The 55,989-nt window shown below is 64.6% G+C and carries 54 protein-coding genes (1 of these 54 only partly in view); 19 read left to right on the top strand and 35 right to left on the bottom strand.

The window, feature by feature from the left end; all coding sequences use genetic code 11:
* The 16 genes from dnaE to rpsB form a co-directional block, all read right to left on the bottom strand.
* Positions 1–484, bottom strand: partial view of a DNA polymerase III subunit alpha gene (gene dnaE / locus ACLEJP_RS08045; RefSeq protein WP_440805368.1) — the 5' end (the start) only. The gene continues 3,041 nt to the left of window position 1, outside the view; only the first 484 of its 3,525 coding nucleotides appear in the window; the start codon lies at positions 482–484; the stop codon falls past the left edge of the window.
* Positions 485–683: 199 nt separating this feature from the next.
* Complete coding sequence (rnhB, locus tag ACLEJP_RS08040; RefSeq protein WP_440805366.1) at positions 684–1,307, bottom strand: ribonuclease HII; 624 nt, start codon at positions 1,305–1,307, stop codon at positions 684–686.
* A 1-nt stretch (position 1,308) separates the two neighbouring features.
* Positions 1,309–2,436: a lipid-A-disaccharide synthase gene (lpxB, locus tag ACLEJP_RS08035; protein ID WP_440805364.1), complete on the bottom strand. Its 1,128-nt coding sequence runs from the start codon at positions 2,434–2,436 to the stop codon at positions 1,309–1,311.
* Position 2,437: 1 nt separating this feature from the next.
* Positions 2,438–3,214 (bottom strand): acyl-ACP--UDP-N-acetylglucosamine O-acyltransferase, encoded by a 777-nt coding sequence (lpxA, locus tag ACLEJP_RS08030; RefSeq protein WP_186679198.1) that lies wholly within the window; start codon positions 3,212–3,214, stop codon positions 2,438–2,440.
* A complete protein-coding gene (gene fabZ / locus ACLEJP_RS08025; RefSeq protein WP_051097422.1) occupies positions 3,211–3,651 on the bottom strand; it encodes a 3-hydroxyacyl-ACP dehydratase FabZ in 441 nt (146 codons plus the stop codon). The genes lpxA and fabZ overlap by 4 nt, the downstream gene beginning before the upstream one ends.
* Positions 3,652–3,765: 114 nt before the next feature.
* A complete protein-coding gene (gene lpxD, locus ACLEJP_RS08020) occupies positions 3,766–4,821 on the bottom strand; it encodes a UDP-3-O-(3-hydroxymyristoyl)glucosamine N-acyltransferase (protein ID WP_289134597.1) in 1,056 nt (351 codons plus the stop codon).
* A gap of 1 nt (position 4,822) precedes the next feature.
* A complete protein-coding gene (locus ACLEJP_RS08015; RefSeq protein ID WP_015269197.1) occupies positions 4,823–5,326 on the bottom strand; it encodes an OmpH family outer membrane protein in 504 nt (167 codons plus the stop codon).
* 44 nt (positions 5,327–5,370) lie between these two features.
* Positions 5,371–7,731: an outer membrane protein assembly factor BamA gene (gene bamA, locus ACLEJP_RS08010; protein ID WP_225776618.1), complete on the bottom strand. Its 2,361-nt coding sequence runs from the start codon at positions 7,729–7,731 to the stop codon at positions 5,371–5,373.
* A gap of 73 nt (positions 7,732–7,804) precedes the next feature.
* Entirely contained in the window at positions 7,805–9,157 is a 1,353-nt protein-coding gene (gene rseP / locus ACLEJP_RS08005) for an RIP metalloprotease RseP (protein ID WP_440805360.1), read from the bottom strand.
* Positions 9,158–9,228: 71 nt separating this feature from the next.
* The gene (gene ispC, locus ACLEJP_RS08000; RefSeq protein ID WP_440805357.1) at positions 9,229–10,419 is read right to left on the bottom strand and encodes a 1-deoxy-D-xylulose-5-phosphate reductoisomerase; all 1,191 of its coding nucleotides are present in this window, start codon (positions 10,417–10,419) and stop codon (positions 9,229–9,231) included.
* Positions 10,416–11,231: a phosphatidate cytidylyltransferase gene (locus ACLEJP_RS07995; protein WP_440805355.1), complete on the bottom strand. Its 816-nt coding sequence runs from the start codon at positions 11,229–11,231 to the stop codon at positions 10,416–10,418. Before ACLEJP_RS07995 ends, ispC begins: the two co-directional genes overlap by 4 nt.
* Positions 11,231–11,986 (bottom strand): polyprenyl diphosphate synthase, encoded by a 756-nt coding sequence (gene uppS / locus ACLEJP_RS07990; protein WP_225776614.1) that lies wholly within the window; start codon positions 11,984–11,986, stop codon positions 11,231–11,233. Before uppS ends, ACLEJP_RS07995 begins: the two co-directional genes overlap by 1 nt.
* A gap of 15 nt (positions 11,987–12,001) precedes the next feature.
* Entirely contained in the window at positions 12,002–12,559 is a 558-nt protein-coding gene (gene frr / locus ACLEJP_RS07985; protein ID WP_186679220.1) for a ribosome recycling factor, read from the bottom strand.
* Positions 12,556–13,299: a UMP kinase gene (gene pyrH, locus ACLEJP_RS07980; RefSeq protein WP_003252294.1), complete on the bottom strand. Its 744-nt coding sequence runs from the start codon at positions 13,297–13,299 to the stop codon at positions 12,556–12,558. The genes frr and pyrH overlap by 4 nt, the downstream gene beginning before the upstream one ends.
* A 181-nt stretch (positions 13,300–13,480) precedes the next feature.
* Entirely contained in the window at positions 13,481–14,344 is an 864-nt protein-coding gene (gene tsf / locus ACLEJP_RS07975) for a translation elongation factor Ts (protein WP_225776613.1), read from the bottom strand.
* Between the two features lie 187 nt (positions 14,345–14,531).
* The gene (rpsB, locus tag ACLEJP_RS07970) at positions 14,532–15,269 is read right to left on the bottom strand and encodes a 30S ribosomal protein S2 (RefSeq protein WP_046616139.1); all 738 of its coding nucleotides are present in this window, start codon (positions 15,267–15,269) and stop codon (positions 14,532–14,534) included.
* Between the two features lie 346 nt (positions 15,270–15,615).
* Between rpsB and map the strand changes: the two genes are divergently transcribed.
* From map to dapC, 3 genes are read left to right on the top strand one after another with little or no spacing between them, the layout of a single operon-like run.
* Positions 15,616–16,398 (top strand): type I methionyl aminopeptidase, encoded by a 783-nt coding sequence (gene map, locus ACLEJP_RS07965; protein ID WP_087501394.1) that lies wholly within the window; start codon positions 15,616–15,618, stop codon positions 16,396–16,398.
* Positions 16,399–16,438: 40 nt separating this feature from the next.
* Complete coding sequence (locus tag ACLEJP_RS07960; protein ID WP_440805352.1) at positions 16,439–19,141, top strand: [protein-PII] uridylyltransferase; 2,703 nt, start codon at positions 16,439–16,441, stop codon at positions 19,139–19,141.
* A 30-nt stretch (positions 19,142–19,171) separates the two neighbouring features.
* On the top strand, positions 19,172–20,368 hold the full coding sequence (gene dapC, locus ACLEJP_RS07955; RefSeq protein WP_440805350.1) for a succinyldiaminopimelate transaminase: 1,197 nt from the start codon (positions 19,172–19,174) through the stop codon (positions 20,366–20,368).
* A 31-nt stretch (positions 20,369–20,399) separates the two neighbouring features.
* On the opposite strand, the gene ACLEJP_RS07950 is transcribed toward dapC, so the two are convergent.
* On the bottom strand, positions 20,400–22,046 hold the full coding sequence (locus ACLEJP_RS07950; protein WP_440805347.1) for a Na+/H+ antiporter: 1,647 nt from the start codon (positions 22,044–22,046) through the stop codon (positions 20,400–20,402).
* 335 nt (positions 22,047–22,381) lie between these two features.
* Here ACLEJP_RS07950 and ACLEJP_RS07945 point away from each other — a divergent pair, with 335 nt between their 5' ends.
* From ACLEJP_RS07945 to ACLEJP_RS07930, 4 genes are all read left to right on the top strand, one after another.
* Complete coding sequence (locus tag ACLEJP_RS07945) at positions 22,382–22,729, top strand: ArsC family reductase (RefSeq protein WP_440805345.1); 348 nt, start codon at positions 22,382–22,384, stop codon at positions 22,727–22,729.
* 31 nt (positions 22,730–22,760) lie between these two features.
* Entirely contained in the window at positions 22,761–23,795 is a 1,035-nt protein-coding gene (gene dapD / locus ACLEJP_RS07940; protein ID WP_440805343.1) for a 2,3,4,5-tetrahydropyridine-2,6-dicarboxylate N-succinyltransferase, read from the top strand.
* A gap of 99 nt (positions 23,796–23,894) precedes the next feature.
* A complete protein-coding gene (locus ACLEJP_RS07935; protein WP_440805342.1) occupies positions 23,895–25,100 on the top strand; it encodes a cysteine desulfurase in 1,206 nt (401 codons plus the stop codon).
* Positions 25,097–25,507: a SufE family protein gene (locus ACLEJP_RS07930; RefSeq protein WP_440805339.1), complete on the top strand. Its 411-nt coding sequence runs from the start codon at positions 25,097–25,099 to the stop codon at positions 25,505–25,507. The genes ACLEJP_RS07935 and ACLEJP_RS07930 overlap by 4 nt, the downstream gene beginning before the upstream one ends.
* A 110-nt stretch (positions 25,508–25,617) precedes the next feature.
* Here ACLEJP_RS07930 and tcdA read toward each other — a convergent pair whose 3' ends face one another.
* Positions 25,618–26,427, bottom strand: a complete 810-nt coding sequence (gene tcdA / locus ACLEJP_RS07925) for a tRNA cyclic N6-threonylcarbamoyladenosine(37) synthase TcdA (protein ID WP_289134622.1) — start codon at positions 26,425–26,427, stop codon at positions 25,618–25,620.
* 119 nt (positions 26,428–26,546) lie between these two features.
* On the opposite strand from tcdA, the gene ACLEJP_RS07920 reads away from it, so the two are divergent.
* From ACLEJP_RS07920 to ACLEJP_RS07905, 4 genes are all read left to right on the top strand, one after another.
* The gene (locus ACLEJP_RS07920; protein ID WP_440805337.1) at positions 26,547–29,138 is read left to right on the top strand and encodes a glycosyltransferase; all 2,592 of its coding nucleotides are present in this window, start codon (positions 26,547–26,549) and stop codon (positions 29,136–29,138) included.
* Positions 29,139–29,233: 95 nt separating this feature from the next.
* Positions 29,234–30,385, top strand: coding sequence for a succinyl-diaminopimelate desuccinylase (gene dapE / locus ACLEJP_RS07915; protein ID WP_440805335.1), 1,152 nt, complete (start codon positions 29,234–29,236; stop codon positions 30,383–30,385).
* Positions 30,385–31,197, top strand: coding sequence for a putative RNA methyltransferase (locus ACLEJP_RS07910; RefSeq protein WP_440805333.1), 813 nt, complete (start codon positions 30,385–30,387; stop codon positions 31,195–31,197). Before dapE ends, ACLEJP_RS07910 begins: the two co-directional genes overlap by 1 nt.
* Positions 31,198–31,213: 16 nt before the next feature.
* Positions 31,214–31,588 carry a hypothetical protein gene (locus ACLEJP_RS07905; RefSeq protein ID WP_186679262.1) on the top strand — a complete coding sequence of 125 codons (375 nt, stop codon included), beginning with the start codon at positions 31,214–31,216 and terminating at the stop codon, positions 31,586–31,588.
* Positions 31,589–31,709: 121 nt separating this feature from the next.
* Here the strand turns inward: ACLEJP_RS07905 and ACLEJP_RS07900 are convergent, their stop codons facing one another.
* Positions 31,710–31,919, bottom strand: coding sequence for a cold-shock protein (locus tag ACLEJP_RS07900; protein ID WP_003252255.1), 210 nt, complete (start codon positions 31,917–31,919; stop codon positions 31,710–31,712).
* 231 nt (positions 31,920–32,150) lie between these two features.
* On the opposite strand from ACLEJP_RS07900, the gene plsB reads away from it, so the two are divergent.
* The 3 genes from plsB (at position 32,151) to ACLEJP_RS07885 (ending at position 35,833) form a co-directional block, all read left to right on the top strand.
* Positions 32,151–34,637, top strand: coding sequence for a glycerol-3-phosphate 1-O-acyltransferase PlsB (gene plsB / locus ACLEJP_RS07895; protein ID WP_440805332.1), 2,487 nt, complete (start codon positions 32,151–32,153; stop codon positions 34,635–34,637).
* A gap of 77 nt (positions 34,638–34,714) precedes the next feature.
* On the top strand, positions 34,715–35,113 hold the full coding sequence (locus tag ACLEJP_RS07890) for a YbaY family lipoprotein (RefSeq protein ID WP_440805330.1): 399 nt from the start codon (positions 34,715–34,717) through the stop codon (positions 35,111–35,113).
* Between the two features lie 33 nt (positions 35,114–35,146).
* Positions 35,147–35,833, top strand: coding sequence for a DUF4197 domain-containing protein (locus ACLEJP_RS07885; protein WP_440805327.1), 687 nt, complete (start codon positions 35,147–35,149; stop codon positions 35,831–35,833).
* 108 nt (positions 35,834–35,941) lie between these two features.
* On the opposite strand, the gene ACLEJP_RS07880 is transcribed toward ACLEJP_RS07885, so the two are convergent.
* The gene (locus ACLEJP_RS07880) at positions 35,942–39,007 is read right to left on the bottom strand and encodes an efflux RND transporter permease subunit (RefSeq protein ID WP_440805325.1); all 3,066 of its coding nucleotides are present in this window, start codon (positions 39,005–39,007) and stop codon (positions 35,942–35,944) included.
* A 6-nt stretch (positions 39,008–39,013) separates the two neighbouring features.
* A complete protein-coding gene (locus ACLEJP_RS07875) occupies positions 39,014–40,114 on the bottom strand; it encodes an efflux RND transporter periplasmic adaptor subunit (RefSeq protein WP_440805324.1) in 1,101 nt (366 codons plus the stop codon).
* Positions 40,115–40,282: 168 nt separating this feature from the next.
* Here ACLEJP_RS07875 and ACLEJP_RS07870 point away from each other — a divergent pair, with 168 nt between their 5' ends.
* On the top strand, positions 40,283–40,924 hold the full coding sequence (locus ACLEJP_RS07870) for a TetR/AcrR family transcriptional regulator (RefSeq protein ID WP_440805322.1): 642 nt from the start codon (positions 40,283–40,285) through the stop codon (positions 40,922–40,924).
* 144 nt (positions 40,925–41,068) lie between these two features.
* On the opposite strand, the gene ACLEJP_RS07865 is transcribed toward ACLEJP_RS07870, so the two are convergent.
* On the bottom strand, positions 41,069–41,845 hold the full coding sequence (locus ACLEJP_RS07865) for a class I SAM-dependent methyltransferase (protein WP_440805320.1): 777 nt from the start codon (positions 41,843–41,845) through the stop codon (positions 41,069–41,071).
* A 104-nt stretch (positions 41,846–41,949) separates the two neighbouring features.
* On the opposite strand from ACLEJP_RS07865, the gene ACLEJP_RS07860 reads away from it, so the two are divergent.
* Positions 41,950–42,570 carry an energy transducer TonB gene (locus ACLEJP_RS07860; protein ID WP_440805318.1) on the top strand — a complete coding sequence of 207 codons (621 nt, stop codon included), beginning with the start codon at positions 41,950–41,952 and terminating at the stop codon, positions 42,568–42,570.
* A gap of 8 nt (positions 42,571–42,578) precedes the next feature.
* Here the strand turns inward: ACLEJP_RS07860 and ACLEJP_RS07855 are convergent, their stop codons facing one another.
* The 8 genes from ACLEJP_RS07855 to ppc all read right to left on the bottom strand — a co-directional run bounded on the left by ACLEJP_RS07855 (position 42,579) and on the right by ppc (position 49,768).
* Positions 42,579–43,268, bottom strand: coding sequence for an extensin-like domain-containing protein (locus ACLEJP_RS07855; RefSeq protein ID WP_440805316.1), 690 nt, complete (start codon positions 43,266–43,268; stop codon positions 42,579–42,581).
* Complete coding sequence (locus ACLEJP_RS07850) at positions 43,268–44,098, bottom strand: isocitrate lyase/PEP mutase family protein (RefSeq protein WP_440805313.1); 831 nt, start codon at positions 44,096–44,098, stop codon at positions 43,268–43,270. The genes ACLEJP_RS07855 and ACLEJP_RS07850 overlap by 1 nt, the downstream gene beginning before the upstream one ends.
* A gap of 28 nt (positions 44,099–44,126) precedes the next feature.
* Entirely contained in the window at positions 44,127–44,996 is an 870-nt protein-coding gene (locus ACLEJP_RS07845) for a DUF72 domain-containing protein (RefSeq protein WP_440805311.1), read from the bottom strand.
* Positions 44,997–44,999: 3 nt separating this feature from the next.
* A complete protein-coding gene (locus ACLEJP_RS07840; RefSeq protein WP_225776583.1) occupies positions 45,000–45,290 on the bottom strand; it encodes a hypothetical protein in 291 nt (96 codons plus the stop codon).
* A 130-nt stretch (positions 45,291–45,420) separates the two neighbouring features.
* A complete protein-coding gene (gene tsaB / locus ACLEJP_RS07835) occupies positions 45,421–46,095 on the bottom strand; it encodes a tRNA (adenosine(37)-N6)-threonylcarbamoyltransferase complex dimerization subunit type 1 TsaB (RefSeq protein ID WP_440805308.1) in 675 nt (224 codons plus the stop codon).
* A gap of 137 nt (positions 46,096–46,232) precedes the next feature.
* Complete coding sequence (gene adk / locus ACLEJP_RS07830; RefSeq protein ID WP_046616115.1) at positions 46,233–46,883, bottom strand: adenylate kinase; 651 nt, start codon at positions 46,881–46,883, stop codon at positions 46,233–46,235.
* 10 nt (positions 46,884–46,893) lie between these two features.
* Positions 46,894–47,100 (bottom strand): hypothetical protein, encoded by a 207-nt coding sequence (locus ACLEJP_RS07825; RefSeq protein ID WP_440805306.1) that lies wholly within the window; start codon positions 47,098–47,100, stop codon positions 46,894–46,896.
* A gap of 40 nt (positions 47,101–47,140) precedes the next feature.
* Entirely contained in the window at positions 47,141–49,768 is a 2,628-nt protein-coding gene (gene ppc / locus ACLEJP_RS07820) for a phosphoenolpyruvate carboxylase (RefSeq protein WP_440805305.1), read from the bottom strand.
* Between the two features lie 154 nt (positions 49,769–49,922).
* On the opposite strand from ppc, the gene ACLEJP_RS07815 reads away from it, so the two are divergent.
* The 3 genes from ACLEJP_RS07815 (at position 49,923) to ACLEJP_RS07805 (ending at position 51,792) form a co-directional block, all read left to right on the top strand.
* Entirely contained in the window at positions 49,923–50,267 is a 345-nt protein-coding gene (locus tag ACLEJP_RS07815; protein WP_225776579.1) for a pilin assembly protein, read from the top strand.
* A gap of 269 nt (positions 50,268–50,536) precedes the next feature.
* A complete protein-coding gene (locus ACLEJP_RS07810) occupies positions 50,537–50,950 on the top strand; it encodes a DUF4398 domain-containing protein (RefSeq protein WP_440805302.1) in 414 nt (137 codons plus the stop codon).
* Positions 50,951–51,000: 50 nt separating this feature from the next.
* Positions 51,001–51,792 (top strand): OmpA family protein, encoded by a 792-nt coding sequence (locus ACLEJP_RS07805; RefSeq protein WP_289134704.1) that lies wholly within the window; start codon positions 51,001–51,003, stop codon positions 51,790–51,792.
* A gap of 178 nt (positions 51,793–51,970) precedes the next feature.
* Here ACLEJP_RS07805 and ACLEJP_RS07800 read toward each other — a convergent pair whose 3' ends face one another.
* The 5 genes from ACLEJP_RS07800 to ACLEJP_RS07780 all read right to left on the bottom strand — a co-directional run bounded on the left by ACLEJP_RS07800 (position 51,971) and on the right by ACLEJP_RS07780 (position 55,888).
* Complete coding sequence (locus ACLEJP_RS07800) at positions 51,971–52,297, bottom strand: hypothetical protein (protein ID WP_012270795.1); 327 nt, start codon at positions 52,295–52,297, stop codon at positions 51,971–51,973.
* A complete protein-coding gene (locus ACLEJP_RS07795; protein WP_440805300.1) occupies positions 52,294–53,217 on the bottom strand; it encodes an alpha/beta hydrolase in 924 nt (307 codons plus the stop codon). The genes ACLEJP_RS07800 and ACLEJP_RS07795 overlap by 4 nt, the downstream gene beginning before the upstream one ends.
* Positions 53,189–54,466, bottom strand: a complete 1,278-nt coding sequence (locus ACLEJP_RS07790; RefSeq protein ID WP_440805298.1) for a flavohemoglobin expression-modulating QEGLA motif protein — start codon at positions 54,464–54,466, stop codon at positions 53,189–53,191. Before ACLEJP_RS07790 ends, ACLEJP_RS07795 begins: the two co-directional genes overlap by 29 nt.
* Before the next feature lie 139 nt (positions 54,467–54,605).
* On the bottom strand, positions 54,606–55,154 hold the full coding sequence (locus tag ACLEJP_RS07785; protein WP_440805295.1) for a hypothetical protein: 549 nt from the start codon (positions 55,152–55,154) through the stop codon (positions 54,606–54,608).
* A 29-nt stretch (positions 55,155–55,183) separates the two neighbouring features.
* Entirely contained in the window at positions 55,184–55,888 is a 705-nt protein-coding gene (locus ACLEJP_RS07780; protein WP_170034060.1) for a TetR/AcrR family transcriptional regulator, read from the bottom strand.
* Between the last annotated feature and the right edge of the window lie 101 nt (positions 55,889–55,989).

The following is a 55,989-nucleotide window of genomic DNA, read 5'->3' as shown; positions in this document are numbered from 1 at the left end:
GGAACATGCCCATCCAGTCCTGCAGCAGGGCCTCGGCTTCATCGTCCCTGCCAGCCAGCAGGGCCATGCCGATGTCACCTTCCTTGCCTGCGGACAGGGCGATCAGGCCTTCGCTGGCCGGGGCGATCCATTCGCGCTGGAGGATCACCAGGCCGTTGCGCTGGCCGTCGGTCCAGCCACGCGAGATCAGCTCGGTGAGGTTGCGGTAGCCCTTCGGGTTCATGGCCAGCAGGCAGATCCGCGACAGCGGTGCTTCCGGGTCGGCACCGGCCAGCCACAGGTCAGCGCCGCAGATCGGCTTGATACCGGCGCCCATGGCGGTCTTGTAGAACTTCACCAGCGAGCACATGTTGCTCTGGTCGGTGATCGCCACCGCCGGCATGTTCATCCCGGCCAGTGCCTTGGCCAGCGGCTTGATCCGCACCAGGCCGTCGACCAGCGAGAATTCGGAGTGGACGCGCAGGTGAACGAAGGGAACCGACATGGAAGATCCTGTAGCAGTGCTGAACGACAAGGGCGGGATTGTAGCGTAAATGAGGCGGGATTTTGGGTTGCGTTGCAGCCTATCGCGACACAAGGCGCTTACAAGCATCGCGCCATGCTTCAGCGCTGGCGTTGCACCACGAAGCAGACAGCGCGGCGGATGGCACCGGCTGTGCCGGCAAACGAAGCGGGCCCCGCGGTCAGATCAGGGATGCCATGACACCTTCGCGCGCATCCCAGGCAGCCCGCACCGGGGCAAAGGAACGCCGATGAATGGGCGTAGGCCCCAAGCGCGCCAGGGCCTCGAGGTGCACCGGTGTCGGGTAGCCCTTGTGCCCACCAATGCCATAGCCCGGATAGATCAGCTCGAAGGCGCTCATTTCCCGGTCGCGGGTCACCTTGGCCAGGATCGAGGCCGCAGCAATGGCTGGCACCTTTGCGTCACCCTGCACGACCGGAGCCGAAGGCACCGCCAGCTTCGGGCAGCGATTGCCATCGATGAGGGCCAGTTTCGGCGTAACGTGCAGCCCTTCGACTGCGCGCTGCATGGCCAGCATGGTGGCATGGAGGATGTTCAGCTGGTCGATTTCCTCGACCTCGGCACGGGCGATACAAAAGCTCAGGGCTTTCTCGCAGATCTCATCGAACAGCGCCTCGCGCCTGGCTTCGGTGAGCTTCTTCGAATCGTTCAGGCCGAGGATCGGGCGCGCCGGGTCGAGGATCACCGCCGCCGTCACCACCGCGCCGCACAGCGGGCCACGGCCCACCTCGTCGACGCCAGCGACGAGGTCTTCGACCAGGTTGAAATCCAGTCCAATCTGCATGTCAGCGGTCCTTCAGCAAGGCCAGCACCGCCTCGGCGGCCTGATTCGAGGCGTCACGGCGCAAGGTGCGGTGAATTTCGTCGAAGCGCCCGGTCTGCTGGCTGCCGTCGGCCACCAGTGGCGCCAGGGCGTCGGCCAGCGCTTCGCTGGTGGCATCGTCCTGCAACAGCTCAGGCACCAGCGCACGCTGGGCGAGCAGGTTTGGCAACGACACATACGGGCTTTTGACCAGGCGCTTGAGGATCCAGTAGGTCAACGGCGCCAGGCGGTAGGCCACCACCATCGGTCGCTTGTACAACAGCGCTTCGAGTGTAGCGGTACCCGAGGCGATCAGCACCGCGTCGCAGGCTGCCAGGGCCTGGTGCGACTGGCCATCGAGCAGGGTCAACGGCAGCTGGCGCCCTTCGAGCATCTGCTCGATCTGCGCGCGCCGCGCGGCGTTGGCGCAGGGCAGCACGAAACGCACGCCCGGTACCTGCTGGCACAGCCGTGCGGCGGCATCGAGGAACAGCGCGCCCAGGCGCCCGACTTCACCGCCCCGGCTGCCCGGCATCAGTGCCACTACCGGCCCCTCGCCCAGGCCGAGCTGGGCGCGCGCGGCTGGACGGTCGGCTTCGAGCGGGATGGTGTCAGCCAATGGATGGCCAACGAAGCGCACCGGCACACCCTTTTCTTCATAGAAGCGCGCCTCGAACGGCAACAGCGTGAGCATCAGGTCGCAGCCTTCGCGGATCTTCAGCACACGCTTCTGCCGCCAGGCCCACACCGAGGGGCTGACGTAGTGCACGGTCTTGATACCGGCCTGGCGCAGCTTCAGCTCGATATTCAGGGTGAAGTCCGGCGCATCGATACCGATGAACACATCGGGCCTTTCACCTACCAGGGTTTCGATCAGCAGCTTGCGGCGTTTGAGCAGCTCGCGCAGGCGCCCCAGCACTTCGACCAGGCCCATGACGGCCAGGCGCTCCATGGGGAAATAGGATTGCAGCCCTTCGGCCTCCATCAGCGGGCCGCCAACGCCGATGAACCGCACGTCAGGGTGGCGTGCCTTGAGGGCACGCATCAGGCCTGAACCGAGGATGTCACCGCTGGCCTCACCCGCGACCAACGCTACGCAAAGCTGGGCCATGTCAGCGGGTGATGCCGCGGGCAGAGTTCACGATCGACTGACGGAACAGCTCGACCTCAGGGTGCTGTGCAGCGAGTTCGTCCAGTTCCTTGAGCGCGTCTTCGACGGTCAGGCCCTGGCGGTAGACGATCTTGTAGCAACGGCGCAGCACATGGATGACTTCATCGCTGAAACCGCGCCGGCGCATGCCTTCGAAGTTCATGCTACGGGCCTCGGCCGGGCTGCCGAACACGGTGACAAAGGCCGGGACGTCCTTGCCGATCGCCGTGCCCATGCCGGAAAACGCATGAGCGCCGATGTGGCAGTACTGGTGCACCAGGGTATAGCCGGACAGGATCGCCCAGTCGCCCACGTGCACATGCCCGGCCAACGCCGTGTTGTTGACCAGGATGCAGTGGTTGCCGATCACGCTGTCGTGGCCGATGTGGGCATAGGCCATGATCAGGTTGTGGTCGCCCACGGTGGTTTCCGCGCGGTCCTGGATGGTGCCGCGGTGGATGGTCACCCCTTCGCGGATGACGTTGTGGTCACCGATCACCAGGCGCGTCGGCTCACCTTTGTACTTCAGGTCCGGGGTGTCTTCGCCGATCGAGGAAAACTGAAAGATACGGTTGTGCTTGCCGATGCGGGTCGGCCCTTTGAGCACAACATGCGGGCCGATAACGGTGCCCTCCCCGATTTCCACATCGGGGCCTACGATCGACCAGGGGCCGACCTCGACGCCATCGGCCAGTTTGGCCGAAGGATCGATAATGGCCCGAGGATCAATCGAATTCATAGGGAGCGTTCCGCGCAAGTGATCTCGGCCGAACAAACCGGCTTGCCGTCGACCAGCGCACGGCACTCGAACTTCCAGATCATGCTCTTGCGGCTGAGGAACCTGGCTTCCAGCACCAGCTGGTCACCCGGCAGCACCGGCTGACGGAAACGCAGTTTGTCGGAACCGACGAAGTAGTACAGGGTGCCATCGGCCGGCTTGGCGTCGAGCATCTTGAAACCAAGGATACCGGCTGCCTGGGCCATGGCTTCGATGATCAGAACACCGGGCATGATCGGGTGCGCCGGAAAATGGCCATTGAAGAACGGCTCGTTGATGCTGACATTCTTGTAGGCACGAATGCTCTGGGCCTCGAAGTCCAGATCCGTCACACGGTCCACCAGCAGGAACGGGTAACGGTGAGGCAGGTATTCGCGAATCTCGTTGATGTCCATCATTTCGGGGGGGAAGCCTGTAATAAGAATAGGGAGCGCAGGTGCTGACCACACGCTCCTTTTGCAATCCAAAGAGGAGCCAGCTAGCGACTGTTCACTCTTGCTCAAGGAATGGTATCAGCCTTCTGATGTCGGCTGGCCACCTGAGGTCACGGTATCGACGCGTTTTTCCAGCTGCTGGAGACGCTTGGCCATGTCGTCCAGGTGGCGGATACGCGCGGCGCTCTTGCGCCATTCAGCCAGTGGCTGCATGGCAGTGCCGGAAGAATAGGCACCCGGTTCGGTGATCGAACGGGTCACCATGGTCATCCCGGACACGAAAACGTTATCACAGACATCGATATGACCCACCATGCCGACACCGCCGGCGATGGTGCAATGCTTGCCGATGCGCGTACTGCCGGAGATACCGACGCAGGCGGCCATGGCCGTATGCTCACCGATCTGCACGTTGTGGGCGATCTGGATCTGGTTGTCGAGCTTGACCCCGTCAGCGATGCGCGTGTCCGACAGCGCACCACGGTCGACCGCGGTGTTGACGCCGATTTCCACGTCGTCACCGATGGTCACCCCACCAATCTGGGCGATCTTGCGCCACACACCCTTCTCGTTGGCGAAGCCGAAGCCTTCACCGCCGATCACCGCACCCGACTGAATGACCACGCGCTTGCCGATGGTCACGTCATGGTACAGGGTGACCCTTGGCGCCAGCCATCCACCCTCGCCGATCACGCACCGGGCACCGACCACGCAGTGCGCACCCACGCTGACATTGGCCCCGATGCGTGCGCCGCTTTCGATGACCGCGAACGGCCCGATGCTGGCGCTGGCATCCACCTGCGCGTCCTCAGCCACCACGGCGCTGGGATGAATACCCGCCACAGCCTTGGGTTTGGGGTCGAACAGGTGGGAAATGCGCGCGTAGGCCAGGTAAGGATCGGCCACGATCAATGCGTTGCCGGCAAAGCCTTCGGCATCCGCCGCCTTGAGCAGCACCGCAGCCGCCTGGCTGTTGTCCAGGTATTTGCGGTATTGCGGGTTGGCGAGGAAGCTCAACTGACCGGGGCCTGCCTCCTGCAAGGTGGCCAGCCCGGTAATCTGCAGCGCCTCGGGCCCCTTGAGGGTGGCGCCGAGGGCCTCGGCCAGCTGGCCTAGCGTCATGGTCACGGTCATATCAACGGGCTTGGTTCATGCGCTCGATGACCTGGCGGGTGATGTCGTACTGAGGTTTGACATCGATGACCGCACCACGCTCGAGGACCAGGTCATAACCACCCTTCTTGATCACTTCCTCGACTGCGCCATCCAGCTTGGGCTTCAGTTGCTTGAGCATGTCGCGGTCGGCAACGGCCTTGGCTTCGTTCAGCTCCTTGGACTGGAACTGGAAGTCACGGGCCTTCTGCTTGAACTCGAGCTCCAGGCGCTCACGCTCCTGCTGCTGCATCTTGTCGCCGCCTTTGATCAGGCGGTCCTGGATACCCTTGGCGCTGCTTTCCAGGCTTTTCAGCTTGGTCAGTTGCGGGCCGAACTTCTTCTCGGCATCCACCGCGTATTTCTTGGCGGCGTCCGATTCCAGCAGGGCCATCTGATAGTTCAGGACGGCAACCTTCATTTCGGCGAAAGCCGGGGTGGCGACCAGCGCCGCGGCCACTACGGCCAGTTGAGTCAACTTACGCACGATGCACTCCTGGATAAACCGTTGTCGTTAAGCGAGGGCCGACCTCAGAAGGTCTGGCCCAGAGAGAATTGGAACACCTGCGTGTCGGCATCGTCCGGCTTCTTGACCGGCATCGCCAGGCTGAAGCTCAACGGGCCCAGTGCAGTAATCCAGGTCACGCCCAGGCCGACCGAACTGGCCATGCCCGAGAAACCGACCTTCTCGCAATCAGGCTGGTTGCCGCAATTGGTGTCGAACACGTTACCCACGTCCCAGAACACGGAGGTGCGCAACGAGCGCTGGTCCTTGACGAACGGCAGCGGGAACAGCAGCTCGACACCGCCCTGCACCAGCACGTTACCACCGAACGGCAACGGATCCTGGTCCGGGTCGGCGATGGTACCAGGCTTGCCACCGTTGGCCTCGCCACGGCTTGGAGTACTGCGCGGGCCCAGGCTGCTGTCCTTGAAGCCACGCACGGAGTTGAAGCCACCGGCGAAGTAGTTCTCGTAGAACGGCAGGCCCGAGGTACTGCCATAACCGTCACCATAGCCCAGCTCGGTGTGCAGGCGCAGGGTGTAGTCGTTGGTGATCGGCTTGAACAGCTGGCCACGGTAGTCGAGCTTGAAGAACGACAGGTCGCTGCCCGGAATGGTGGATTCCAGGGTCAGGCTCTGCGAGTGGCCACGGGTTGCCAGCACGCCTTTGTTCAGGGTCGATTCCGACCAGCCGATCGAGGCCTTGAAGTTGAGGAAGTTGTCGCCCTCCTCTTCGAGGAAGTCGAAGATCTCGTCGACGGTGTACTTGCCGGTCTTGATCTTGTCCTGCTGCACACTCAGGCCATAGGTCAGGCGCGAGGTTTCGCTGATCGGATAGCCCAGGCTGACGCCGGCACCGTAGCTGTCCACCGCATAGCTGGCCACGTCGACGTCGAGGTCGTCGTAATCGGTGCTGCGGTAGAAGGCGTTGTAGCCCAGGCTCACGCCATCGGCAGTGAAGTAGGGGTCGACGAAGCCGAAGTTGTAGCGGGTCTGGTATTCCGAACGGGTCAGGCCGATGGAAACCTTGTTACCGGTACCGAGGAAGTTGCTCTGGCTGATCGAACCACCGAGGATCAGGCCGGCGCTCTGGGCGAAACCGACGCTGGCGGTGATCGAGCCGGAGGCCTGCTCCTCGACGCTGTAGTTGACGTCGACCTGGTCGTCGGTGCCTGGCACTGGCGGGGTCTCGACGTTGACTTCCTTGAAGAAGCCCAGGCGCTCCAGGCGGGTCTTGGACTGGTCGATCAGGTAGGTCGAGGCCCAGCCACCTTCCATCTGGCGCATTTCGCGACGCAGCACTTCGTCTTCGGTCTTGGTGTTGCCACGGTAGTTGATGCGGTTGACGTAGGCACGCTTGCCCGGGTCGACCACGAACATGATGTCGACGGTGTGGTCTTCGTCGTTCGGCTTCGGCACCCCGTTGACGTTGGCGAAGGTATAGCCTTCGTTACCCAGGCGGCGGGTAATCAATTCGGAGGTGGTGGTCATCACCTTGCGCGAGAATACCTGGCCTGGCTGCACCAGCAACAGCGACTTGACCTGGTCTTCCGGCACTTTGAGGTCACCGGACAGCTTCACGTCGCGAACGGTGTACTTCTCGCCTTCATTGATGTTGACGGTGATGTAGACGTGCTTCTTGTCCGGCGTGATGGACACCTGGGTGGAGGCGATGTCCATGTTGATGTAGCCGCGGTCCAGGTAGTAGGAACGCAGGCGCTCCAGGTCACCGGAGAGTTTTTCGCGGGCATACTTGTCGTCGTTCTTGAAGAACGACAGCCAGTTGGTGGTCTTCAGCTCGAACAGCTGCGCCAGGGTCTCGTCGTCGAACACGTTGTTGCCAACGACGTTGATGTGCTGGATGGCGGCGACGGTGCCTTCGTTGATCTTGATCTTCAGCGCCACACGGTTGCGCGGCTGCGGCACCACCTCGGCGTCGACTTCGGCCGAGTAGCGGCCCTGCGCCACATACTGACGCTGCAGCTCGTTACGCACGCCTTCGAGGGTGGCTCGCTGGAAGATCTCGCCTTCGGCCAGGCCCGACTGCTTCAGGCCCTTCATCAGGTCGTCGGTGCTGATCGCCTTGTTGCCTTCGATCTCGATGCTCGATACCGATGGGCGCTCAACCACGTTGATGATCAGGACATTGCCATCGCGGTTCAGCTGGATGTCCTGGAAGAAGCCGGTCTTGAACAGGGAACGGGTCGATTCCACCAGGCGGCGGTCATCGGCCTGGTCACCGACGTTCAGCGGCAGCGCACCGAACACACTGCCGGCGGAAACCCGCTGCAGGCCGTTGACGCGGATATCGGAGATGGTGAAGGACTCGGCGTGAACTTCAGCGATCATCAGTGCGGACATGACCGCAGTTAGCAGCAGACGTTTCATGAAGTCCTTTTATTCCAACTGGCAATAAACAACCCGCCGCGACAAAACGGCGGGTTCGCAATTGAGCGAAGCTTTATAGTCGACCCAGATCGTTGATCAGGGCGAGCAACATCACCCCTATGACCAAACTGATACCGATCTGGACCCCCCAACCTTGCACCCGATCCGACAGCGGACGACCGCGCGCCCACTCGACCAGGTAAAACAGCAAATGCCCCCCATCCAGAACCGGGATGGGCAGCAGGTTAAGAACCCCCAGGCTTATGCTCAGGTAGGCCAGGAAATTCAGGAAATCCCCCACGCCGGACTGGGCTGAAGCGCCCGCCACTTTAGCAATGGTTATCGGTCCGCTCAAGTTTTTTACCGAGAGCTCTCCGAACAGCATTTTCTTCAGTGATTCAAGGGTCAGGACACTCATGCTCCAGGTGCGCGACAAGCCCTCACCCACCGCGTCCAGCGGGCCGTAGCTGACTTCGCGGAGCATGCTGGCAGGCCATTCGCCACCTTTTACCCCGGCACCAAGATAGCCACCGGCAGCCTTGCCCTCGCCCTTGCGCGCCAGGGTCACCGGCAGTTCCAGGGCAGCGCCGTCACGCTCGACACGCACCACGACCTTGGCTTGCGGGCGGGCGCGCACGGCATCGACCACCTGCTGCCACTCGTTCACGGCAATACCGTCGAGGGCCAGCAGCTTGTCACCGGTTTTCAGGCCGGCAGCGGCAGCCGGCCCCTTCGGATCGATTTCGGCCAGCACCGGCACGATCGCCGGGCGCCAGGGCTGCAGGCCGAGGGACTGGATCGGGTCCGGTTCGTCGGCCCCCTTGAGCCAGCTGTCCAGTTTCACCTGCAGCTGGCGCTCGGCAGTGGCGCCCTCGTCGCGCACGCCCACCTGCAAGGTGCCGCTCTCGCCCAGGCGCCGGACCAGTTGCAGGTTGACCGCCGACCAGCCATTGGTCGGCTTGCCATCGATGGAGACGATTTCCTGACCTGCGGTAAGGCCTGCGGATGCTGCCAGGCTGCCCGCTTCGACGGCGCCGATCACCGGACGGACCTGCTGGGTACCCAGCATCGCCAGCACCCAGAAGAACAGGATGGCCAGCAGGAAGTTGGCAACCGGGCCGGCCGCGACGATGGCGATGCGCTGGCGCACGGACTTGCGGTTGAACGCCTGGTCGAGCAGCGCCGGCGGCACCTCGCCCTCGCGTTCATCGAGCATCTTGACGTAGCCACCCAGCGGAATCGCCGCGACCACGAACTCGGTGCCATGGCGATCATGCCAGCGCAGCAACGGCGTACCGAAGCCCACCGAGAAGCGCAGCACCTTGACCCCGCAGCGACGTGCCACCCAGAAGTGGCCGAATTCATGGAAGGTGACCAGCACCCCCAAGGCCACGAGGGTGCCGATAATCATGTAGAGCGCTGTCATATCCATCTCCGAATGATGTTCAGCGGGCCGGCATCATGCCCAGCCCCCTCATGAACCGTGGTGGGCCTGCATCAGCGAGCGTGGCGCCTCAGCCATTCACGGGAAAGCTCCCGGGCGCGCTGGTCGGCGGCGAACACCGCGTCCAGCGAAGGCAGCGGCACGACGGGCTCCTGATCGAGCACCTGTTCGATCATACCCGCGATCTCCGGGAAACGGATACGCCGCTGGAGAAATGCCTCGACCGCAACTTCGTTGGCGGCATTGAGCACAGCTGGCGCGCTGTTGCCGGCCTCGGCAGCCTGCCGCGCCAGGCGCAGGCAAGGGAAGCGCTGTTCGTCGGGCGCCTGGAAATCCAGACGGGCGATGGCGAACAGGTCCAGCGGGGCCACCCCGGAGTCGATCCGCTCGGGCCAGGCCAGGGCGTTGGCAATCGGCGTGCGCATGTCCGGGTTACCCAGCTGCGCCAGTACCGAGCCGTCCACGTAGTCCACCAGGGAGTGGATCACGCTTTGCGGATGCACCACCACCTCGACCTTGGCCGGTGCCGCATCGAACAGCCAGCAGGCCTCGATCAGCTCCAGGCCCTTGTTCATCATGCTGGCGGAATCCACCGAAATCTTGCGCCCCATGGACCAGTTGGGGTGCGCGCAGGCTTGCTCCGGGGTGACATCCAGCAGCGCCTCGACGGGCGTTTCGCGGAACGGGCCACCCGAGGCGGTCAGCAGGATCCGGCGCACGCCGACGGCATTCAGGCCACGCGCATAGTCACCAGGCATGCACTGGAAGATCGCGTTGTGCTCGCTGTCGATCGGCAGCAGCACAGCGCCACTGCGGCGCACCGCGTCCATGAACAGCGCGCCGGACATCACCAGCGCCTCCTTGTTGGCCAGCAGCACCTTCTTGCCCGCCTCGACCGCGGCCAGGGTGGGACGCAAGCCGGCAGCTCCGACAATGGCCGCCATCACGGCGTCGACTTCCGCCGCGCAAGCCACCTGGCACAGCCCGCCCTCGCCTTCCAGCACTTCGGTGGCGCAACCCGCCGCAGCCAGGCCTTCGCGCAGGCGCACGGCCGCCTCGGCCACCGGCACCACGGCAAACGCCGGGCGATGGCGCAGACACAGGGCCAGCAACTCGTCGATACGCGAATAGCCGCTCAGGGCGAACACCTGATAGCGGTCAGGATGGCGCGCGATGACATCCAGCGTGCTCAGGCCGATGGAGCCAGTGGCGCCGAGCACGGTAATGCGCTGCGGACGGCTCACATCACACCCCATTCCGCAGCCCACAACAGCACGGCGAAAATCGGGATGGCGGCCGTCAGGCTGTCGATGCGATCCAGCACCCCGCCATGACCGGGCAGCAGGTTGCTGCTGTCCTTGATGCCGGAGCGGCGCTTGAACATGCTCTCGGTCAGGTCACCGATTACCGACGACATGACCACCAGCGCGGCGCCGAGCAGGCCCAGCAGGATCTGGCCGACGCTCCAGTCGCGGCCGATGCCGACCACCACGGTGATGGCCAGGCTGACCGCCAGGCCACCATACACGCCTTCCCAGCTCTTGCCCGGACTGACCTGCGGGGCCAGCTTGCGCTTGCCGAAGGCACGACCGGAGAAATACGCACCGATATCGGCGGCCCACACCAGCACCATGACCGAGAGGATCAGCCAGTTACCCAGCGACCAGTGCTTGAGCAGCACCAGCCCCTGCCAGGCCGGCAGCAACACCAGCAGGCCGATCAGCAGGCGGCAGGCAGCACTGGCCCACAGTTCGCTGCTGCGCGGGTAGGTCAGCACCAGCCAGGTGGCCAGCCCCCACCAGATCACCGCAGCGCCCAGCACCCAGGGCGCCAGCTCGGGCAGGATATACAGCAGCATCAGCGCTCCGGCGACCACCGCGGCATAGGCGATACGCAGCGGTTGGGCCATGAGCCCGGCCAGGCGTGCCCACTCCCAGGCGCCGAGGGTTACCACAAAGCCGATGAACAGGGCGAAATCCCCGCCATTGAGCAGGAAGAAGCCACCCAGCGCGATCGGCAGCAGGATCAGCGCGGTAATGATGCGTTGTTTAAGCATTAAGCACGAGCTCCAGCCTCGACCTGCTCGCTGGTCTTACCGAAGCGGCGCTGGCGCGAAGCGAAATCGGCCAGGGCATTGCGCATGGCCTCGTGTTTGAAATCCGGCCAGTACAGGTCGGAGAAGTACAGCTCGGCATAGGCCAGCTGCCACAGCAGGAAATTGCTGATGCGGTGCTCACCACCGGTGCGGATGCACAGGTCCGGCAGCGGCAGTTCGCCGGTTGCCAGGCAGGTCTGCAACAGGCCCGGGGTGATGTCCTCCGGGCGCAGGTGCCCGGCTTGCACTTCGCGCGCCAGCCGCTGGGCAGCCTGGGCGATGTCCCACTGGCCACCGTAGTTGGCCGCGATCTGCAGGATGAAACGGTTGTTGCCGGCAGTCAGCGCCTCGGCCTCGCGCATGGCAGCCTGCAGCTCCGGATGGAAACGCGAACGGTCACCGATGATACGCAGGCTGATGTTGTTCTCGTTCAGGCGCCTGGCCTCGCGGCGCAAGGCCGAGAAGAACAGCTCCATCAGCGCACCGACCTCTTCGGCGGGGCGCTGCCAGTTTTCGCTGGAGAACGCGAACAGGGTCAGCACCTCGACCCCGGATTCTGCACACACCTCGATGACCGCGCGAACGGCGTCGACACCCGCCTTGTGCCCGGCAACGCCGGGCAGCAGGCGCTTTTTCGCCCAGCGGTTGTTGCCATCCATGATGATCGCGACATGACGCGGCACCGAGGGCGGCACCGCTGGCTTGGTCTTTTCCATTAAAAAACCCCGGCCTTAGACGGCCATCAGGTCCTTTTCCTTGGCTTTGAAGGCGGCATCGACTTCGGCAACGAACTTGTCGGTCAGCTTCTGGATCTCGTCAGCGGCACGACGCTCTTCGTCTTCGCTGATCTCCTTGTCCTTGGTCAGCTTCTTCAGCTCGGCCAGGGCATCGCGGCGCACGTTGCGCACAGCGACCTTGGCATCCTCGGCAACGCCGCTGGCCTGCTTGGTGTAGCCCTTGCGGGTTTCCTCGGTCAGGGCCGGCATCGGCACGCGAATGGTGGTACCGGCGCTGGACGGGTTCAGGCCCAGGTCGGAGGTGAGGATGGCCTTCTCGATGGCAGCGCTGAGGTTCTTGTCGTGGGCGACGATCTTCAGGGTGCGGGCATCTTCGACGGTGATCGCGGCCACCTGGTTCAGCGGCATCTCGCTGCCCCAGGCCGGGACCTTGACGCTGTCCAGGATGCTTGGGTGCGCGCGACCGGTACGGATTGCCGCCAGGTTGCGACCCAGGGCCTCGAGGGACTTGGTCATGCGCTCCTGCGCGTCTTTCTTGATGTCGTTGATCATGCTTGGCCTTCCTCGATCAGAGTGCCTTCAGCGCCACCCACCACGATGTTCAGCAGGGCGCCAGGCTTGTTCATGTTGAATACCCGCAATGGCATCTTGTGGTCACGGCACAGGCAGATTGCGGTCAGGTCCATCACACCCAGCTTGCGATCCAGCACCTCGTCGTAGGTCAGGTGATCGAACTTCTCGGCGTGCGGGTCCTTGAATGGATCGGCAGTGTACACACCATCGACCTTGGTCGCCTTCAGCACCACGTCGGCATCGATTTCGATGGCGCGCAGGCAGGCCGCGGAGTCGGTGGTGAAGAACGGGTTGCCGGTACCGGCGGAGAAAATTACCACATCCCCGGAGTTGAGGTGGCGAATAGCTTTGCGACGATCGTAATGATCGGTGACGCCGACCATGGAAATGGCCGACATGACCAGGGCCGGGATGTTCGAGCGCTCCAGCGCGTCGCGCATGGCCAGGCCGTTCATCACGGTGGCCAGCATGCCCATGTGGTCACCGGTGACACGGTCCATGCCGGCTGCGCTGAGCGCGGCACCGCGGAACAGGTTGCCACCGCCGATCACCAGGCCGACCTGGACCCCGATCCCTACCAGCTGGCCAACTTCGAGGGCCATGCGATCCAGCACCTTCGGGTCGATCCCGAAGTCTTCCGAGCCCATCAGGGCCTCGCCGCTAAGTTTGAGCAAAATGCGTTTATAGCGAGGTTGGCGACCACTCACCTGCTGAGCCATTGCGAGTCTCTCCTGCGGCGTACTTTTAGAAAATTCGTGCGGGCTGTTTTCAGCCTGCTAACTGTAGCGTGGCACCGCTTCGGTGCCAGCGAAGAGAGAGTCGGATAAACCCCTCTCCGTTTTGACAAAGAGGCTGCGCGCGTGAGCGGGCAGCCTCTTCGGGGCGACAGACGGGGCTGTCTTACTGCTTGGCAGCAGCGACCTGGGCGGCAACTTCTTCAGCGAAGTTGTCGACTGGCTTCTCGATGCCTTCGCCGACCTTGAAGTAGGTGAAGGAAACGATTTCAGCACCGGCTTTCTTGGCCAGCTCGCCAACCTTGACTTCCGGGTTCATGACGAAGGCCTGCTCGACCAGCGAGGCTTCGGCCAGGAACTTCGAGATACGACCCTTGATCATGTTCTCGACGATGTTTTCCGGCTTGCCGGCGATCTTGTCAGCGTTCAGTTGCAGGAAGACGCCCTTCTCGCGCTCGATGGCTTCGGCCGAAACTTCCGACGGCAGCAGGAACTCTGGGTTCGAAGCGGCAACGTGCATGGCGATGTTCTTGGCCAGCTCGACGTCGCCGCCTTTCAGGACAACGGCAGCGCCGATCTTGTTGCCGTGCAGGTAGGCACCGACCACGTCACCTTCAACGCGCACCAGGCGACGGATGTTGACGTTTTCGCCGCACTTGGCGACCAGCGCTTCACGCGCAGCTTCACGCGATGCGATCAGCGGAGCGGCGTCGGTCAGCTTCTGGGCGAAGGCTTCTTCGATGCTGTCGGCTACGAAAGCCTTGAAGTCGTCTTGCAGGGCCAGGAAGTCGGTCTGCGAGTTCACTTCCAGCAGGACGGCGGATTTACCGTCGGTCTTGACCGCGATAGCGCCTTCAGCAGCGACGTTGCCAGCCTTCTTGGCGGCCTTGATGGCGCCCGAGGCACGCATGTCGTCAATGGCTTTCTCGATGTCGCCGCCGGCCTTTTCCAGGGCCTTCTTGCAATCCATCATGCCTTCGCCGGTACGCTCGCGCAGTTCTTTGACCAGCGCTGCAGTAATTGCTGCCATTTCAAAATCCTCTTGGAAAGTTTTTCAACCATTCCACCCGTTGCTCACGGGCGTTCAATTCTGCAAATCCACTGTGTCTATCTCAGCAAGGCCCATGATGCGGGGCCGATGCTGACAGCAGGATTTCAAGGTGGCAAAAAGGGGGCAGAGCCCCCTTTTTGCGTGCCAAGTCGACGCTAGCGTCTAATTACTCGGCAGCAGGTGCAGCCGCTTCTTCAGCGTAAACTTCGGTGCCGCCGGCAACGTTGTTGCGGCCACGGATGACTGCGTCAGCCATCGAAGTCATGTACAGCTCGATAGCGCGGATGGCGTCATCGTTACCTGGGATGATGTAGTCAACACCTTCCGGGCTGCTGTTGGTATCGACAACGCCGATAACCGGGATGCCCAGTTTGTTGGCTTCGGTGATCGCGATGCGCTCGTGATCAACGTCGATAACGAACAGAGCGTCAGGCAGACCGCCCATGTCCTTGATACCGCCCAGGCTGCGATCCAGTTTTTCCAGGTCGCGGGAGCGCATCAGGGCTTCTTTCTTGGTCAGCTTGGCGAAAGTGCCGTCTTCGGCCTGGGTTTCCAGGTCGCGCAGACGCTTGATCGAAGCGCGGATGGTCTTGTAGTTGGTCAGCATGCCGCCCAACCAACGGTGGTCAACGTATGGCGAACCGCAACGAGCAGCCTGCTCGGCGACGATCTTGCCAGCGGAACGCTTGGTGCCGACGAACAGGATCTTGTTCTTGCCCTGGGCCAGGCGCTCTACGAACGCCAGGGCGTCGTTGAACATCGGCAGGGTTTTTTCCAGGTTGACGATGTGGATCTTGTTGCGCGCGCCGAAAATGTACTTGCCCATTTTCGGGTTCCAGTAACGGGTCTGGTGGCCGAAGTGCACACCGGCCTTCAGCATATCGCGCATGTTGACTTGGGACATGATAGTTCCTTGATAAGTCGGGTTGGGCCTCCACGTATCCCAATGACCAACCCGCGAATTCTGCAACTCGGGGCACCCAGGCCATCGTGTCGACACGTGTGTGGGTTAAGTGCTGACGGGGTCGTCCCCGAAAGCGGCGCATTTTATACCACAGACAGCGGCCGAACGGAACCCGGATACTGTTGCGTCCGTCAGCGGTTTTTGCAGCACCCCGGCTTTCGCGCCAGAATGCCAGCTATAGACAGCAGCATGAGCGTCTTTATCCCGACCGATCGGCGCCCTGCTCTGCTAGAATCCGGCCTTTCCCGTTTGTTCGCGCCGCATGCGGCGCTGTAGAGAGCCTGTAATGACCGTCACCATCAAGACTGCAGAAGACATCGAGAAGATGCGCATCGCCGGCCGCCTGGCCGCCGAAGTGCTGGAAATGATCGAGGAACACGTCAAGCCCGGTGTCACCACCGAAGAGCTGGACCGCCTGTGCCACGACTACATCGTCAACGTCCAGCAGGCCATCCCGGCGCCGCTCAACTACAAGGGCTACCCGAAGTCGATCTGCACCTCGATCAACCATGTGGTCTGCCACGGCATCCCCAACGACAAGCCGCTCAAGGACGGTGACACGCTGAACATCGACGTCACCGTGATCAAGGACGGCTACCACGGCGACACCAGCCGCATGTTCCACGTCGGCACCGTGCCGGTATGGGCCGAGCGCCTGTCCAAGGTCACTCAGGAGTGCATGTACAAGGCCATCGAGCTGGTCAGGCCGGGCTGCCGCCTGGGCGACATCGGTGAAGTGATCCAGAAGCACGCGGAAAAGAACGGTTTCTCGGTGGTACGCGAGTTCTGCGGCCACGGTATCGGCAAGGTGTTCCACGAGGAGCCGCAGATCCTTCACTATGGCCGCGCCGGCACCGGCATGGAGCTGAAGGAAGGCATGACCTTTACCATCGAGCCGATGATCAACCAGGGCAAGGCCGACACCAAGGTACTGGGCGACGGCTGGACCGCCATCACCAAGGACCGCAAGCTTTCGGCCCAGTGGGAACATACCCTGGTGGTGACCGCGACCGGCTACGAGATCTTCACCCTGCGCAAGGACGACACCATCCCGCGCACCTCGGCCTGACGCACTCATAACGGCCAACCCTCGACAGGAACCTGACGCGATGTCCCAGGTGGATCCCGAGTTGTTCGACCGCGGCCAGTTCCAGGCGGAACTGGCCCTCAAGGCGAGCCCCATCGCCGCCTTCAAGAAGGCCATCCGCCAGGCCGGCGAGGTGCTCGACCGGCGTTTTCGCAGCGGCAGCGAAATCCGCCCGCTGATCGAGGCTCGCGCCTGGCTCGTCGACAATATCCTGCAACAGGCGTGGAACCAGTTCGACTGGGGCGACCACAGCGGCATTGCCCTGGTCGCGGTTGGCGGCTACGGGCGCGGCGAGCTGCACCCGCATTCGGACATCGACCTGCTGATCCTGCTGGGTGCCGCCGAACACGAGCAGTACCGCGACGCCATCGAGCGCTTTCTCACCCTGCTGTGGGACATCGGCCTGGAAGTGGGCCAGAGCGTGCGCACCGTCGACGAGTGTGCCGAGCAGGCCCGCGCCGACCTGACGGTCATCACCAACCTGATGGAAAGCCGCACCATCGCCGGTCCCGAGGCCTTGCGCCAGCGCATGCTGGAGGTCACCGACACCCGGCACATGTGGCCGAGCAAGGACTTCTTCCTGGCCAAGCGCGCCGAGCTCAAGGCCCGCCACCACAAGTACAACGACACCGAGTACAACCTTGAACCCAACGTGAAAGGTTCGCCCGGTGGCCTGCGCGACATCCAGACCGTGCTGTGGGTGGCGCGTCGCCAGTACGGCACCCTCAACCTGCATGCGCTGGCCGGCGAAGGCTTTTTGCTGGAAAGCGAGAACGAGCTGCTGGCCTCGTCCCAGGACTTCCTTTGGAAGGTGCGCTACGCCTTGCATATGCTGGCCGGGCGCGCCGAGGACCGCCTGCTGTTCGACCACCAGCGCAGCATCGCCGCGCTGCTGGGCTACAGCGACGACAACCCCAAGCGGGCGATCGAGCAGTTCATGCAGCAGTACTACCGGGTGGTGATGAGCATCAGCCAGCTGTGCGACCTGATCATCCAGCACTTCGAAGAGGTCATCCTGGCCGATGACGACAGCGGCACCACCCAGCCGTTGAATGCGCGCTTCCGCCTGCATGATGGCTATATAGAAGCCACCCGGCCGAACGTGTTCAAGCGCACCCCGTTCGCCATGCTGGAGATCTTCGTGCTGATGGCCCAGCACCCCGAGATCAAGGGCGTGCGCGCCGATACCGTGCGCCTGCTGCGCGAACATCGGCACCTGATCGACGACACCTTCCGCACCGACATCCGCAACACCAGCCTGTTCATCGAGCTGTTCAAGTGCGAAATCGGCATCCACCGCAACCTGCGGCGGATGAACCGCTACGGCATCCTTGGCCGCTACCTGCCGGAATTCGGCCTGATCGTCGGGCAGATGCAGCATGACCTGTTCCACATCTATACGGTCGACGCGCACACCCTCAACCTCATCAAGCACCTGCGCAAGCTGCAGTACACGCCGGTGTCCGAGAAATTCCCGCTGGCCAGCAAGCTCATGGGGCGCCTGCCCAAGCCCGAGCTGATCTACCTGGCCGGCCTGTACCACGACATCGGCAAGGGGCGCCAGGGCGACCACTCCGAACTGGGCGCCCTGGATGCGCAGAAATTCTGCGAACGCCACCAGTTGCCGGCCTGGGACAGCCGCCTGATCGCCTGGCTGGTGCAGAACCACCTGGTGATGTCGACCACCGCCCAGCGCAAGGACCTGTCCGACCCGCAGGTAATCAACGACTTTGCCCTGCACGTGGGCGACGAAACGCGCCTGGACTACCTCTACGTGCTGACCGTGGCCGACATCAACGCCACCAACCCCAGCCTGTGGAACTCGTGGCGCGCCAGCCTGCTGCGCCAGCTGTACACCGAGACCAAGCGTGCCCTGCGCCGTGGCCTGGAAAACCCGCTGGACCGCGAGGAGCAGATTCGCCAGACCCAGTCCGCAGCACTGGATATCCTGGTGCGCGAGGGCACCGACCCGGACGACGTCGAGCAATTGTGGTCGCAGCTGGGCGATGACTACTTCCTCAAGCACACCGCCGCCGACGTGGCCTGGCACAGTGACGCGATCCTGCAGCAGCCGGCCGACGGCGGGCCGCTGGTACTGATCAAGGAAACCACCCAGCGCGAATTCGAAGGTGGCACGCAGATCTTCATCTATGCCCCCGACCAGCACGACTTCTTTGCCGTGACGGTGGCGGCCATGTCGCAACTGAACCTGAACATTCATGACGCGCGGATCATCACCTCGAGCAGCCAGTTCACCCTCGACACCTATATCGTGCTGGACAACGATGGCGGCTCGATCGGCGACAACCCGCAGCGGGTCAAGCAGATTCGCGACGGCCTGACCGAAGCGCTGCGCAACCCCGAGGACTACCCGACCATCATCCAGCGCCGGGTGCCGCGCCAGCTCAAGCACTTCGACTTCCCGCCGCAGGTGACCATCCTCAACGATGCCCAGCGGCCAGTGACCATCCTCGAGATCACCGCGCCGGACCGCCCAGGCCTGCTGGCCCGGCTGGGGCGGATCTTCCTGGAGTTCGACCTGTCGCTGCAGAATGCCAAGATCGCCACCCTTGGCGAGCGGGTGGAAGACGTGTTCTTCATCACCGACGCCGACAACCAGCCGCTGTCCGACCCACAGCTGTGCAGCCGCCTGCAGGAGGCCATTGTCCAGCAGCTGCAGGCCGGCCAGGCCAGCGATACCAGCCCGACCCGCATGACCTTTTAACGACCAGACGATTGACGAGACCTTGCGCCGATGAACCATGCCTTGACCCAGCTTCAGCCCTACCCGTTCGAGAAACTCCGCGCCCTGCTGGGCAGCGTGAAGCCGGCGGCGGACAAACGCGCCATCGCCCTGTCGATCGGTGAGCCGAAGCATGAATCGCCGGCGTTCGTCGCCCAGGCCATGGCCGACAACCTCGACAAGCTGGCGGTATACCCCAGCACCATCGGCCTGCCGGGCTTGCGCCAGGCGATCGGCCAGTGGTGCGAGCGCCGCTTTGGCGTCCCGGCCGGCTGGCTGGACGCCGAGCGCCACATCCTGCCGGTCAACGGCACCCGCGAGGCGCTGTTCGCCTTCACCCAGGCCGTGGTCAACCGCGCCGATGACGGCCTGGTGGTCAGCCCCAACCCGTTCTACCAGATCTACGAAGGTGCAGCGCTGCTGGCCGGCGCAACCCCGCACTACCTGCCGTGCCTGGAAAGCAACGGTTTCAACCCCGACTTCGACGCCGTGCCGGCCGAAGTCTGGCAGCGTTGCCAGATCCTGTTCCTGTGCTCGCCGGGCAACCCCACGGGCGCGCTGGTGCCGATGGCCACTTTGAAAAAGCTGATCGCCCTGGCCGACCAGCACGACTTCGTGATCGCCGCCGACGAGTGCTACAGCGAGCTGTACTTCGACGAAGACGCCCCGCCACCGGGCCTGCTGACTGCCTGCGCAGAGCTGGGCCGCAGCGACTTCAAGCGCTGCGTGGTGTTCCACAGCCTGTCCAAGCGTTCCAACCTGCCGGGCCTGCGTTCGGGCTTCGTCGCCGGGGATGCCGAGATCATCAAGCCGTTCCTGCTGTACCGCACCTACCATGGCTGTGCCATGCCGGTACAAACCCAACTGGCCAGCATTGCCGCCTGGCAGGACGAGGCGCATGTACGCGAGAACCGCGACCAGTACCGCGCCAAGTACGATGCCGTGCTGGATATCCTGCAGCCGGTGCTGGACGTGCAGCGCCCGGACGGCAGCTTCTACCTGTGGGCCAAGGTGCCCGGCGACGATGCCGAATTCACCCGTGAGCTGTTCGCGGCCCAGCATGTGACGGTGGTACCGGGCTCGTACCTGTCGCGCGAAGTGGATGGGGTGAACCCGGGTGCCGGGCGCGTGCGCATGGCGCTGGTCGCGCCGCTGGCCGAGTGCATCGAGGCGGCGGAGCGGATTCGCCAATTCCTGCAGAGCCGATGACCGACCGGGGGCGCGTTGCGCCCCTTTCGCTCTACTTGACCGCCCCCAGGTTCGCCTCGCTCAAGTCCAGCTCGCCCAGCACCTGCCGCACCACCTCGTCACCTACCAGATGCTGACGATGCAGGTCGTACAGCTCCAGCCGCTGTGCCCGCAGCGCACGCAGGCGCAGGCGTCGCTCCAGCAGGTCCATCTGTTGCGCCAGGGCCTTGGCTTCGGCGCTGTCGTTGTAGCTGTCCAGTTCATCGCGGTATTCCGCCATCAGGCGCGCCTTGAGTTCGGTGGCCAAGGTCGCCTGCGCGGCATCCTGCGGCGCGTTGCTGTCGATCACTTCTTCGGCCTCCAGGGCATGGATCGCCGCCTCGGCAGTACGCCGCCAGGCCTCTTGCACTTCCTGGTGCAGGCGCTCGTCCGGGCTCTTGGTCACCCCGCGCAGCAGCAGCGGCAGGGCAATACAGGCGGTGATCAGCGACAGCAGGATCACCCCGGCGGCGATGAAGATCAGCAGGTCACGCTCTGGGAATACCTTGTCCGCGCCTATCAACAGCGGGATCGACATGACACCGGCCAGGGTGACTGCTCCGCGTACACCGCCCAGGGTCAGCAGCCAGCAGGAGCGCGCCGTGGGCATCAGGACCAACGCTGGCTTGCCGCGCCAGCGTCGCACCACCCCGATCGAGCGCCAGATACTCTGCACCCAGATGAAGCGCAGCAGGATCAACGCTGCAAAGATTGCCACCACATCCAGGCAACGCCAGGCCAGGGTCGGCCAGACGCTGGCTTCGTGGCTGACCACGGCCTTGATGATGTCCGGCAGCTGCAGGCCCAGCAGGAGGAAGATCAGGCCGTTGAAGGCGAACTCCAGCAATGACCAGACGCTGCGGTTGAGCAGGCGGGTGCTGGTCTGCCTGGGCAGCAGGTCGAGCCAGCTCTGCATCATGCCGGCCGCTACCGCGGAGAGGATGCCCGACACGCCCAGGCGCTCGGCCAGCACGTAGGCGGCGAACGGCAGCAGCAACATGAACACCACGTGGGTGGCCGGGTCGTCCCAGCCGCGGGCGATCATCCACGCCCGCAGGCGGCCGATCAGCCAGCTCAGGGCGACACCCACGGCAAGGCCGCCCAGGGCGACCAGGACGAAGCTGAAGCTGGCATCGGCCAACGAGAACACCCCGGTAATCGCTGCCGCCAGAGCGAACTTGAAGGTCACCAGGCCGGACGCATCGTTCATCAGGGCCTCGCCTTGCAGCATATGCATCAGCGGGGTGGGCAGGCGGTCCTGGGCAATGGCCGACACCGCCACGGCGTCGGTCGGCGACAACACTGCCGCCAGGGCGAAGGCCACCGGCAGCGGGATGCCAGGCAGCAGCCAGTGGATGAAATAACCGGCCCCGACCACGGTGAACAGCACCAGCCCAACGGCCAACGCCACTACCGGGCCACGGATGCGCCACAGCTCGCGCTTGGGAATGCGCCAACCGTCGGCGAACAGCAAGGGTGGCAGGAACAGGAACAGGAACAGTTCGGGGTCCAGGGCCACATGCAGGCCCAGCGTCGGCCAGGCCAGCAAGGCACCGGCGGCGATCTGTACCAACGGCAAGGGCAGCGGGATCATGCGGCCGACCAGCTTCGACACGCTGACCAGCGTGAGCAGGATGAGGACGGTATAGGCGGACTGCATCCGGTAGGGCTTCCTTTGTGAACCAGAATCGACAGCGGGGCGAAAGCGCGCCATTGAAACAATATGTTAGCGGGGTAGCGTGAGGCGAGGCCGCTGCACGATAGTCGCAGGTGGGGGATGAATATGTAACATGATGAGACGTGGAGCTGGAGCGCATGCCTTGGCGGTTGTAGTGCCGGTTGGACCGAGCGCTGCCTGCGCGGCGCTCGGTCCAACCGGCACTACAAGACTCAAGGCATGCCCCCCGTGGCGCTCAAAGGATGGTTCCCGCATAATCCCGCGACTGACATTCGAATACGGAGAAATTGAGGCAGCCTGTGGCCTCAATGTACACAATGACCTACACGCTCTACGGCATCAAAGCCTGCGACACCATGAAAAAAGCGCGTACCTGGCTCGACGAAAAAGCCGTCGCCTACGAATTCCACGATTACAAGACCCAAGGCATCGACCGTGACAGCCTGAACCGCTGGTGCAACGAACACGGCTGGGAAGTCATCCTCAACCGTGCCGGCACCACGTTCCGCAAGCTGGACGACGCCAGCAAGGCCGACCTCGACCAGGCCAGGGCCGTCGAACTGATGCTGGCCCAGCCGTCGATGATCAAGCGCCCGGTGCTGGACCTGGGCACCCGCACCCTGGTCGGTTTCAAGCCCGACCTGTACGCCGCAGCCCTGGCCTGAGCCCCTACCCTATTTCGCACGAGGTAATCACATGTCCAATACCCTGTTCAGCCTGGCCTTCGGTGTCGGCTCCCAGAACCGCCAGGGCGCCTGGCTGGAAGTGTTCTACGCACAACCACTGCTCAACCCGAGCGCAGAACTGGTCGCTGCCGTAGCGCCGCTGCTCGGCTATGCAGGTGGCAATCAGGCCATCGCCTTCAGCACTGCCCAGGCCGCCCAACTGGCCGAGGCGGTGAAAGGCATCGACGCCGCCCAGGCGGCCCTGCTGACCCGCCTGGCCGAGAGCCACAAGCCGCTGGTCGCCACCCTGCTGGCCGAAGACGCTGCACTGACCTCGACTCCGGAGGCCTACCTCAAGCTGCACCTGCTGTCGCACCGCCTGGTCAAGCCGCACGGTGTAAGCCTGGCCGGCATCTTCCCGCTGCTGCCGAACGTGGCCTGGACCAACCAGGGCGCAGTCGACCTGGCCGAACTGGCCGAGCTGCAACTGGAAGCGCGCCTGAAGGGCGAGCTGCTGGAAGTGTTCTCGGTGGACAAGTTCCCGAAAATGACCGACTACGTGGTGCCGGCCGGCGTGCGTATCGCCGACACCGCCCGTGTGCGCCTGGGCGCCTACATCGGCGAAGGCACCACCATCATGCACGAAGGCTTCGTCAACTTTAACGCTGGCACCGAAGGCCCGGGCATGATCGAAGGCCGCGTTTCCGCTGGCGTGTTCGTCGGCAAGGGTTCCGACCTGGGCGGCGGCTGCTCGACCATGGGCACCCTGTCCGGTGGCGGCAACATCGTCATCAAGGTTGGCGAAGGCTGCCTGATCGGCGCCAACGCCGGTATCGGTATCCCGCTGGGTGACCGCAATACCGTCGAGGCCGGCCTGTACATCACCGCTGGCACCAAGGTGAACCTGCTGGACGAGAACAACCAGCTGGTCAAGGTAGTCAAGGCCCGCGACCTGGCCGGCCAGACCGACCTGCTGTTCCGCCGCAACTCGCTGAACGGTGCGGTGGAGTGCAAGACCCACAAGTCGGCGATCGAGCTGAACGAGGCGCTGCACGCGCACAACTGAGAACCCTGCAGCCCTGCAGCAGCGGATTCTCAGCGCTTGAAATGCTAAGATCGGGTCTGGCACCACGCCAGACCCGATTTTCTTCCAGGCCCCGCGACCATGTTCCAGCCCTCCCCCTGGCGTGCCGATTTCCCCGCGATCGCCGCCCTGCAACGGCAGCACCAGACCTACCTGGACAGCGCCGCCACCACCCAGAAGCCGCAAGCCCTGCTCGATGCCCTGAGCCATTACTACGGCCATGGCGCTGCCAACGTGCACCGTGCCCAGCATTTGCCCGGCGCACTCGCAACCCAGGCTTTCGAAACCAGCCGCGACAAGGTCGCCGCCTGGCTCAATGCGGCAGAATCACGACAGATCGTCTTCACCCACGGTGCCACGTCGGCGCTGAACCTGCTGGCCTATGGCCTGGAACAGCGTTTCGAGGCCGGGGATGAAATTGCCGTCAGCGCCCTGGAGCACCACGCCAACCTGCTGCCCTGGCAGCAGCTGGCGCAGCGGCGCAAGCTGCGTCTGGTGGTACTGCCGCTGGACGTCCATGGCCGCATCGACCTGGACCAGGCACTGCAACTGATCGGGCCACGCACCCGGGTACTGGCGGTAAGCCAGCTGTCCAACGTGCTGGGTACCTGGCAGCCGCTGCCGGCGCTGCTGGCCCATGCCCGCGCGCAAGGCGCGCTGACCGTGGTCGACGGTGCCCAGGGGGTGGTGCATGGGCGGCATGATGTACAGCAGCTGGGTTGCGACTTCTATGTGTTCTCCAGCCACAAGCTGTACGGCCCGGAAGGCGTCGGCGTGCTGTACGGCCGCAGCCAGGCGCTGGAATTGCTGCGCCACTGGCAGTTCGGCGGCGAGATGGTGCAACTGGCCGACTACCAAAGCGCCAGCTTCCGCCCCGCGCCGCTGGGTTTCGAGGCCGGAACCCCGCCGATCGCCGGGGTGATCGGCCTGGGCGCGACCCTGGACTACCTGGCCAGCCTCGATGCCCGGGCGGTCGAAGCCCATGAGGCGAGCCTGCACCAACAGTTGCTGCGTGGCCTGGGCGACCGTGATGGTTTGCGCATCCTTGGCGCACCACAGGCGGCCCTGGCCAGTTTCGTCATCGAAGGCGTGCACAACGCTGATATCGCCCACCTGCTGACCGAGCAGGGTATTGCCGTGCGTGCCGGGCACCACTGCGCCATGCCACTGCTCAAGGGGTTGGGGCTGGAGGGCGCCATCCGCGTGTCGCTGGGGCTGTACAACGACAGCGATGACTTGCAGCGCTTCTTCGACGCGCTGGACCAAGGCCTGGAGCTGTTGCGATGAACCTGCCGACACAGGCCTGCCAGGCGCTGGAGGCGTTTGCGCAAAGCAAGGGCTGGGAACAGCGTGCGCGCCTGCTGATGCAGTGGGGCGACCGCCTGGAGCCCTTGGCCGAGGCTGAAAAGACCGAGGCCAACCGGGTGCATGGCTGTGAAAGCCTGGTGTGGCTGGTGGCCGAGCAAGTCGAAGGTGCGTGGCGGTTCAAGGCCAGCAGCGATGCACGTTTGCTACGCGGGTTGCTGGCGTTGCTGCTGGTGCGGGTGCAGGGGTTGGCCAGTGCAGAGCTGGCCGCGCTTGATCTGCGTGAGTGGTTTACCCAACTGGGCCTGGAGCGCCAGCTGTCGCCGTCGCGCAGCAACGGGTTGCATGCAGTCTTGCAGCGGATGGCGGAGCTGGCGTCCAACCGTTGAATCGCGCTGGCTGCTTCGCGGGCTTGCCCGTTCCCACAGGGTCCTCATCGTTCTTGAGAGAGATGCAGTACCTGTGGGAGCGGGCACGCCCGCGAAGAAGCCCACGCGGTCTATTCAGGCTTGACCCGCTCCGAAGGCCGTCGCGCCCCCGCCACCAGCTTTTCCACCGCCTTGCTCGCCGCCACCATGCCAAAGGTCGCAGTCACCATCATCACCGCGCCAAAACCACCCGAGCAGTCCAGCCGCACGCCTTCACCGACAAAACTCTTCTGCAGGCATACACTGCCATCCCCCTTGGGATAGCGCAGCTGCTCACTGGAAAACACGCACGGCACGCCATAATTGCGGCTGACGTTGCGCGAGAAGTTGTAGTCGCGGCGCAGGGTGGAACGCACCCGCGAAGCCAGCGGGTCGTTGAAGGTCTTGTTCAGGTCGGCGATCTGGATCTGCGTCGGGTCGATCTGCCCACCAGCGCCACCGGTAGTAACAATGGCGATCTTGCGCCGGCGGCACCAGGCAATCAACGCGGCCTTGGCCATGACGCTGTCGATGCAGTCGATCACGCAGTCAAGGTTTTCGCTGATGTACTCGACCATGGTGTCGCGGGTGACGAAATCGGCTACCGCATGCACCGTACAGGCCGGGTTGATCGCGCGCAAACGCTCGGCCATGACCTCGACCTTGGGCCGCCCCACCTGCCCTTCCAGGGCGTGGGCCTGGCGGTTGGTATTGCTGACGCAGACGTCGTCGAGGTCGAACAGGGTGATCTCGCCCACGCCACTGCGGGCCAGCGCTTCGGCCGCCCACGAGCCAACCCCGCCAATGCCGACCACGGCCACATGGGCCTGGGCCAGGCGCTGCAAGCCTTGGTCGCCATATAGCCGGGCAACGCCGGCGAAGCGTGGATCTTCTGTACTCATGCTCATACCCCAAAAAACCGGCGCGCATTATATGCCAGTGGGCCCATGACCTGCATCGTTAGGAAAGAGGCCACCAACCCTGCTTTAATGTCCTATCACTTCGACACTAATGGACGACAATGTCTTCACGTAAATTCGGCCTGAACCTGGTCGTGGTCCTGGCCATCGCCGCGTTGTTTACCGGTTTCTGGGCCCTGATCAATCGCCCGGTTTCCGCGCCTGCCTGGCCAGAGCAGATCTCCGGGTTTTCCTATTCGCCCTTCCGTCTGGGGGAAAGCCCACAAAAAGGCCAGTACCCCACTGATGACGAGATGCGCCAGGACCTGGAGCAGTTGAGCAAACTGACCGACAGCATCCGTACCTATACCGTGGAAGGCACCCAGGCCGATATTCCGCGGCTGGCCGAGGAGTTCGGCCTGCGGGTCACGCTGGGCATCTGGATCAGCCCCGACCTGGAACGCAACGAGCGCGAGATCGCCACCGCCATCCAGCTGGCCAACACCTCGCGCAGCGTGGTCCGGGTGGTGGTCGGCAACGAGGCGCTGTTCCGCGAGGAGGTCACCCCGGAGAACCTGATCCAGTACCTCGACCGGGTACGTGCAGCGGTGAAGGTACCGGTGACCACCAGCGAGCAGTGGCACATCTGGAAAGAAAACCCACAGCTGGCCAAGCATGTCGACCTGATCGCCGCGCACATCCTGCCGTACTGGGAGTTCGTGCCGATGCAGGATTCGGTCGCATTCGTCCTCGATCGGGCCCGCGAACTGAAACACCAGTTCCCGCGCAAGCCACTGCTGTTGTCGGAAGTCGGCTGGCCGAGCAACGGCCGCATGCGCGGTGGTGCCGATGCAACCCAGGCCGACCAGGCCATTTACCTGCGCACCTTGGTCAACACCCTCAACCGCCGTGGTTACAACTACTTCGTCATCGAAGCCTATGACCAGCCATGGAAAGCCAGTGACGAAGGTTCGGTGGGCGCCTACTGGGGCGTGTACAACGCCGAGCGCCAGCAGAAATTCAACTTCGACGGCCCGGTGGTGGCGATCCCGCAATGGCGTGCCCTGGCAGTGGCCTCGGTGGTCCTGGCGCTGATTGCGCTGACCGTGCTGTTCATCGACGGCTCTGCCCTGCGCCAGCGCGGCCGTACCTTCCTGACCTTCATCACGTTCCTGTGCGGGTCGGTCCTGGTGTGGATCGCCTATGACTACAGCCAGCAATACAGCACTTGGTTCAGCCTGACCGTGGGCGTGCTGCTGGCCCTCGGCGCGCTGGGGGTGTTCATCGTCCTGCTCACCGAGGCCCACGAACTGGCCGAGGCGGTATGGATACACAAGCGCCGCCGCGAATTCCTGCCGGTGCAGGCCGACAGCGCCTACCGGCCCAAGGTGTCGGTGCATGTGCCGTGCTACAACGAGCCGCCAGAGATGGTGAAGCAGACCCTCGACGCCCTGGCCGCACTGGACTACCCCGACTACGAAGTGCTGGTGATCGACAACAACACCAAGGACCCGGCCGTGTGGGAGCCGCTGAAGGCCCACTGCGAGAAGCTCGGCGAACGCTTCAGGTTCTTCCACGTCGCGCCATTGGCCGGCTTCAAGGGCGGCGCGCTGAACTACCTGATCCCGCATACCGCCAAGGACGCCGAAGTGATTGCGGTGATCGACTCGGACTACTGCGTCGACCGCAACTGGCTCAAGCACATGGTGCCGCATTTCGCCGACCCGAAAATCGCCGTGGTGCAGTCGCCGCAGGACTACCGCGACCAGCACGAAAGCGCCTTCAAGAAGCTCTGCTACAGCGAGTACAAGGGTTTCTTCCACATCGGCATGGTCACCCGCAACGACCGTGACGCGATCATCCAGCACGGCACCATGACCATGACCCGGCGCAGCGTGCTGGAAGAGCTGGGCTGGGCCGAATGGTGCATCTGCGAGGACGCCGAGCTGGGCCTGCGCGTGTTCGAGAAGGGCCTGTCGGCGGCCTACGCCCACAACAGCTATGGCAAGGGCCTGATGCCCGACACCTTCATCGACTTCAAGAAGCAGCGTTTCCGCTGGGCCTATGGCGCCATCCAGATCATCAAGCACCACGCCAGCGCGCTGCTGCGCGGCAAGGGCAGCGAGCTGACCCGTGGCCAGCGCTACCACTTCCTGGCCGGCTGGCTGCCATGGATCGCCGATGGCATGAACATCTTCTTCACCGTCGGCGCGCTGCTGTGGTCGGCGGCCATGATCATCGTGCCCCACCGGGTCGACCCGCCACTGATGATCTTCGCCATTCCGCCGCTGGCGCTGTTCTTCTTCAAGGTCGGCAAGATCATTTTCCTCTACCGGCGCGCAGTGGGTGTGAACCTGAAGGACGCCTTTGCCGCGGCGCTGGCCGGGCTGGCGTTGTCGCACACCATCGCCAAGGCGGTACTGTACGGTTTCTTCACCAGCAGCATGCCGTTCTTCCGCACGCCGAAGAATGCCGACAGCCATGGCTTGCTGGTAGCGATTTCCGAGGCCCGTGAAGAGCTGTTCATCATGTTGCTGCTGTGGGGTGCGGCGCTGGGCATCTATCTGGTGCAAGGGCTGCCGAGTTCGGACATGCGTTTCTGGGTGGCGATGTTGCTGGTGCAATCGTTGCCTTATGTGGCGGCGCTGGTGATGGCGTTTCTGTCATCGCTGCCCAAACCCGGGGAAAAGGCCGCCGAGGCGCAACAGGCATGAGTTATTTGGGGCGCTTTGCGCCCCATTGGCCTGACGCTTTGATATAAGATAACGCCCCTCAGAATTCCTCGCCTTGCCTTGCCCCGGAGTCCCCCATGACGGCCCCAGCCGAGCTTTCGCCCACCCTTCAACTGGCCTGCGACCTGATCCGTCGCCCCTCGGTCACCCCCGTCGACGCCGACTGCCAGGCGCAGATGATGAACCGCCTGGGCGCCGTGGGCTTCCAGCTGGAACCGATGCGCATCGAGGACGTCGACAACTTCTGGGCCACCCACGGCACCCAGGACGGCCCGGTGCTGTGCTTCGCCGGCCACACCGACGTGGTGCCCACCGGCCCGGTGCAGCAATGGCAGCATGAACCGTTCAAGGCGCTGATCGACGCCGAGGGCATGCTCTGCGGCCGTGGTGCCGCCGACATGAAAGGCAGCCTGGCCGCCATGGTGATTGCCAGCGAGCGCTTCGTGCAGGACTACCCGAACCACCGGGGCAAGGTCGCCTTCCTGATCACCAGCGACGAGGAAGGCCCGGCCCACCACGGCACCAAGGCCGTGGTCGAGCGCCTGAAAGCGCGCAACGAGCGCCTGGACTGGTGCATCGTCGGCGAGCCATCCAGCACCACCCTGCTCGGTGACGTGGTCAAGAACGGCCGCCGTGGCTCGCTCGGCGCCAAGCTGACCGTACGCGGCAAGCAGGGCCACGTGGCCTACCCGCACCTGGCGCGCAACCCGATCCACCTGGCCGCCCCGGCCCTGGCCGAACTGGCTGCCGAGCACTGGGACGAAGGCAATGCGTTCTTCCCGCCGACCAGCTTCCAGATCTCCAACCTCAATGCTGGCACCGGTGCCACCAACGTGGTCCCAGGCGAACTGACCGCGCTGTTCAACTTCCGCTTCTCCACCGAGTCCACCGTCGAAGGCCTGCAGGCGCGGGTGGCAGCCATTCTCGACAAGCATCAACTGGACTGGTCGATCGACTGGGCGCTGTCGGGCCTGCCGTTCCTCACCGAACCGGGCGAGCTGCTGGACGCGGTATCGGCCAGCATCAAGGGCGTCACCGGCCGCGACACCCAGCCGTCCACCAGCGGTGGTACTTCCGATGGCCGCTTCATCGCCACCATGGGCACCCAGGTGGTCGAGCTGGGCCCGGTCAACGCCACCATCCACCAGGTTGACGAGCGGATCCTGGCCAGCGACCTCGACCTGCTGACCGAAATCTACTACCAGACCCTGGTCCGGTTGCTCGCCTGATGCTCGCCTGTCCCCTTTGCCAGGCGCCGCTGAGCCGGCTCGACAACGGTGTGGTGTGCCCGGCCGGGCACCGCTTCGACCGCGCCCGCCAGGGTTACCTGAACCTGTTGCCGGTGCAGCACAAGAACAGCCGCGACCCGGGTGACAACCAGGCCATGGTCGAGGCCCGCCGCGATTTCCTCGATGCCGGCCACTACGCCCCGGTGGCCCGCCGCCTGGCCGAACTGGCCGCCGAGCGCCAGCCCTCTGCCTGGCTGGACATCGGTTGCGGCGAGGGTTACTACACCGCACAGCTCGCCCAGGCCGTGCCGGCCGCCGACGGCTATGCCCTGGACATTTCCCGCGAGGCGGTCAAGCGTGCCTGCCGCCGCGCGCCCGAGGTCACCTGGATGGTCGCCAGCATGGCCCGGGTGCCGCTGGCCGACGCCAGCTGCCAGTTCATCGCCAGCGTGTTCAGCCCGCTCGACTGGGCCGAGGCCAAGCGCCTGCTCAGCCCCGGCGGTGGCCTGATGCGGGTCGGCCCCACCAGCGGCCACCTGATGGAACTGCGCGAAGTGCTCTACGATGAAGTGCGCCCTTACGCCGACGACAAGCATCTCGCACTGGTCCCCGATGGCATGGCCCATGCCCACAGCGAAACCCTGGAGTTTCGCCTGAGCCTGGTCGCGCCCAAGGCCCGCGCCGACCTGCTGGCCATGACCCCGCACGGCTGGCGCGCCAGTGCCGAAAGGCGTGCCCGGGTGATCGACCAGGCCGAGCCGTTCGAGGTCACGGTTTCCATGCGTTACGACTATTTCCTGCGCCAAGACTGAGCACACCGGAGCCCTTATGCGCCAACCTGATATCGAGATCTACCTGAAGGACGCCGACGTCGACCACAAGCAGATTGCCGAGTGGCTTGCCCAGGCGATCGGCCCGTGCAGCGAATGGCAGCAGAAAGGCCAGACCTTCAAATGCCAGGCCGGTAACATTCCGGTCACCTGGTTACCCAAAGCTGTAGGGAAATGGAACAGCCTTTACCTGGAAAGCGACCAGACGCCCTGGGCCGACGATGTGGCCTGCGCCCGCGCCGCTTTTGCCGCACTGGGTGTGGAAGTGCGCTGCGCGCCGGGTGGCTGGGTGGAAGAAGACGGGGAAGAGGATGCCGACCGCTGGATCCGCATCAGTGCCGACGGTGAAGAGGAGATCACCTGGCGTACCTGAACACAGGGTATTCCTGTGGGAGCCTGGCTTGCCGCCGATGCAGGCAACACGGCACCTGGCACCGGCCTTGCCGGTAATCGCCGGCAAGCCAGCTCCCACAACAAGCCTTACAGCATGAGGCTCAGAGCCCTACTACGTCTTCGGCTTGCAGGCCTTTCTGGCCCTGCACGCAGGCGTATTCGACCCGCTGCCCTTCGACCAGGGTACGATGCCCCTCACCGCGAATCGCCCGATAGTGGACGAACACATCCGCACCACCTTCGCGCTGAATGAAGCCATAACCCTTGGCATCGTTGAACCACTTTACATTCCCAGTCTCACGAGACGACATCTGAACTACTCCGGATTTTTATTGTGAAGATCGCCTTGTAGACACGAAGCCTCCGCCACGTGCCGACGCCGCTTGCGCAAATATCCTGCAAGTGGCAGGCCGAGTATATGACACAGAACAAAAAAATTTGATGACCGTCGCGCCGTTCGGCGATTTTTGCTGAACTTGCGCGGATACGGCAGACTAATTGGCCAGATAACCACTGAACTTCACACCCAGGGCACACACCCCATGACCCGTTCCCCCCTGCGCCGCCTGATCTTCGGCGCCCTGCGTCGCCTGTTGTACCTGTGGGTGCGCTCCGAAACCATCAACCAGTCCTCCCTCACCCTCAAGCTCGACCGCAGCCGCCCGGTGTTCTATGCGCTGCCCTCGCCCGCCCTCACCGACCTGGCCGTGCTCGACCACGAATGCACCAAGGCGGGGCTGCCGCGCCCGGTGCTGCCAGTGGCGGTGGGCCCACTGCAGGAACCGGCTGCATTCTTCTACCTGACGCCGGACCCGGACTGGCTCGGCCGCCACGACAAGCGTGGCGCGCCACCCACCCTGGAGCGCCTGGTAACCGCCATCAGCCAGCATGCCGAAGAGGACGCGCAGATCATCCCGGTCAGTGTGTTCTGGGGCCAGACTCCGGCCAGTGAGTCCAGCCCGTGGAAGCTGCTGTTCGCCGACAGTTGGGCAGTGACCGGGCGCCTGCGCCGGCTACTGACCGTGCTGGTGCTGGGGCGCAAGACCCGGGTGCAGTTCTCGGCGCCGATCCACCTGCGCGAACTGGTGCAGCACAACAAGGGCCACGAACGTACCGTGCGCATGGCCCAGCGCCTGATGCGCGTGCATTTTCGCAACCTCAAGACCGCCGTCATCGGCCCGGACATCTCGCACCGGCGCACGCTGGTCAAGGGCCTGATCCATGCGCCGCAGGTGCGCCAGGCCATCCTCGACGAGGCGCAGCGCGAGAACCTGCCGCTGGCCAAGGCCGAGGCGCAGGCGCTGCGCTATGGCAACGAGATCGCCTCGGACTATACCTACACCGCCATCCGCTTCCTCGAAGTGGTGCTCAGCTGGTTCTGGAACAAGATCTACGACGGCATCAAGGTCAACCACATCGAGCAGGTGCAAGGCATCGCCCCCGGCAACGAAGTCATCTACGTGCCGTGCCACCGCAGCCACATCGACTACCTGCTGCTGTCGTACCTGCTGTTCCGCAACGGCCTGACCCCGCCGCACGTGGCCGCAGGCATCAACCTCAACATGCCGCTGGTAGGTAACCTGCTGCGCCGTGGCGGTGCCTTCTTCATGCGCCGCACGTTCAAGGGCAACCCGCTGTATACCGCGGTGTTCAACGAGTACCTGCACACCCTCTACACCAAGGGCTTCCCAGTGGAGTACTTCGTCGAGGGTGGCCGTTCGCGTACCGGGCGCATGTTGCAACCGCGTACTGGCATGCTGGCCATCACCCTGCGCAGCTTCCTGCGCTCGTCGCGCACGCCGATCGTCTTCGTGCCGGTGTACATCGGCTACGAGCGTGTGCTCGAAGGCCGCACCTACCTGGGCGAGCTGCGCGGGGCCAGCAAGAAGAAGGAGTCGATCTTCGACATCTTCAAGGTGTTCGGCGCGCTCAAGCAACGCTTTGGCCAGGTCTACGTCAACTTCGGCGAACCGATCCGCCTGGCCGGTTTCCTCGATCAGCAGCAGCCCGGTTGGCGCGACCAGGAACACGGCCCGCAGTATCGCCCGGACTGGCTCAATGCCACCACCACCCGCCTGGGCGAAACCGTGGCCCGTCACCTCAACGAGGCAGCGGCGATCAACCCGGTCAACCTGGTGGCCCTGGCACTGCTGTCGACCAGCCGCCTGGCCCTGGACGAACGCGCCTTGACCCGCGTGCTCGACCTGTACCTGGCGCTGCTGCGCCAGGTGCCCTACTCGCCGCATACCACCTTGCCCGAGGGCGACGGCCAGGCGCTGATCGAACACGTGCGCAGCATGAGCCTGGTGGCCGAGCAGAAGGATGCCCTGGGCCGCATCCTGTACCTGGATGAAGGCAACGCGGTGCTGATGACCTATTACCGCAACAACGTGCTGCACATCTTCGCCCTGCCAGCCCTGCTGGCCAGCTTCTTCCTCAGCAGCTCACGCCTGAGCCGTGAACTGCTGGGCCAGTATGTGCACGCACTGTACCCCTACCTGCAGGCCGAACTGTTCCTGCGCTGGACACCGGAGCAGCTGGACGATGTGATCGACCAGTGGCTGGCCGCACTGGTCGAACAGGGCTTGCTGCGCCAGGACCAGGACCTGTACATCCGCCCCGCGCCCAGTTCACGGCAGTTCGTCCTGCTGACCCTGCTCGCCCGCACCATCACCCAGACCCTGCAGCGCTTCTACATGGCTACCTCGCTGCTGCTCAACAGCGGGCAGCACAGCCTCAGCGCCGAAGCGCTGGAAGACCTGTGCGTGATGATGGCCCAGCGCCTGTCGATCCTGCATGGCCTGAACGCCCCGGAGTTCTTCGACAAGACGCTGTTCCGCCACTTCATCCAGACTTTGCTCGAGCAGGGCGTGCTGCAGCCCGACAGCCAAGGCAAGCTGGGCTACCACGACAAGCTCGGCGAGGTGGCCGAAGGCGTGGCCAAGCGGGTGTTGTCAGCCGAGCTGCGCCTGTCGATCCGTCAGGTGGCGCTGCACCGCGATGACGGCCTGGAAAGTTCAACCCTGTAAAGGCTTCAGCAGCCGGCAAAATCCGCTACAGTCCCTGGGGTTGGCCACAAGCCAGCCCTAAGGAAAACGGAGACTCCATGAAAAAGCTCTTTATGCTGTGTTGCGCATCCCTGCTCGCAGCCTGTTCCAGCCATACCTCGCCCAGCCAGGCCAGCCTGGATGGCGAAGTCTTCTATCTGCAGCGCAGCGCCCTGCCAGCAAACGCCACCCTCAGTGTGGAGCTGCAGGATGTGTCGCTGATGGACGCCCCAGCAGTGGTCCTGGCACGCCAGGCCGGCCCGGTCAAAGGCAACGTACCGCTGCCCTTCCACCTCGCCTACGACCCGGCCCAGGTCAAGCCCGGCCACCGCTATGCGCTCAGCGCGCGCATCGAACTGGATGGCAAGTTGCTGTTCATCAACACCGAACAGCATGCTGTCCGGCTGGATGGCCATGACCCGCAACCGGTGCGGATCAAGGTCGATCCGGTCCGCTGAAACCCGTATTCATCTGTTTACAAGGAAAGCTTCATGATCCGCACCACCCTGCGTTTCACCACCCTGTGCGCCGGCCTGCTGCTGTCGGCCAGTGCACTGGCCCTGTCGCTGGGCGACCTGAGCCAGAAAGACGCCACTGGCGGCCTGAAAGATGCCCTGACCCAGGGCGCGCAACTGGCCGTCAAGCAGCTGAGCGCCCCGGGCGGCTTCAGCAACAACCCGGACGTGCGCATCGAGCTGCCGGGCAACCTGGGCAAGGCCGCCAAGGCGATGAAGATGTTCGGCAAGGGTGACCAGGTCGAAGCCCTGGAAACCAGCATGAACAAGGCCGCCGAGGCTGCCGTGCCGCAGGCCCAGGCGATTCTGGTGGATGCCGTGAAGAACATGAGCGTGACCGATGCCAAGGGCATCCTCAGCGGTGGCGACGATTCGGCGACCCAGTACCTGAACAAGAGCAGCCGCGAGCAGATCCGTGCCAAGTTCCTGCCGATCGTCAAGCAGGCCACCGACAAGGTTGGCGTGGCCCAGCAGTACAATGCCTTTGCGGCGCAGGCCAAAGGCCTGGGGCTGGTCAAGGACGACGCCAATATCGAGAACTACGTGACCGAGAAGGCGCTGGATGGCCTGTTCGAGATGATCGCCAAGCAGGAGCAGAGCATTCGCCAGAACCCTGCTGAAGCGGCTACCAGCCTGGCCAAGAAGGTATTTGGCGCGCTGTAACGGCCCTGGGGCTGCCTTGCAGCAGCCCATCGCGACACAAGGGCGGTGCCTCACCTGTAGAAGCGGCCATGTATCGCGAAAGGAGGGCGAAGCCCTCCCCCGCGAACTTCAGCCCTTCTTCACCCTGAACCACGCCGCATACAACGCCGGCAGGAACAGCAACGTCAGCACCGTGGCCACGATCAAGCCGCCCATTATCGCCACCGCCATCGGCCCGTAGAACACGCTGCGCGACAACGGAATCATCGCCAGCACCGCCGCCAGTGCCGTCAGCACGATCGGCCGGAAACGCCGCACCGTGGCTTCGATGATCGCCTGCCAACGGTCCAGGCCCGCCGCGATGTCCTGCTCGATCTGGTCCACCAGGATCACCGAATTGCGCATGATCATCCCGGCCAGGGCAATGGTGCCGAGCATGGCGACAAAGCCGAACGGTTGACGGAACACCAGCAGGAACAGGGTTACGCCAATCAGCCCCAGCGGCGCGGTGAGGAACACCATCACCGTGCGCGAGAAGCTGCGCAGCTGAATCATCAGCAGGCTCAGCACCACCACCACGAACAGCGGCATGCCGGCATTCACCGACTTCTGCCCGCGCTCGGAGTCTTCCACCGTGCCCCCCACCTCCAGCAGGTAGCCGTCAGGCAGGTTGGCGCGAATCGCCTCCAGGGTCGGCTCGATCTGCTTCACCAGCGTGGCCGGCTGCTCCTTGTCGTAGATATCGGCGCGCACGGTCACCGTCGGCAAGCGATTGCGGTGCCAGATGATGCCTTCCTCGAAGCCGTATTCCAGGGTTGCCACCTGCGACAACGCCACGCTCTGGCCATTGTCGGTGGGCAACGCCAGGCTGCCGAGGTTGCCCAGCTCGTTGCGTTCCTGGCGGGTGCCGCGCAGCAGGATCTCGATCAGCTCGTTGTCCTCGCGGTACTGGCTGACCGTGCTACCGGTCAGCGAGCTTTGCAGGAAGCCGGCCAGCTGCGCGGTACTCACGCCCAGGGCCCGCGCGCGGTCCTGGTCGATTTCCAGGAATACCGCCTTGCTCGGCTCCTCCCAATCCAGGTGCACATTCACCACATGCGGGTTCTCGCGCACCCTGTCGGCCACTGCGCGAGCCAGCGCACGGACTTTCTCGATGTGCTCGCCGGTCACCCGGAACTGTACCGGGTAGCCCACGGGCGGGCCGTTTTCCAGGCGAGTGACCCGGGCGCGCAAGTCGGGGAACTGCTGGTCGACGGTGCTGATCAGCCAGCTGCGCAGGCGCTCGCGGTCTTCCATCGACTTGGCCAGCACCACGAACTGGGCGAAGCTGGCCGCCGGCAGTTGCTGGTCCAGCGGCAGGTAGAAACGCGGTGAGCCGGTACCCACGTAGGCCACGTAGTTGTCGATGCCGTCCTGCTGCTTGAGCAGCGCTTCCAGCTGCTTGACCCGCTCGGCAGTGTTGGCCAGCGAGGCACCTTCGGCCAGCTTAAGGTCGACCATCAGCTCCGGGCGCCCGGAGGCCGGAAAGAACTGCTGCGGCACGAAGCGGAACAGCAGGATACTGCCGACAAAGGCGGCCACGGTCAGCAGGATGACGGTCTTGCGCCGCCGTACACACCATTCCACCAGGCGCCGCACGCGCTGGTAGAACGGCGTAGCGTAAGGGTCTGGCGCGTGGCCGTCGTTGCCGTGCCGCGCGGCATGCAACCTGGCCAGGTCGGGCAGCAGGCGCTCGCCCAGGTAGGGCACGAATACCACGGCGGCCACCCAGGAGGTGAGCAAGGCGATGGTCACGACCTGGAAGATCGAGCGGGTGTATTCACCGGTGCTGGAAGCTGCCGTGGCAATTGGCAGGAAGCCGGCCGCGGTGATCAGGGTGCCGGTGAGCATCGGGAAGGCGGTGCTGCTCCAGGCATGGCTGGCCGCCTTGAGCCGGTCATAGCCCTGCTCCATCTTGATCGCCATCATTTCCACGGCAATGATCGCGTCATCCACCAGCAGGCCCAGCGCCAGCACCAGCGCGCCAAGCGAGATCTTGTGCAGGCCGATACCGAAGTAGTGCATGGCGGCAAAGGTCATGGCCAGCACCAGCGGGATGGCCAGCGCCACCACCAGGCCGGTGCGCAGGCCCAGCGAGAAGAAGCTCACCAGCAGCACGATGACCAGCGCCTCGACCAGCACCTGGATGAATTCGCCCACGCCAGCCTTGACCGCCGCCGGCTGGTCGGAAACCTTGCGCAGCTCCATGCCGGCCGGCAGGCTGCGCGCCAGGCGTTCGAACTCGGCTTCCAGCGCCTTGCCGAGCACCAGGATATCGCCACCGTCCTTCATCGACACCGCCAGGCCGATGGCATCCTCGCCCATGAAGCGCATGCGCGGTGCGGGAGGGTCGTTGAAGCCCCGGTGCACCTCGGCGACGTCACCGATACGGAAGGTCCGGTCACCCACCCGGATGGGGAACTGGCGGATCTGCTCGACGCTGCCGAAACGCCCGCTCACGCGCAGTTGCAGGCGCTCACTGGGCGTTTCGAAGAAGCCGGCGGTGCTGACCGCGTTCTGCTCCTGCAGCGCCTGCTGCACGGCCTCCATCGGCACGCCAAGGGTGGCCAGCTTGAGGTTGGACAGCTCGATCCAGATTTTCTCGTCCTGCAGGCCGACCAGCTCGACCTTGCCCACGTCCTTGACTCGCTGCAGCTGGATCTGGATACGGTCGGCATAGTCCTTGAGCACGGCATAGTCGAAGCCTTGCCCGGTCAGCGCATAGATGTTGCCGAAGGTGGTGCCGAACTCGTCGTTGAAGAACGGGCCCTGGATCTCCGGCGGCAGGGTGTGGCGGATGTCCGCGACCTTCTTGCGGATCTGGTACCACAGCTCGGGGATGTCCTTGGAATGCAGCGAGTCGCGGGCCATGAAGGTGACCTGCGATTCGCCGGGACGGGAGAACGAGACGATCCTCTCGTACTCGCCGGTTTCCATCAGTTTCTTCTCGATGCGCTCGGTGACCTGGCGCGACACTTCCTCCGCGCTGGCGCCCGGCCACAAGGTGCGGATGACCATGGCCTTGAAGGTGAACGGCGGGTCTTCGCTCTGGCCGAGCTTGGTGTAGGACATCGCGCCAATGGCCGCCAGCAGGATCATCAGGAACAGGACGATCTGGCGGTTGCGCAGCGCCCAGGCAGAAAGGTTGAAACCCATCGGGACTTACTCCTTGACCGTCAGGTTCACTACACGGTTGGTGCGGTCCACGGGGCGTACTTCCTGGCCCTCGCGCAACACGTGGCCGCCGGCGGCCACGATCCAGTCCCCCGCCTCGAGGCCTTCGAGCACCGGCACACTGTCGGCCCCGTAGGCCCCCAGGCGCACCACCACCCGCTCCAGGCGGCTGTCCCGGTTGACCCGCCAGACATACGCCTGGCCGTTCTCTGCGGTAACCGCAGACAGCGGCACTGCCAACGGGATCAGCCCTTCATGGGCAATGAATACCCGGGCGCTCTGGCCCAGTTCCGCCGGCGTGGCAGCGGAGGTGAAGGCGATACGTGCAGCGAAGGTGCGCGAACGCGGATCGGCGGCCGGTGACAGCTCGCGGATGCGCCCCTGGAAGCGCTCCTGTGGGTGCGACCACAGCTCCACGCTCACCGGCTGGCCCACGGCGAAGCGGGCGAACTGCTGCTCCGGCAGGCCGATCAGCACTTCCCGTTCGCCATCGGCAGCGAGGGTGAACACGGTCTGCCCGGCCGCAACCACCTGGCCCACCTCCACCTGGCGCTTGGCAATCACCCCGGCCTGCGGCGCACGCAGCACGGCATATTCGGCCTGGTTGCCGGCGACGTCGAACTCGGCCTTGGCCTGCTTGAGGCGGGCCAGCCCGGCGCGATAGAGGTTTTCCGCATTGTCGTACTGCGACCGGCTGACCATCTGCCGGTCCAGCAGTTTCTGGTAGCGATCGCGCTCGGCACGCACCAGCGACAGGTTGGCCTCGGCCGCCGCCAGCTGGGCACGGTTGGCTTCCAGTTGCAGACGTACATCCTGGGGGTCGAGCTCGGCCAGCGGCTGCTCCGCCTTGACCCGCTGCCCTTCTTCGACCAGGCGCTTGCTGACCTTGCCAGCGATGCGGAAGGCCAGCTCCGGCTCGAAGCGCGCCCGCACTTCGCCGGGATAACTGTCGGCAGCGGCTTCCGCCGGCTGCGGCTGCACCACCAGCGCCGGGCGGGGCGTGGCCGGTGGGGCTGCTTCCTGGCCGCAGGCTGCCAGGAACAGCACGGCGGCGGCGGGCAGGGCGAGGGACAAGGCATGGCGCAACATGATGAATCCTTTCGCGAGGGTGCACGTCTGAATATTTATACTGGCTAGTATATTAAATCAGGCGACCGGAGCCGGGAAGCCGGGCCGGTAAAAAATCGACATTGACCCAGGTCGCGATCTGCAGCCGGAAGCCGTTCGAGCCGGTAAGATGGTCATCCTTTAGAAAAGATGCGGGTTCCCATGTCCAACGACGCACCCATCGGCCCGGGCCGGCCCAAGGACCTGGCCAAGCGCGAGGCGATTCTCGAAGCGGCCAAGGCGCTGTTCCTCAGCCTTGGTTATGCCAACACCAGCATGGATGCGGTCGCTGCGGCGGCAGGTGTTTCAAAACTTACCGTGTACAGCCACTTCACCGACAAGCAGACGCTGTTCGGCTCAGCGGTCATGGCCACCTGCCAGATCCAGCTGCCCGACCTGCTGTTCGAGTACCCCGATGGCGCCCCGGTGGAAGAGGTGCTGCTGAGCATTGCCCGTGGCTTCCAGGCGCTGATCAGCAGCGACGAAGCAGTCAAGCTCTGCCGCCTGATCATGGCCCAGGGCAGCCTGGACCCGAGCTTCGGCGAGTATTTCTACGAAGCCGGGCCCAAGCGCGTGCTGACGGGGATGGAAGCGCTGCTGCGCGAGGCGCATGCGCGCGGGCTGTTGCATATCGACAACCCGCTGCGGGCGGCAGAGCACTTCTTCTGCCTGGTCAAGGGCGCACCGGATTATCGCTTGCTGCTCGGATGTGCGGGGCCGCTGGAGGGCGATGAGGCCGAGGCGCATGTGCGCGAGGTGGTCGCGGTGTTCTTGCGGGCATTTCAACCCTGATACCACCGGGTTGCAGGGGCGGCCTAGTCGCGAAAGGGCTGCGAAGCAGCCCCGGCAATGTTTGTGGCGCAGCTGAAATCTGCGGGCCGCTGCGCCCCATCGCGACGCAAGGCCATTCCTGCAGGGTATTGCAACCCTTGGGGTTCAGGCCTTCAGCGCCTTCTTCGGGTAAATGTCATACCGGCTCGACTTGCCCTCCAGGCTGTGGCTCGGTTTCGGCCCGTCGATGATCGGTGCCTTGCGTGGGCGCTTCACCACCACTCGGTGGCTGGCCAGCGCCAAGGCCGCTTCAAGCAGGGCCGGGGCGTCCAGGTCATCCCCCACCAAGGGCCGGAATACGCGCATTTCCTTCTTCACCAATGCGCTCTTGTCACGGTGCGGGAACATCGGATCGAGGTAGATCACCTGCGGCGCCTCCCCCTCCCAGGCACGCAGGCGCTCGATGGCATTGCCGGTCAGCAGGCGCATGCGCCCGACGATCGGCGCCACCTCTTCATCAGCCCGGGCCCGCGCCAGGCCGTCTTCCAGCAGCGCGGCGATCAGCGGCTGGCGTTCGATCAGGGTCATCTGGCAGCCCAGGCTGGCCAGCACGAAGGCATCCTTGCCCAACCCTGCTGTGGCATCGAGCACCTGCGGCCGTACCCCCTGGGCAATCCCCACGGCCTTGGCGATCATCTGCCCGGTGCCACCACCAAACTGACGCCGGTGCGCAGCCTGGCCCTCGACAAAGTCCACCCGTACCGGCCCCGGTGCCTGCGGGCCCAACTGCTGGATCTGCAGGCCATCGACACCGACCTGTACGGCAAACCCGGCGGCCTCGTCCTGCAGCGGCAGGCCGAGGCGTTCGGCCCACGCCGCAGCTTGCCCCTCGAATTCCACCGACAGTGCCTCGACCCGGATACCTGTGCCCTGCTCTTCCATCATTCACACCTGAAAATTGAACCCAGCCATTAAGGTATCGGCCATCACGGCCGATACAGGCGATATTCCGCTATTCTGCCAGAGCACAACGCGCGCGACTGCCCATGACAGATACTCTTCCCATCGGACTGACCTACCTGTCGCCTGTCGGCAACTACAGTCAGCACAACACCCAGGCACTCGGGGGCGTCAGCCACCTGTGGCAGGATTTTTTTGCCCGGGCGATGGCCGAGCAGCAGGAAGAGCCAGCAGATAGCGTCAGCCAGTCGTTCGTCCGTCATGATCAGGACACAGGTGAACCCATCGGTGGCGCCCGTGCCCTGGCACTGATCGACGCGCAGCGGTCCTGCCCGGTGCATGACACCGTGGTGGCCCCGCCCGAGCCCTTGTTCCTGCCCAAGGCCGAACTCGAGGCCAACCTGCTGCCGCCGGCCCCCGAGCCGTTCAGCGCGGTCGAACTGATCGAGCAGCAGCGTCAGCTGGATATCAGCAACAGCTGGCTACGCCCGGTGGTGATGAGCCAGGGCCAGCCGCTTGCCGAGCCTGGCCCGGGCCCAGCGCCACGGCCGTTGTTCCTGCCCATCGCCGAATTCGAGACCGACCTGCTGGACCCGGCACCCGAACCGTACGACGACAGCACCCTGGCCAAGCAGCAGACCGAGCTGGCGTTCGACCTGCACTGGGCGCGCCCGGTGGTGCTGAACAACGTGCGCGTGCACGCCTGAGACTGAGGTTAACGGCACACCTGCCAGCGCCCCATGTCCAGGTGAAAGTGGTCGCGGTGCGCCGCGTTGTAGTCTGGCCCCAGTACCGTACTGAAACTGTCGCAGGCCGCCTGCTGGACCTCGCGCAGGAAGTCCGCCTTGCGCCCGCCCGCCTGCCAGTCACGCGCCAGCACGATGCGCTGACCGTCCTGCAGGCGAAAACCGCTGATATCCAGGGCGTTGGCCGTGGCGTGCTGGCTCAGGCTGCCCTGTTTGCGATGGTACAGGTTGCGGCAGGCAAAACTGCCCAGGTGGTCGACCTGTATCACTGGCTGGCCCAACACCCGCTGCGCCACCGGTTGCAAGCCGTGCTGCTCGAACAGCGCGTAGGCCACTGCCAGCGGGCAACTGGCGAGGAAGCTGCTACTGAGCCGCGCCTGGCCGCCTTCGATTCGCCATACGTTGTGCAGCGGGCAGTCGGCCGCTGGGGAACTGTCGGCTTGCGCGCGGTAGCGCAGGCGGCTGGTTGCCAGCGCCTGGCGACACAGCAGCGGGTCATCCCGCAGGCGTGACAGCTTGTAGGGGGTCAGCAGGTTGGGCGGCTGGCGCACGTCCAGCGGAGCCCAGGGGTTCCACACCGGCGGCGGCCGCCAGCCGAAGTGCCAGGCCAGGCCGGCCAGTGCCAGCAGGCCGACCAGCAGCGTCGGCACGACCCGCATCAGCGGCGGAACAGCGCGTTGAGCTGGGCGAACGGCAAGGCCTGATCAGCGTAGCCGAACGTGCCCTCTTGGCGAATTTCCAGCGCGGCCCGGTGCAAAGCCCCCAGCGCGGCGCGGGCCAGCGACGAGCCGACACTGATGCGGCGTACACCGAGGTCCTGCAGCTGGTTGACGCTCAATGGCACGCCTGGCATGCCCATCAGCACGTTGACCGGCCGTGGCGCAACGGCTTGCACCACCGCACGGACTTCCTCGACAGTGCGCAGCCCGGGGGCATAGAGCACATCGGCGCCGGCTTCGGCATAGGCCTGCAGGCGCCGGATGGTGTCGTCCAGGTCCAGGCGGCCGTGCAACAGGTTCTCGGCCCGCGCGCACAGGGTGAACGGGAACGGCAGGCTGCGCGCGGCGTGCACAGCTGCGCGCACACGCTCTACCGCCTGCCCGAGGTCATAGATCGGCCTATCGCTACGGCCACTGGCATCTTCGATGGAACCGCCCACCAGGCCCACTTCGGCAGCGCGCAGAATGGCCTGGGCGCAATCTTCCGGCAGGTCGCCGAAGCCGTTTTCCAAGTCCGCCGCCACCGGCAGTGCCGTGGCATCGACGATTGCGCCAGCATTGCCCAGCGTATCGTCCAGGCTCAAGGCGCCTTCGGCATCGGGCCGGCCCAGGCTGAAAGCCAGACCGGCACTGGTGGTCGCCAGCGCTTCGAAGCCCACGCTGGCCAGCAACCTGGCAGAGCCGGCATCCCACGGGTTGGGGATGACGAAAGCACTGTCACGCTCATGCAGCGCCTTGAAGGCTTCGGCTCGCAGGGTTTGCACATCCATGGTTCAACCTCCGGCAGTCAGGGAGTGCTCATAGTAGCCCCAGTTGTTCGACCTCGGGCGCACGCGGCAATTCCGGCAGTGCGGCAAGCCCTGGCAGGCGGTGCATCAGGCGCTGGTGAAAATGCTGGGCCAGGGCAGCGGCCAGACGGTTGTCCGAAGTGTGCAGGAAGATGTACGGGCTGCGGCCTTCCTCGATCCAACCGGCCACCTTGTCCACCCAAGGGCTGAGAAACGCCTCGTTGGCCTCCAGCTGCGGATGGCCGATGAAGCGCACCTGGGGGTGCTGGCTGAACGCTGCGGGGCGTGGCGGTACCCTGGGCTTTTTCGCTTGCGCATGCAGCACTGCCGGGTCACGCGAGGTGCAGCTGAACAGCGCGCGCGGGTCCAGGCAGATGCGCTCCACGCCGCGCTCGTGCAGCAGGCGGTTGAGCAGCCGCTCTTCTTCACCCTTGGCAAAGAAGGCCTGATGGCGCACTTCCACCGCCACCGGCACCACAGCCTCATCGAGAAACTGGCAAAGTTCGCCCAGCCGCGCCGGGCCGAACTGGGCCGGCAACTGTAGCCAGTACGGCGATACACGTGGCCCCAGCGGGGCCATCAGGCGGGTAAAGGCGAAAGCGGGTTCGAGTTGCTCGCGCAGGTCGCCGGCGTGGCTGATATCCCGGGGAAACTTGGCGGTAAAGCGGAAATGCTCGGGCATCACCTGCGCCCAGCGGGCGATGGTGCCAGGGGCCGGGCGCGCATAGAAGGTGGTGTTGCCCTCGACGGCGTTGAACACCTGGCTGTACAAGCCAAGCATTTCATTGCTGTTGGCGTCGGCGGGGTACAGGTAGTCACGCCAAGCGTTTTCGCTCCAGGACGGACAACCGAGAAAATAAGGCAGGGGGGATGGCGTCATCCCTCAAATGTACAGGTCCAGCCCCAGTACTTCCATGTCCCAGTCGGTAAAACCGGCGGTGCTCAGGTAGCTGGCCAGCGCCGTGGCGGTGCGACGGTCGCGCGCACGGGGGAAGATCATGTCCTGCTGGCGGGCCGGCAGGCCACCGCTGCGACGGCGCGCAGTGGCTTCCTGAGGCGTGGCTTCAGCCTCTTCGACCAGCTCGGCATCGTCGATGGCCTCGTCACGTACCGCAGCCTTGCGCGGCGTGCGCTTGATCGGGTAGGACTGCGGGGTAAAACCGTCGATACGCATGGCATCAGCACTCAGGATCGATGATGGCAATTTAGCAGCATCAGGAATCCATCGCTAATGCTCGAGTGATAACTGGACCACAGATCGCGCAAAAGGTTTTCGGCTGTCGGCGCTAACCGACGAACAGCACTCAGAATTTTTTCGGCGTCGCCACGTTGTCGCGCAGGTACACCGGTTGCGCCTGCTCGGCGGCGATCGCCTCACCGCGCGCCCAGGCGAAGCTGGCCAAGCTGAGAATATCCATGGCATTGGGCAGGGCACTGGCATTGCTGGCCGCCACTTGCACTGCCAGGCGCTCGGCATAGCCCCAGCCGGTGCCGGCACCGAACCAGTCGCCACTGCTGCCTGCCGGCAGCGCCACCTGCTCGGGTGGCAACACCGCCTCGCGGCCAACCAGGCGCATTTCGCCCGCCGTGGCCTGGTAGCAACCCCAGTACACCTCGTCCATGCGCGCATCGATGGCGGCAGCCACCTGCTGCACGCCTTGCTCGCGCAAGGCGCCCTGGGCCAGGGCGGCCAGGTTGGACACCGGCAACACCGGGCGCTGCAGGGCGAAGGCCAGGCCCTGGACCACGCCAATGGCGATACGCACACCGGTGAACGCACCCGGGCCGCGGCCAAAGGCGATGGCATCCAGCGCATTCAGGGCCACGCCAGCGTCAGCCAGCAACTGCTTGATCATCGGCAGCAGCTTCTGCGCATGCATGCGCGGGATCACCTCGTAATGGCTGGTTACCTTGCCGTCATGCAGCAGCGCGACGGAACAGGCTTCGGTAGCGGTATCCAGGGCCAGCAGGGTGGTCATCGAACAGGTTTCCAGGTGCGAAGAAAAAAGAGCGGCAGTATAGATCAGTGGCGGCGTCGTGTCCCTAGAGGGCCGCTGTGCGGCCGAAAACGACCACGGCCCGCAAGCGGGCCGTGGTCGAGTGCGTCAGGCGCTGATCAGCTCAGGGCTGCCAGGACCTTGGCGGTGATGGCTTCGACCGAGCCAACGCCTTCGATGTGGCTGTACTTCGGCTTGCCACCATTGGCAGCCGACAGCTTCTGGTAGAAGTCCACCAGCGGCTTGGTCTGGCTGTGGTAGACCGACAGGCGATGGCGAACGGTTTCTTCCTTGTCGTCGTCGCGCTGGATCAGGTCTTCGCCAGTCTCGTCGTCCTTGCCTTCCACCTTCGGCGGGTTGTACTGGATGTGGTAGGTGCGGCCCGAGGCCAGGTGCACGCGACGGCCAGCCATGCGGCCGACGATTTCTTCGTCGTCCACGGCGATTTCGACCACGGCGTCGATGTCGACACCGGCAGCGACCATGGCTTCGGCCTGCGGGATGGTGCGTGGGAAACCGTCGAACAGGCAGCCCTTGGCGCAATCAGGCTGGGCGATGCGCTCCTTGACCAGGCTGATGATCAACTCGTCGGAGACCAGCTGGCCGGCATCCATGACTTTCTTCAGTTCCAGGCCCAGCGGGGTACCGGCCTTGACGGCGGCACGCAGCATGTCACCGGTGGAAATCTGGGGGATACCGAACTTCTCGGTGATGAACTTTGCCTGAGTACCTTTACCGGCCCCGGGAGCTCCCAGCAGAATTACGCGCATCTCGTGCTCCTCAAATTTTTTTATGAAATTCAATGGATTCGGCGACCAGGGCCAAGTCCGGAAAATCGGGTATGACCATAAATCGGTCAGAAGGCTGCTCAAGATACACAGCGCCCGGCAGCCAGACAAGCGTCCCAAAGTTGCAGGAATGCGCCACCAACGGCTGGCCTGGCAGGCGGTTGCGCCCGGCGCAACCACCCTCCTCGTGCACACCCATGCTGTGCCTGAGCTTCCCCCAGCCTACCCCGCGCCGACCCTCAGCCGGTATTGCGCAGGCCCGCCGCAATCCCCGCCACCGTGACCAGCAAGGCCTGCTCCAGCGGGCTGTCCAGAGCGGCTTCGCGGCTGCGCGAGCGGGCCAGCAACTCGGCCTGCAAGCGATGCAGCGGGTCCAGGTAGGTGTTACGCAGGCGGATGAATTCCAGTGTCTCGGGGCTGTGCGCCAGTAGCACCGGCTGCCCTGTCAGGCCCAGCACCACCTGGCACGACTGCGACAATAGGTCGCGCAGGTGCGCGCCCAACGGCAGCAAGTGCGGTTGCACTAGACGTTCGTCGTAGGCCTCGGCGATCTGCGCATCGGCCTTGGCCAGGACCATCTCGAGCATGTCGATGCGGGTACGGAAGAATGGCCAGTGCTCGCGCATCTGCGCCAGCAGTTCGCCCTGCCCCCGCGCCAGGGCGTTGTTCAGCGCCGTTTCCCAGCCCAGCCAGGCCGGCAACATCAGGCGGGTCTGGGTCCAGCCGAAGATCCACGGGATCGCCCGCAGGCTTTCGATGCCCCCGGCGCGACGCTTGGCCGGGCGGCTACCCAGCGGCAGACGCCCGAGTTCCTGCTCCGGCGTCGCCTGGCGGAAGTACTCGACGAAATCGGGGTTGTCGCGCACCACGCTGCGGTAGGCCTGGACGCCATCGGCGGCCAGCTGGTCCATCACTTCGCGCCAGGCCGGCTGCGGTGGTGGTGGCGGTAGCAGGGTGGCTTCAAGGACGGCAGCCAGGTACAGGTTGAGATTCTGCTCGGCAATGCCCGGCAAGCCGAACTTGAAGCGGATCATCTCGCCCTGCTCGGTGGTGCGGAAACGCCCCGCCACCGACCCCGGTGGCTGCGACAGGATGGCCGCATGGGCCGGGCCGCCACCGCGGCCAACCGTGCCGCCGCGGCCATGGAACAGCAACAGCTCGACCTGGTGCTCGGTGCAGATGCGTACCAGCTCTTCCTGGGCCCGATACTGCGCCCAGGCCGCTGCGGTGGTGCCGGCGTCCTTGGCCGAGTCGGAATAGCCGATCATCACTTCCTGCGGGCCGCGCAACCCGGCGCGATAGCCCGGCAGGCCAAGCAGGCGCTGCATCACCGGGCCGGCGTTGTCGAGGTCGGCCAGCGTCTCGAACAAAGGCACCACGCGCATGGGGCGGGTGAGGCCGGCCTCCTTGAGCAACAGTTGCACCGCCAGCACATCCGAAGCGGCACCCGCCATGGAGATGACGTAGGAACCCAGCGAGGCCGCCGGCGCGGCGGCGATTTCCCGGCAGGTGGCCAACACCTCGGCGGTGTCCGCCTGTGGCCGGAAATGTGCCGGCAGCAGTGGCCGGCGGTTGTTCAGCTCGGCCTGGAGAAACGCGATGCGCTGCTCTTCATCCCAGTCGGCATAACGGCCCAGGCCCAGGTAGTCGGTTATTTCGCTCAGTGCATCACGGTGGCGGGCCGCGTCCTGGCGCACGTCCAGGCGGCCGAGGAACAGGCCGAAGGTCACGGCGCGGCGCAGGCAATCGAGCAGCGGGCCTTCGGCAATTACCCCCATGCCGCATTCGTGCAGGGATTGGTAGCACAGCTCCAGCGGCGCGATCAGGTCGCGGTTGTCCACCAGCACGTCGGCACCGGCCGGTTGGCTGCCGGCCAGGGCCGCATGCGCCCAGGCCCGGGTTGCCCGCAGGCGCTCGCGCAACTGCTTGAGCACGGCCCGATACGGTTCGGCGCTGTCGCCCACCCGCTCGCGCAGGGCCGCGTTGGCCTGCTGCATGGACAACTCCGAGGCCAGTGCATCGATGTCGCGCAGGAACAGGTCGGCGGCCATCCAGCGCGCCAGCAACAACACCTCGCGGGTGACCGCTGCCGTCACGTTGGGGTTGCCATCACGGTCGCCGCCCATCCAGGAAGCGAAGCGGATCGGCGCGGCTTCCAGCGGCAGGCGCAGGCCGGTGGCCTCCAGCAGGGCCTTGTCGACCTTGCGCAGGTGGCTGGGGATGGCATGCCACAGCGAATGCTCGATCACCGCGAAGCCCCACTTGGCCTCGTCCACCGGCGTCGGCCGGGTACGGCGGATTTCCTCGGTATGCCAGGCTTCGGCAATCAGCCGGCGCAGGCGCTCACGCACCTGCTGACGTTCGCTCGCGGTCAGGTCGCGGTGGTCCTGGGCGGCCAGCTGGCCGGCGATCGCGTCGTATTTCTGGATCAAGGTGCGGCGCGCCACTTCGGTGGGGTGCGCGGTGAGCACCAGCTGGATATCGAGCTTGGCCAACTGCCGGGCCAATGCATCGTTACTGTGGCCCGCCTGTTTCAGGCGCGCCAGCAACTCGGGCAACACCCGGGCCTCGAACGGCTCGGGCTGGTCGGCATCGCGGCGGCGGATCAACTGGTACTGCTCGGCCATGTTGGCCAGGTTGAGGAACTGGTTGAAGGCCCTGGCCACCGGCAACAGGTCTTCTTCGGCCAGGTCGGCCAGGGTCGAACTCAGTTGCTCGGCAGCGCCTCGGCGGTCGGCCTTGGCGCTGTGGCGAATGTCCTCGATCTTCTGCAGGAACGCCTCGCCATGCTGCTGGCGAATGGTTTCACCTAGCAGTTCACCCAGCACATGGACATCTTCTCGCAAACGCACATCGATATCGGTCATTGGCCTTTTCTCCGCCGCGGCTGTGGGCACCCCTTCTGCTGAAGAGTGCCCACAGCCGGGCGCCAATGGCAAGCCGTGGTCGGTCAAAGCAAACTAAAGTGAAAGCACAGCACTCCCAAGCCATGCAGACCAGCAGGCGTAAACAGAGGCCATCATGAAAATCCGTGAACTTGCCCAGCACTGGGAACAGAATGCCGCCGGCCCCCTCAGCCGTACCGGCCATGTCCTGCACCTGGACCTGGAATCCGAAGCGCGCCTGGCCGCGCTGATCGACATGTACCCCAAGCGCACTGCGGAGGAGCTGCTCGGCGAACTGGTCGCTGCGGCCCTGGAGGAGCTGGAAGCCAGCTTCCCTTATGTGCAAGGCCGGCAGGTCATCGCTACCGACGAGGAAGGCGACCCGCTGTACGAGGACATCGGCCCTACCCCGCGCTTCCTCTCCCTGTCGCGGCAGCATCTGCACGACCTGAGCAACCCCGCCGCCGACAGCGAAAAATGATCCCCTGCGTTCTGTTCCGGGCCCGGCAAGGCCCGGAATACCGCGCCAGTAGCGGAAAGTTCCGGTCATGCCAGCGCTGACCGATCAGTCAGAAATAGTTGCCTGAAAACGGCACTTTTTTCTGAACTATCCGAAAAACGACCCAGTCACAGCCAATAGCCATCACGCTAAAACCCTGCACACCGTTGTGCACCGTTGAACTGAAGCGCGCGGGGGTCAGGGAATAGCGATGGACTGCTACGGACAACGTCGTAAACAGGAGTGATCCAATGGAACTGACCACCAAGAAAACCCGCATTTGCAAACCGTCATCCACGCAGGTGCGCGGGTTCAGGCTGGCCGTGCTGGCCCTGGGCAGTAGCCTGGTCCTGGCCGGCTGTGCAGGCAACCCGCCGACCGAGCAGTATGCGGTGACCCAGTCTGCCGTGAACTCTGCCGTCAGCGCTGGCGGCACCGAGTTTGCCGCCGTGGAAATGAAGGCGGCCCAGGACAAGTTCAAGCAGGCCGAAATCGCCATGCACGACAAGAAGTACGACGAAGCCAGGCGCCTGGCCGAGCAGGCCGAGTGGGACGCCCGCCTCGCCGAACGCAAGGCTCAGGCGGCCAAGGCCCAGAAGGCCGTGCAGGATGCCCGCCAGGGCGTTCAGGACGTACGTGAGGAAGGCCTGCGCAGCGCTCAGTGAGCCCTGCCCCGCCAGCCTCTGCCTTCGCACACGATCAAAGGATGAACACTATGCGCAACCACGTCATGATTCCCGCCCTGCTGGCCCTGAGCGTCGGCCTTGCCGCCTGCTCGCACGACCCGAATGCCAACCTGGAAGCGGCCCGCAGCAACTTCTCCGCGCTGCAGAGCGACCCGCAGTCGAGCAAGGTCGCAGCGCTGGAAACCAAGGACGCCCAGGACTGGCTGAACAAGGCCGACAAGGCCTACATGGAGCGTGAGGACGAGCAGAAGGTCGACCAGCTGGCCTACCTCACCAACCAGCGCGTCGAGGTGGCCAAGCAGACCATCGCCCTGCGTACTGCCGAAGGCGAGCTGAAAAACGCCTCGGCCCAGCGTGCCCAGGCCAAGCTGGATGCCCGCGACGCGCAGATCGCCAAGCTGCAGGAAAGCCTCAACGCCAAGCAGACCGACCGCGGCACCCTGGTCACCTTCGGCGATGTGCTGTTCGACTTCAACAAGGCCGAACTCAAGAGCAATGCCTACCCGAACATCACCAAGCTGGCGCAGTTCCTCCAGGAAAACCCGGAGCGCAAGGTGATTGTCGAGGGGTATACCGACAGCGTCGGCTCGGCCAACTACAACCAGACCCTGTCCGAACGCCGCGCCAACAGCGTGCGCATGGCGCTGGTGCGTGCCGGCGTCGATCCGGCGCGCATCGTTTCCCAGGGTTATGGCAAGGAGTACCCGGTCGCGGACAACTCGAGCAATTCGGGGCGTGCGCAAAACCGTCGCGTGGAGGTGACCATCTCCAACGACAACCAGCCGGTGGCCCCGCGTTCGGTGAGCCAGGTACAGCAGTAAGGCTGCCTACCTGAACTGACAAGCCCCGCGATCGAAGCGGGGCTTTCTTTTGCCTGAACTGGCCTCTTCGCGGGCACGCCCGCTCCCACAGGTACGGCGCCAGTTTCGAGCTTTGCGCGATCGCTGTGGGAGCGGGCGTGCCCGCGAAGAGGCCAGCACAGGCAATGAAGTTCTAGGATCACTGCACCTGCTGCGGGGTTTCCTCGCCCATGCAACGCACCGCGCGCTTGCGGTTGTCGACCAGCACGCCGGTCAGGCCTTTCTGCTGGGTGTCGAACAGCACCAGCACCCCGTCCACGCACTGCGCCACCTGCGCTGCCGGGTCCAGCGAAACCTTGTAATCCTCGCCCGGGATGGTCTTGAGCATGGTGAAGTCCTGCAGCAACAGGGCATCTTCGGGCTTGGCGAAATGCAGGTAACCGTAGTACCACAGGGCCCCCACCGTCACGATGATGCTGCCGATGCCGGTCAGGATCAGCGGGATGGCGTTGCGTTCTTCACTCATTGCTTGTTGTTCTCGTCAGGGTAGTTGGGCACTTCGGCCAGCCGCCGCAGGCCGTTGAAATGGGCAGGGTCGTCGAGGAAACGCAGCATTACCTGGCGCCAGGTCGGGTCGGCGAAGGTCTGCACGTGGCCCCCGCGCGTCAGTTGCAGCACCCGTGGTGGTGGCGCGTGCTGGTACAGGCGAATACCGTTGTCCAGCGGCACCAAGGTGTCGTCGATACTGTGGAAAAACAGCTTGGGCGGGCTGCGCAACTGCTCGATCGAGTGAATCGCGCTGTCGCCATCCGGCACCAGCCACGACAGCGGCACCTGCAACGGCCAGGTCATCCAGGAGGTGCTGAGGGCAAAGCGCCCGACCGCCCGATAGCTGGCCGGCACGCCATCGAACACCAGGGCGCTGAAGCGCTGGCGCTGTTCAGGGTGTGCCGCCAGGTAGTGGATGGCCATCGCCCCACCCAGGCTCTGCCCCAGCAGCACCAGCGGCTTGCCCTGGACCTCGGGCGCCTGGTCCAGCCAGGCCATGGCCGCCGCAATGTCCTGGTACACCTCAGGCAGGCTCGGCTCGCCCTGGGACAGGCCATAGCCGCGATAGTCGATCATCAGCACCTGGTAGCCCTGCTCCGGCAGCCAGTAGCTGCCGCCCAGATGCCCCGGCAGGTTGCCACCGTTGCCATGCAGGTGCAGCACCGTGCCCTTGACCGCGACCCCGGCCTTGGCCGGCAACCACCAACCGTGCAAGCGGATACCGTCGGCGGTGGTCAGGGCGACATCGCGGTACTCGAGCCTGGCCCGCTCCGGCGTGAACGGCTGGCCACGCTCGGGATAGAACAGCAAGCTGCTGCAACCGGCCAGGGCCAATGCGGCCAAGCCCAGGGCCAGCAGGCGGCAGCGCTCAGAGAATATTCGCGTAGTCGGCTTCAATACGGTCCAGGCTCAGGTGGTTGAGGAAGTTGGAGAAACACATCCAGGCTGACAGCGCGTTGAGGTCACGGAACTGCTCGGGCAGGTACTTGGGCGGCTCGACCAGGCCCTCCTCGACCAGTTGGCGCAGGGTGCGCATGTCTTCCAGGGTGGTCTTGCCGCAGAACAGCAGCGGGATCTGTTCGAGCTTGCCTTTCTTCACAGCCAACTGAATGTAGTTGTAAACCATGATGAAGCCCTTGAGGTAGGACAAGTCCTTGGTAAATGGCAGGCCGTTGGGCACCGAGCCACGGAACACACGGCTGGCGTTGCTGTAGCTTTGCGCCATTTCGAAGCCCTGCTCGCGGAAGAAGCTGTACACCTGCATGAAGTCGGCGCCCTCCTCGACCATGTGGATGGCGCGGGTGCGGTTGGTGAGCTTGCGCAGGCGGCTGGGATACGAAGCGAAGGCGATCACTTCCATGAGGATGGCCAGGCCTTCCTGGGTCACCGTCGACGAGGGTGGGCCCTTGGCCAGGAAGGTGCAGATCGGCTGGTTCAGGCCATTGAGCGTGGTGCCCACGTGCACCAGCCCTTCGTGCACCTCCAGGGCGCGTACGTCACGGGCGTTGAACATGGCGTCGGCGCGCACCTTGATGTAGTCCGCCCCGGCCGCAGCGTCAGCGACGATACCGTCGGACTCGAACACGCGGATGGTTTCCTCAGCTTCGCCGAACACCTTGTTCAGCCGGCGCTGGAGGATGGCCACGGCTTCCTTGGCAGTGAGGTTCTTCGGTTCGTCCTTGAGGTCGCCACGGCCATCGATGTTGTTCAGGTAGTCCGACAGCATCAGGCCCAGGTCGGCCAGGGTCGGATCACCGGCGTGGAAGGCATCCGAGGCCGCGCCGTACAGCTCCTGGGAAATCAGGCCGAAGTCCTCGGTGCCGCGCGCCTCGAGCATGCGGATCACCATGCGGTACTCGCGGCACATGCGCTTCATGATCTGCCCGACCGGGTTGAACTGGCCAAGCTGGCGGATGATGTCGCGCTCGATACCCTGGAACTCGGCCTTGACCGCACTGGAATCGAACGACAGCGGGCGCGACTGGTAGTAGGCATGGTCGATCGCCGGCGGCTCCTTGCCCTTGGCCTTCAGGAAGCCTTGGCGAATGTTGTCGTCCCACTTCACCGCGTCCAGGACCCGAATCGGGGTCTGCGCCGCAACGATGCGGTCGGACAAGGCACGGATGGTTTGCTGGTATTCGTCCACCGGGGACTCCTTACTAGTACAAGAAACCTGTGCCGGCCTTTTCGCGGGCTTGCCCGCTCCCACAGGAACGGCGCCACAGTCGAGATCAGCGCTGTACCTGTGGGAGCGGGCAAGCCCGCGAAGAGGCCGGCACAGTTGATTACTTGCCCGAGCGCTGGAACCGCGCCACTTCGACGAACAGGTCGGAGTTGGCCGGGTCGTCCAGGTAGGCCAGCACCCGCGCCGCCGGGCTGTCGATCAGCACGCCATCACCGTTGTCTTCCGGCACCTCGGTACTGCGCCCGATCAGTTCCTTCTTGTCCACCGCCTGCTGCACCTGCTCGACATCCAGGTTGTAGATCACCAGTTCCTTGCCATCGACGATATCGAAACCGCCGATGAGGAAGTTGCCACCCAGGCGCTTGGGCACGCCAGCCGACAGGTACCAGCGGTTGCCATGGCGCGACACGGTGAACACGTATTCCTCGGGGGCCTTGCCCTTGGCCGTGGCCACCGCCTTGTAGGCATCGCCGCCACTGCGGCTGATCACCAGCTTCAGTGGCTCGCCCCAGGCATCCTTGCTGCTCCACTTGCCCAGCAGCGCCTTGGGCGCCGCCTGGTTGCTGGGCAACGGCTCGTGGAAGGTCACCAGACAACCGCCCAGCAGCAGGAATGACAGAGTCAACAGCACCACACGCCAGGCTTTCATCCGGTTCTCCTTGAAAAGTCAGTCTCGGCTCACGCCGATGCCAGCACCAGCTGCAGGTATCGGGTAAGCATAGCGAGCATCTGCCCATCGGCTTGCGCGTTGGCGTCCTTGAGCAGGCCCTGATATTCCATCTGCTCGATAATCGCCGTCAACATCTGGGCGTCCTGTTCCGGTTGCCGGGAGCCGACCACTTGCAGCAACTGCCGGGTGCCATGCAACAGGATCTGGTCGTGGGCGCACACCAGTTCGGCCAGCCGCGGGCACAGCAGCGCCTCCTGGCGGAAGGCCTGCTCGGCGATCAGGTAGTCGCGGCGATTCAACAGCTGGCGTTGCACGTAGTCGGCGGTCATGCGCGCCACTTCGTCGGCCAGCCGTGCCCGCGCCTGCGGGCTGCCATCGCCCTGGGCGAGCAACTGGCGCAACACCACCTCGGTGTTGGCCCACAGCTTGGCCATGTAGGCGGCGCTGCGCTCGACGTACTGGGCGAAGGTATCGGTGAGCAGGTCCTCGATGTCCTTGAAGTAGTAGGTGGTGGCCGACAACGGCACGCCAGCCTCGGCGGCCACTGCGCGGTGGCGCACCCCGCGTACGCCGTCGCGCACAACGATGCGCATGGCGGCGTCGAGGATCAGCTGGCGGCGCTGTTCGCTGCCTTGGCGGGCAGTCTTGCGGCCTTGGTATTGCACGCTTTCGGCGACGGCGGTGGCGATGCCGGCGGCGCCCTGGTGAGGCATTGCGGGTGTCACGGGGGTACCTCATGGACAGTGTTTCGTCTGTGCCGGCCTCTTCGCGGGCGCGCCCGCTCCCCCAAGGGCCCCACCACAACCCAGAGCTG

The sequence above is a fragment of the Pseudomonas sp. SMV7 genome (assembly GCF_052041995.1).
Lineage (GTDB): Bacteria > Pseudomonadota > Gammaproteobacteria > Pseudomonadales > Pseudomonadaceae > Aquipseudomonas.
The sequence above is the reverse complement of the archived record's forward strand: the minus strand, read 5'-3'. Positions and strand labels throughout refer to the sequence as shown.

Coding starts and splice junctions, on each gene's coding strand:
- rnhB (WP_440805366.1), bottom strand. CDS start 1,307: ATGCAGATTGGACTGGATTTCAACCTGGTCGAAGACCTCGTCGCTGGC.
- lpxB (WP_440805364.1), bottom strand. CDS start 2,436: ATGGCCCAGCTTTGCGTAGCGTTGGTCGCGGGTGAGGCCAGCGGTGAC.
- lpxA (WP_186679198.1), bottom strand. CDS start 3,214: ATGAATTCGATTGATCCTCGGGCCATTATCGATCCTTCGGCCAAACTG.
- fabZ (WP_051097422.1), bottom strand. CDS start 3,651: ATGATGGACATCAACGAGATTCGCGAATACCTGCCTCACCGTTACCCG.
- lpxD (WP_289134597.1), bottom strand. CDS start 4,821: ATGACCGTGACCATGACGCTAGGCCAGCTGGCCGAGGCCCTCGGCGCC.
- bamA (WP_225776618.1), bottom strand. CDS start 7,731: ATGAAACGTCTGCTGCTAACTGCGGTCATGTCCGCACTGATGATCGCT.
- rseP (WP_440805360.1), bottom strand. CDS start 9,157: ATGACAGCGCTCTACATGATTATCGGCACCCTCGTGGCCTTGGGGGTG.
- ACLEJP_RS07995 (WP_440805355.1), bottom strand. CDS start 11,231: ATGCTTAAACAACGCATCATTACCGCGCTGATCCTGCTGCCGATCGCG.
- uppS (WP_225776614.1), bottom strand. CDS start 11,986: ATGGAAAAGACCAAGCCAGCGGTGCCGCCCTCGGTGCCGCGTCATGTC.
- frr (WP_186679220.1), bottom strand. CDS start 12,559: ATGATCAACGACATCAAGAAAGACGCGCAGGAGCGCATGACCAAGTCC.
- pyrH (WP_003252294.1), bottom strand. CDS start 13,299: ATGGCTCAGCAGGTGAGTGGTCGCCAACCTCGCTATAAACGCATTTTG.
- tsf (WP_225776613.1), bottom strand. CDS start 14,344: ATGGCAGCAATTACTGCAGCGCTGGTCAAAGAACTGCGCGAGCGTACC.
- rpsB (WP_046616139.1), bottom strand. CDS start 15,269: ATGTCCCAAGTCAACATGCGCGATATGCTGAAGGCCGGTGTGCACTTC.
- map (WP_087501394.1), top strand. CDS start 15,616: ATGACCGTCACCATCAAGACTGCAGAAGACATCGAGAAGATGCGCATC.
- ACLEJP_RS07960 (WP_440805352.1), top strand. CDS start 16,439: ATGTCCCAGGTGGATCCCGAGTTGTTCGACCGCGGCCAGTTCCAGGCG.
- dapC (WP_440805350.1), top strand. CDS start 19,172: ATGAACCATGCCTTGACCCAGCTTCAGCCCTACCCGTTCGAGAAACTC.
- ACLEJP_RS07950 (WP_440805347.1), bottom strand. CDS start 22,046: ATGCAGTCCGCCTATACCGTCCTCATCCTGCTCACGCTGGTCAGCGTG.
- ACLEJP_RS07945 (WP_440805345.1), top strand. CDS start 22,382: ATGACCTACACGCTCTACGGCATCAAAGCCTGCGACACCATGAAAAAA.
- dapD (WP_440805343.1), top strand. CDS start 22,761: ATGTCCAATACCCTGTTCAGCCTGGCCTTCGGTGTCGGCTCCCAGAAC.
- ACLEJP_RS07935 (WP_440805342.1), top strand. CDS start 23,895: ATGTTCCAGCCCTCCCCCTGGCGTGCCGATTTCCCCGCGATCGCCGCC.
- ACLEJP_RS07930 (WP_440805339.1), top strand. CDS start 25,097: ATGAACCTGCCGACACAGGCCTGCCAGGCGCTGGAGGCGTTTGCGCAA.
- tcdA (WP_289134622.1), bottom strand. CDS start 26,427: ATGAGTACAGAAGATCCACGCTTCGCCGGCGTTGCCCGGCTATATGGC.
- ACLEJP_RS07920 (WP_440805337.1), top strand. CDS start 26,547: ATGTCTTCACGTAAATTCGGCCTGAACCTGGTCGTGGTCCTGGCCATC.
- dapE (WP_440805335.1), top strand. CDS start 29,234: ATGACGGCCCCAGCCGAGCTTTCGCCCACCCTTCAACTGGCCTGCGAC.
- ACLEJP_RS07910 (WP_440805333.1), top strand. CDS start 30,385: ATGCTCGCCTGTCCCCTTTGCCAGGCGCCGCTGAGCCGGCTCGACAAC.
- ACLEJP_RS07905 (WP_186679262.1), top strand. CDS start 31,214: ATGCGCCAACCTGATATCGAGATCTACCTGAAGGACGCCGACGTCGAC.
- ACLEJP_RS07900 (WP_003252255.1), bottom strand. CDS start 31,919: ATGTCGTCTCGTGAGACTGGGAATGTAAAGTGGTTCAACGATGCCAAG.
- plsB (WP_440805332.1), top strand. CDS start 32,151: ATGACCCGTTCCCCCCTGCGCCGCCTGATCTTCGGCGCCCTGCGTCGC.
- ACLEJP_RS07890 (WP_440805330.1), top strand. CDS start 34,715: ATGAAAAAGCTCTTTATGCTGTGTTGCGCATCCCTGCTCGCAGCCTGT.
- ACLEJP_RS07885 (WP_440805327.1), top strand. CDS start 35,147: ATGATCCGCACCACCCTGCGTTTCACCACCCTGTGCGCCGGCCTGCTG.
- ACLEJP_RS07880 (WP_440805325.1), bottom strand. CDS start 39,007: ATGGGTTTCAACCTTTCTGCCTGGGCGCTGCGCAACCGCCAGATCGTC.
- ACLEJP_RS07875 (WP_440805324.1), bottom strand. CDS start 40,114: ATGTTGCGCCATGCCTTGTCCCTCGCCCTGCCCGCCGCCGCCGTGCTG.
- ACLEJP_RS07870 (WP_440805322.1), top strand. CDS start 40,283: ATGCGGGTTCCCATGTCCAACGACGCACCCATCGGCCCGGGCCGGCCC.
- ACLEJP_RS07865 (WP_440805320.1), bottom strand. CDS start 41,845: ATGGAAGAGCAGGGCACAGGTATCCGGGTCGAGGCACTGTCGGTGGAA.
- ACLEJP_RS07860 (WP_440805318.1), top strand. CDS start 41,950: ATGACAGATACTCTTCCCATCGGACTGACCTACCTGTCGCCTGTCGGC.
- ACLEJP_RS07855 (WP_440805316.1), bottom strand. CDS start 43,268: ATGCGGGTCGTGCCGACGCTGCTGGTCGGCCTGCTGGCACTGGCCGGC.
- ACLEJP_RS07850 (WP_440805313.1), bottom strand. CDS start 44,098: ATGGATGTGCAAACCCTGCGAGCCGAAGCCTTCAAGGCGCTGCATGAG.
- ACLEJP_RS07845 (WP_440805311.1), bottom strand. CDS start 44,996: ATGACGCCATCCCCCCTGCCTTATTTTCTCGGTTGTCCGTCCTGGAGC.
- ACLEJP_RS07840 (WP_225776583.1), bottom strand. CDS start 45,290: ATGCGTATCGACGGTTTTACCCCGCAGTCCTACCCGATCAAGCGCACG.
- tsaB (WP_440805308.1), bottom strand. CDS start 46,095: ATGACCACCCTGCTGGCCCTGGATACCGCTACCGAAGCCTGTTCCGTC.
- adk (WP_046616115.1), bottom strand. CDS start 46,883: ATGCGCGTAATTCTGCTGGGAGCTCCCGGGGCCGGTAAAGGTACTCAG.
- ACLEJP_RS07825 (WP_440805306.1), bottom strand. CDS start 47,100: ATGGGTGTGCACGAGGAGGGTGGTTGCGCCGGGCGCAACCGCCTGCCA.
- ppc (WP_440805305.1), bottom strand. CDS start 49,768: ATGACCGATATCGATGTGCGTTTGCGAGAAGATGTCCATGTGCTGGGT.
- ACLEJP_RS07815 (WP_225776579.1), top strand. CDS start 49,923: ATGAAAATCCGTGAACTTGCCCAGCACTGGGAACAGAATGCCGCCGGC.
- ACLEJP_RS07810 (WP_440805302.1), top strand. CDS start 50,537: ATGGAACTGACCACCAAGAAAACCCGCATTTGCAAACCGTCATCCACG.
- ACLEJP_RS07805 (WP_289134704.1), top strand. CDS start 51,001: ATGCGCAACCACGTCATGATTCCCGCCCTGCTGGCCCTGAGCGTCGGC.
- ACLEJP_RS07800 (WP_012270795.1), bottom strand. CDS start 52,297: ATGAGTGAAGAACGCAACGCCATCCCGCTGATCCTGACCGGCATCGGC.
- ACLEJP_RS07785 (WP_440805295.1), bottom strand. CDS start 55,154: ATGAAAGCCTGGCGTGTGGTGCTGTTGACTCTGTCATTCCTGCTGCTG.
- ACLEJP_RS07780 (WP_170034060.1), bottom strand. CDS start 55,888: ATGCCTCACCAGGGCGCCGCCGGCATCGCCACCGCCGTCGCCGAAAGC.